Genomic DNA, 57,671 nt, shown 5'->3' on the forward strand with positions numbered 1-57,671 from the left:
ATTAGTACCTCGTGATTGATTGCGAATTTGATACTCTAATCTTATCACTTGTACTAATATGGATTTTTTATGTGTTCAATTTCAATTTACAACTAAGCAAGCTTTAGTGATTTAAAAGACCTATATATTTTGAATTGAAAGAAGGGAGGGATAGGATGCATAAAATTTTGGTCAATGTTATGCGCGAAGAAATCCGCATGGCTGTTATCGATGAAGAAGGGCAGTTAGTAGACTTTGTTTTAGAACGTACTGATGAGTCTCACATGGCAAATCATATGTACAAGGGTACTGTTAAGAACGTACTTAACGGCATGCAAGCGGCCTTTGTTGATATTGGGGGCTCGCAAAATGCGTATTTGAACCTTCAACAAGGGAAGGAACAGAAAATCTTGCCACGCCTATCTGTGGGCCAACAAGTTCTTGTTCAAGTCGTAAAAGAGGAGATGCTCGGTAAAGGGGCTCGCGTTACTGCTGATGTGAGCCTTGCCGGTCGTTTTATGGTACTTTTACCATATTCTGAAGGTATGCACATCTCTAAAAAGATTACCGATGAAGTGTTGCGAGCTAAGTTGCAAGAGTTGGCGGCACCGTATGTGCAAGAAGGTTGCGGCTTTATTATCCGTACAGCAGCGGCTAAGGCTAGCGCTGATGAAATTGGACGAGATATGGACTACTTGTGGCGCACGTGGCAACATGTGTTAAAGCGCTTTAAGGTGGCTAAGAGCGGTACTGATCTCTATAGTGATGCGGACTTCTGGTTCCGTCTTGTGCGAGATTATGCGCACCGCAATGTAGAGGAAATCATCGTCGATTCCGATATGGGCGAATCTCGATTGATGGACCTCTTAGGTCATGGCCCTACATCACAGCAAATTAAAGTGACACGCCATCGTGATAGCACACCTATCTTTAAAGCCAATCACATTGAACCTCAATTAGAAAATCTTATCTCTCGTGATATTAATCTACCTTCTGGCGGCTCTATCCGCATTGATCATACAGAGGCACTTACCGTATTCGATGTGAACTCTGCTCATTATACGGGCAAATCCAATAAGCTTGAAGATCTGGCTTTCACCGTTAATAAAGAGGCGGCTAAAGAAATCTGTCGTCAATTGCGATTGCGAGACATAGGTGGAATTATCGTTGTCGATTTTATTGACATGAAAGATAAACAAAATCAACAAGAACTGTTGAAAGTCTTAAGTGCGCAAGCCAAGTTAGACAAGATGAAAACGGTGGCATGTGGTATTAGTTCACTTGGTCTCGTGGAAATGACGCGTAAGCGTGCGCGCCAAGGCTTGCAGACCTTGATGTTCGATACTTGCCCTCAATGTGGAGGGACGGGATATATGTTGTCAGGCAGAACTGTATATATGCAGATTGTTCGACGTATCCGTGAATTGTTTAAATCGGGTCGTATTAAATCTAATCTAGAAATTGAAGTCCATCCAGAGGTAGCTCAATACTTAACAAAGGCTGTTCTTGAGGACCTAGGCGAGTCTATGGGCCGGAAGATTTCGATTGTGGTAAATCCACAAATTAGTCGCGAAGGCTATTCTTTGATGGCTGTAGCAGAATAAAGTAAGTAGTTTGTTTATAGAGGAATATTGTGTCTGTATTTGAAATTATTTTAATTAGCATGGGTCTTGCTATGGATGCCTTTGGTGTATCGATTGGTAAAGGTTTATCAATGCCGGTAGGTGAAAATCGCCGAAAGGTTACATTGGCATTCTTATTTGGGCTATTCCAGTTTCTCATGCCTGTAATTGGCTGGCTTATTGGGCGTCAGTTTATCGATGTCATATCTGAATGGGATCATTGGATTATCTTTGGCCTTCTCGGCTATTTAGGTATCGCTATGATTAGAGAGGGGCTTAGCGATGAAGATGATGAAGATGATGATAAACAGTTTTTAGGCGTTTGGGAAATGATGATGCTCTCCGTAGCCACCAGCCTTGATGCCATGGCTGTCGGTCTTACCTTTGCCTTCATGCCCATCAATGTATGGGAAGCATCTACTATGATCGGTGTTATTACCTTCGGTATTTCTTTAATTGGTGTATACTTAGGTAAATTTATGGGCCAGTTTGTTGGGAAATATGCAGATATTCTCGGTGGCGGTGTACTAATTCTCATCGGTACCAAAATACTTTTACAACATCTCGGAATTATCGGAGAATTTTAGAGGTCTGTATATATATGAAAGTATCAGAAACTGAACTATTTATGTTGAATTTTGTTTGACATGGATAGGTAAATAGGATATACTATATCAGTATTAGTTCGGTTTACTGAACTTTGCAATCCGCGTGAAGCAGGTTTAAACGCCCGACCGAAGTTCGGGTCGGGATACCGAATTCAGCGAGTTCGATAACAAGGAGGTGTTCTCATGTACGCAATTATTAAAACTGGTGGTAAACAATATCGCGTTGCTGAAGGCGATGTAATTACTATCGAAAAATTGGAAGCAGCTGCTAACGAGTCCGTTACATTCGAAGAAGTTTTGACTGTAGTGAATGACGGCGACGTTAAAGTTGGCGCTCCTCTTGTAAACGGTGCAAAAGTTACAGGTACAGTTCTTGAGCATGGTAAAGGTAAAAAAATCTTAGTATTCAAATACAAAGCTAAATCCAACTACCGTCGTCGTCAAGGCCATCGTCAACCGTTCACAAAAGTTCGTATTGAATCTATCCAAGCTTAATTATGGTTTCCATTGAAATCCAGCGGAATAGTGATGGTCAAGTCATTGGTTGTCACCTATCCGGTCATGCAGGATATGATGAGCATGGCTTCGATATCGTATGTGCTGCAGTGTCTGCCTTAACGGCAACGGCAATGTTAGGACTTACCCAGATTGCTCAACAAGAAGGGGAATATACGAATAGCGAAGGTCGATGTGATATAGTTCTCTCTGGGACGATTAACCAGAGTGGACAGGATATTCTGGGGACTATGCTTCTCGGTTTAGAGGAAATTAGCCGTCAATATCCAGAGTTTGTCCAAATACACGAAATATAGGAGGTGAACTTAATGTTTACTTTTGATTTGCAATTGTTCGCACATAAAAAAGGTGTGTCCAGTACTCGTAACGGTCGTGACAGTGAATCTAAACGTCTTGGTGTTAAATGCCATGATGGTTCCATCGTAAAGAGCGGTAACATCATCGTTCGTCAACGTGGTACTCACTTCCACCCTGGTACTAACGTAGGTATCGGTCGTGATGACACTTTATTCGCACTTGTGCCTGGTAAAGTAGCATTCGAACGTGCTGGTCGTTATAACCGTAAAGTTAGCGTATACCCTGTAGAAGCTTAATTTTACAAAGACTATTAATCCCTAGTGGTTTTCCACTAGGGATTTTTTGTTTTCTGCAGTATGTGTTTGATAGCTATATTATAATTAAGCTTAGCATTATCATTTTGGCAATGATATAATGGTTAGAATCGTTATACTTAAAATTACTAAATAACTAGCCACAGTGAGTCGATATTTTGCTTTTAATATACATATGACGAGATAGGGGGCATTATGGCACTGCTAGAATTATCCAATATATCTTATATTGTAAAAGACAAATCTATTATCCGTGATGTATCTTTATCGGTAAATCAAGGTGATTATATTACTATTGTAGGCCCTTCTGGAAGTGGTAAGAGTACACTTTTAAAATTATGTAGTGATCTGATTAGTCCTACATCGGGAACTATTACTTATAATGGTCGTCCCTTAACGGCTATAGATCCTGAATCTTATCGCAAAGAGGTGGGCTACTGTTTTCAAAGACCTTATTTGTTTGCGAAAACAGTACGTCGCAATATTCTATTTCCTTACGATATTCGCGATTTAAAACCGGATATGAGTCGTATAGAATATCTCTTTGATCTACTACATATGCCACTAAATTATATGGAGCGCTGTAATGATGAGTTGTCTGGTGGTGAAATGCAACGAATATGCCTTATTCGGAGCCTTATTTTTGAGCCTAAAGTGTTGCTTTTAGACGAGGTTACATCTGCCTTAGATGCGACGAATACATCGATTGTAGAAAATGTTATTGATGAGCTTCATAAAAAGGGAATCACCATTATCTCCATTACTCATAATGAAGAGCAAAGCTTGCGTACTGCAAATCGCCGCATCACTATCGTAGACGGTCAATTAGCTAAAGAGGAGGTATTGCGATGAGTCAGTTTCAAACTATTTCTGCTACTTCCTTATGCCTTGCATCTGTATTAGTGATTATCAGTATACTGATGTCTTATAGACAAGAGTTGAAGCTAGAAAAGGATATTTTCATCAGTGCTATACGTGCTACAGTTCAACTATTAGTCATTGGGTTTATTTTATCGTATATTTTTAGTACGGAAAGTCCAATATTTATTATTGGCTTACTTGGATTTATGGCTTTTAATGCGGCTTATAACTCAGCTAAACGAGGGCAAGGGATTCCGCATGCGTTATGGATTTCTTGGTTTGCTATTACTATTGGCGCATGGATAACCTTATCCATTTTACTTGTAACAGGTGTACTAGATTTTACTGCGTACCAATTGATTCCTGTTGGTGGTATGGTCATTAGTGGTGCTATGGTAGCGATTGGACTTTGTTATCGTCAAATGCTATCAAATTTTGAATTGCGTAAACAAGAGGTGGAAATTAAATTAGCCTTGGGTAGTACACCTAAACAAGCTTCGAAAGCGATAGTTCGTGATGTTATAAAGACGGGTCTACAACCTACTGTAGATAGTGCCAAGACATTAGGTATCGTAGCGCTACCGGGGATGATGACAGGCCTTATATTGGCGGGAATGCCTCCTTTAGAAGCTGTAAAATATCAAATGATCGTTACATTTATGTCACTATCTACCATATCTATTGCTTGTTTTATTACGTGTCAATTAGCCTATAAAACATTTTTTAATAATCGAAATCAGTTAAATAAGTAGTTTTAGATATATTTATTTGACATCATAATTTACTAATAGAATATTTACTCAGTTTTTAGAGTGGTATCCGAAAGGGTACTACTCTTTTATTATAGTATGTCAAATTCCTATGTTTTTTAGTAGGAATAGTGGTATACTATATACAGTATCAGTGAAATGCCAGAAGACTGGTTGTCATATACTTTCATAAACCTAAAGAGGGGTGGCATTGCCACTAGAAAGAATTGAGGTAAGTACTATGTATGATGTAAAATCTCCAAAGGCGGAGGAGTTTATTTCCCATCAGGAAATCCTTGATACTCTTGCTTATGCAGAGGAAAATAAGGAAAATCGGGAGTTGTTAGATGCTATTTTAGAAAAAGCAGCTACATTTAAAGGGTTAAACCACAGAGAGGCAGCAGTTCTCTTAGAATGTCCGTTACCTGAATATAAGGAAAAGCTCTTTGCTTTAGCAAAAGAAATCAAGAAAGCCATATACGGTGATCGTATCGTATTATTTGCACCATTATATTTATCTAACTATTGTATCAATGGCTGCGTGTACTGCCCGTATCACTCTAAAAACCGCGATATTAAACGTAAAAAATTAACGCAAGAACAAATTAGGGAAGAGGTTATTGCTTTAGAAGCGATGGGCCATAAGCGTATCGTAATTGAGTCTGGTGAAGATCCTCTTAATAATCCACTTGAATATATTTTGGAATCCATTAAGACTATTTACGGTATTAAAAATAAAAATGGTGAAATCCGTCGTGTAAATGTAAATATTGCAGCTTGTTCCGTTGAGGACTACAAGAAATTACATGAAGCCGGTATTGGTACATATACACTATTCCAAGAAACATACAATAAAGAAAACTATGAAGCATTACATCCAACAGGCCCTAAGAGCGACTACGCCTACCATACAGAGGCGATGGACCGCGCTATGCAAGGTGGTATTGATGATGTTGGTATCGGTGTTCTTTACGGATTAGAACATTATAAATATGATTTTGTAGGTTTGTTGATGCATGCAGAGCATTTAGAAGCAGTGTTTGGTGTAGGTCCACATACTATTTCTGTTCCTCGTATTTGTCCGGCTGATGATATTGATGTAGATGATTTCAGCAATGCAGTACCTGACGATGTATTTGAAAAAATTGTTGCTCTCATTCGTGTATCCACACCATATACAGGTATGATTATGTCCACACGCGAAACTCAAGAAATGCGTGAACGCGGATTGGCTCTTGGTATCTCCCAAATCAGCGGTGGCTCTCGTACTAGTGTAGGTGGTTACAAAGAAGAAGAGAAACCAGAAGATAATTCTGCTCAATTTGATCGTAGTGATACGCGTACATTAGATGAAATCGTAGATTGGTTATTAGACCTTGGTTATGTACCAAGCTTCTGTACTGCATGTTATCGTGCAGGTAGAACAGGGGATCGGTTCATGGCCCTTGCTAAATCCGGTCAAATTCACAACTGTTGCCAACCAAATGCGTTGATGACATTAAACGAATACATCATGGACTACGGTGATGAGAAGACTAAAGCTCATGGTGCGAAGGTTATCGAACAACAGTTAGAAAATATTAAAAATGATTTAGTTAAAGATAAAGCTAAAGCTTATATTGCACAGATGAAAGACGGCGAACGGGACTTCCGATTCTAGGTAATTCACTGATATAGAACCTCCTATTGATAATGGGAGGTTCTTTTTTGTTGAGAAAATGTCAAAAGTTAAATGAGAATAAAGTATATAAAATAGTTTATTTTATTCGTTTTTTAGGTTATAATAAATAAAAATGATAATGATAATACGTTAAATTCTAGAATAATATTGATTATAAACTACTGAGGGATATGATGATTAAGAAAAAACGTTGGCGCCTCTGTGAAGGTGATCGAGAAAAAGAAAATATCTTAATCCGTGAACTTGGTGTGAACCCTATTGTGGCTAAATTAATGGTGAATCGTCACATTGATGTTGACGAAGGTCGTCAGTTTTTACAAGGTACTTTGTCAGATTTGTTAGACCCATTCACGTTAAAGGATATGGACGTGGCTGTTTCGCTAGTTCAGGAAACAATTGAAAGTCACAAACCAATCGTCATTTATGGCGATTATGATGTGGATGGTATTACTGCAACATCTGTACTCTATCGATTTTTAAAGAAATTAGGTGCAGATGTTACCTATTACATACCAGAACGTCAAAGCGAAGGGTATGGCCTCAATTTAGAGGCTTTAGAGCACCTTATAAAACGGGGAACAGCTTTAGTGATTACCGTAGATTGCGGTATTAGTTCTTACGATATTGTCGAGGCTGTACGAGATCGTATCGATATGATTATTACAGATCATCATACGGCACCGGATATGATTCCACGGGCTAAGGCTGTTATCAATCACAAGCAGAAAGATTGTCCATATAAGGATAAAAACTTATCTGGCGTCGGTGTGGCTTTTAAATTATGTCAAGCATTGTGGCTTACCAAGCATGGTGAATGGTATTTAGATGATTTAGATATCGTTGCTTTAGGTACTGTGGCGGACGTAGTGCCTTTGGTGGGTGAGAACCGCATCATCGTAAAAGCAGGACTTGAGAAGATAAATAGTCAGCCTAATTTAGGCATTAAAAAGCTCATCGATGTAGCGGGCCTACATGAGCGAACTATAACATCTGGGCATATTGGTTTCACCTTAGCACCTCGCCTGAATGCAGCTGGTCGTGTAACGCATGCTACGCGTGCTGTTGAACTACTCGTGACCGATGATGGTGATATAGCAGAGGCGATTGCTGAGGAATTGAACGAAACCAATCGTGAGCGGCAAGAACTAGAGCGTAATATCCACGAATTGGCTCGCATTGATGTGGCTAATCAATGCCATAAAGCTGACTATGTAACTGTTGTAGCTGGTGAAGAGTGGCATCCTGGTGTCATCGGTATCGTCGCCTCTCGTCTCGTGGAGGAGTTTTATAAACCGACCTTAGTTATCAGCATTCATGATGGTGTTGGCAAAGGCTCTTGCCGTAGTATCGACGGTTTTAATATCTACGATGCACTGAAGTCTTGCGAAGATGTGTTATTACAATTCGGTGGCCATGCTGCAGCAGCAGGCTTTAGCATTGACGCACATCGCATTGATGAATTGCGAGAGCGTTTAACGGAGTATTGTAAAAAGATTGTTACTGCCGAGGAATATATTCCTGTAGTGACCATTGATGCGGAACTACCTGTTGATGATATTGATGTTGATATTATTGACCGCGTATCAGGTCTTGAACCTTATGGGATGGCTAATAGCACACCAGTTTTTGCTGTAATGGAAGCTACGGTGCAAGATATTATGCTCATGGGACAGTTAAAAAATCATTGTAAGGTGATTTTTGCAACCTCGAATGGAACCGTAGATGCTATCGCTTGGAATCGTCCAGACTTATTTAAATCTATATTTGTAGGTTCTGTTGTGAAAGTAGCCTTCTCCTTGCAAAAGAATGAATGGCAAGGTATGGTTTCTCCACAACTTATGATTCAAGCGATTGAGCCATTGACTGAAGAGCCCATAAAACTGACTACAGAAGGGCTTAGACAGATGTATGTTATTGTAAAACAGTCTATGCGCGGTCACAGTCAATCGCTTTATAATGTAGAACAAGATATATTGCGCCGTAAGCCGGCAGATCAAAATAATCGCAGTGCTCTTACATCTATCGATGTCTTTAAAGAATTGGGCATTGTTGAAGAATATACAAGTGATGATGGTCAATTAATGCTTAGATGGAATGCCATTGAAGGAAAATTAGATCTTGTCACATCCGTAACATTCCTTACTTATAGTGTATAGGAGGTGACACCATGACAACTGTAAATGAAGAAGGCAAAGCTTTAGTTGAACAAAGCACTTTTGATAAAGAGAAAGCCTTATCTGAATTTATGGAGTATATCCATACGTATTTAACAGATGACGAGTGTAACCAAGTATTAAAGGCGTTTGAACTTGCTGATAAGGCTCATGAAGGTCAGTTTAGAGCTTCTGGTGAACCTTATATCATGCATCCACTAGCTGTAGCTGATATTTTGGCACACTTACAAATCGACCATATTACGCTTATGGCAGCGCTTATGCATGATGTGGTTGAAGATACATCCTATTCCAAGGAAGATTTAGAGGAAATGTTTGGCTCTGAAGTAGCATTCCTTGTTGATGGGGTAACAAAATTAAACCAATTCCAATATGAAACAAAAGAAGATCGCCAAATGGAAAATTATCGGAAGATGATTTTAGCGATGGCAAAGGACGTGCGCGTCGTTGTTATCAAATTGGGTGACCGTTTACATAATATGCGTACCTTAAAGCATATGCGCAGTGATAAACAAAAACGCATTGCTAAGGAAACGCTCGAAATCTTTGCTCCACTTGCACATCGTCTCGGTATTTTCAATGTGAAATGGGAGTTAGAGGATTTATCCTTCCGCTATTTAGAACCGGAAAAATATTATGATCTCGTAGATCAAATGAAGCAAAAACGCCAAGTCCGTGAAGATATCGTTAATGATACGATGAGTCAACTCACTAAGGCTTTAGGTGAGGCCCATATTAAGGCAGATATCAAAGGCCGTCCTAAACACTTCTACAGTATTTACAAGAAGATGAAAAAGGACAATCGCGATTTGTCACAAATCTATGATTTGCTTGCAGTTCGCGTAATCGTTGATAGTATCCCTGATTGTTATGCGGTACTCGGTATTGCTCATAGCTTGTGGAAACCATTGCCATATCGATTTAAAGATTATATTTCCATGCCGAAATCCAATATGTATCAATCCTTGCATACTACTGTTATCGGTACCATGGGACAACCTGTAGAAATCCAAATTCGTACATGGGAAATGCATCGTGTATCCGAATACGGTGTTGCTGCTCACTGGCGGTATAAAGAAGGTAATAAAAACGGCGATAAAGAGTTCGACCAAAAGGTTGCTTGGTTGCGCCAAGTTCTAGAATGGCAAGATACAAGCAATCCAACAGAGCTCGTTAATGCTTTAAAATTAGACGTATTCTCCGGTGAAGTATTCGTATTTACACCGAAGGGGGATGTAGTTAAGCTACCAATTGGTTCTGTACCATTAGACTTTGCCTATCGTGTTCATACCGATGTAGGTCATCGCTGTGTAGGTGCTAAGGTAAATGGCAAAATTGTACCGCTCGATTACACCTTGCAAAATGGTGATATCGTCGATATTATTACATCTAAAACGAGTAAACCAAGCCTTGATTGGCTTAACATTGTAGGTTCCTCTGAAAGTAAGAGTAAAATACGCAACTGGTTCAAGCGCGAAAATAAAGCTGAAAATATTGAAAAAGGCTTAGAAGCTCTTGAAAAAGAAGCGAAACGATTAAATTATAACTGGAAAGAATTGATTACCGATAATCGACTTCAACAGGTTACGAAACAGCTCAAAGCATGTACAGAAGAAGAAATGTTTGCTGCTTGTGGCTATGGCGGCATTCCTGTAAGCACTGTTCTCTTGCGGTTAATTGAACTCTATAAAAAATCTAAAGAAGCAGAAGAATCTAAACGCAGTACAGAGCAAATTCTTGAGAAATTAAAATCTCAAGGCCAAAAGAAAACGAAAAATGGCACTGGTGTCCTTGTAAAAGGAGAAGCTGGCGTTATGGTGCGGATGGCAAAATGCTGTAATCCTGTACCTGGGGACGATATTATCGGTTATATCACTCGCGGTCGTGGTGTTTCAGTACATCGCAGTGATTGTTGTAGCTTAGGACACACACCTGAGGATTTAGAGCGTATGATAGAGGTGGCTTGGGATGGCGCTTCTAGTGAATCCTTCCACGTAGGTATCGATATTCAAGCTTACGATCGGGCTGGTATTCTTATGGAAGTTATGGCTGTCCTTTCAGAATTGAAAATTACCATTACCAATATCAATGCTAAGGTCCAAGAGGATACAAAAAATGTAAGTATTAATGTTACGGTTGATATCCGTGATATTTCACAATTAGATTTTGTAATGACTAAGTTGCGCCGTATCCGTGAAGTGTATACGGTACAACGTAGTAGAGGAGGGGCTTAATGAGCGAACAACAATTAGTGCTTATGCGCATGCCTTTAGGTCCACTAGGAACCAATTGCTATGTCATAGGCGATAAAGCGGTTGGTGAGGCTTTCATCATCGATCCTGCCACACCGGAAGTATTAGATGCGCTAAAGAAACATGACTTGAAGCCAAAAGCTATTTTGCTTACACATGGTCATGGTGACCATATTGGGGGCGTTCAAGACATTGTAAATGCTCATCATGTACCTGTATATGTGCATAAGGGTGATGTACCGTATTTATCTGATCCTGAGCTTAATCTCAGTGCCTATAGCAATCCTACGCCAATTAAAGTGAAGGCTGATATTATTGAGGTACAGCAAGGTGACCATATTACCTGTGGTGATATTGACCTAGAAGTCTTAGAAACACCAGGGCATACGCCAGGTGGTGTGTGCTATTACATGGAAGGTCTTGTATTTGTAGGGGATACTCTCTTTAGAGATTCCGTAGGTCGTACAGATTTTCCAAATGGATCATATGAGACGTTGATGGAATCCATCAAAACTCAGCTTTATAAACTGCCTAATAATACGATGGTATATCCTGGTCACGGGCCAGAAACCAATATAGAGTATGAAAAACAATACAACCCATTCGTTGGGCAGTAGGTTTGAATGAAGTATTTTTACAAATTGTAAAGGGGATAATTATCATGAACACAACATTAGAAAAATTAAAAGAACGCATTAAAGACAAAAAATACAAATTAACAACGCAACGTCAAACAATTTTACAAGCCTTCATCGATGCTGATGAAAATCATTTAAGTGCAGAAGACGTATATGTACTTGTAAAAGAAGTGGCTCCTGATATCGGCTTGGCTACGATTTACAGAACACTTGATCTCTTCACTGAACTTGATTTGTTGAAACGTCTTGATTTTGGCGATGGTCGTAATCGTTACGAATTGAACGACGAAGAGTTTGCTCATTTCCACCATCATTTGATCTGCGTAAAATGTGGCAAAGTATCCGAGTTTGAAGATGATATGCTTGAAACACTAGAATCCATCATTGCTAAAAAATTGAACTTCCGCACTATCGATCATCAATTGAAAGTATATGGTTATTGCAGTGATTGCCAAAATCATATGACTGAAGCAGAGCTTGAAAAATTAGACCGTATGGCTCATCACCATGCTTAATGGATATCTATATACGGGACCATTACCGCTTGGTTCTGTAGTGGCCCATAATTGTGGTGCTGCAGGCCTATTTTCTGACAAGGTGCATCCAGATGTTATCCTTGAATCTTACGAAGTCGATGGATTGTATACCTTAACAGTTACCATTGGTGACACGGTTCAGACTTTTGAAGGCCCTGTTTCCTCTATGGGACGACGTCAAATAGGTCAAGCTTTATTGCGCTACTTGCGTGAATATCAAGGTTTACCAGCTGAGGCGCCTTGGGGGACTATGGTAGGCGTACGCCCTACTAAGCTACTACATAAATATATAGATACATATGGCTCTGTCCACGCAGCAACTCGTCACATTAGGGACGAGTTTTCTGTGTCTATGGAAAAGCTTGCTACATTGGGCTCTATCGGTGCGTATCAACGGCCATTTTTAGCCGATACAGACCATAAAAAGGTGAGTCTCTATTGCGGTATTCCTTTTTGTGACACTCGCTGTGTTTACTGCTCCTTTCCGTATGGACTCTATCAGGACTATGATGGAAAAAGGCAATTTTTAACTGCCTTAGGCCGGGACATAGAGGATATGAAATCTATTGTTGAATCGTATGGTTTAACGGTAGATACCCTTTATATGGGTGGCGGTACTCCGACGGTGTTAGGGGATGACGACTTTCACAAAGTTCTAAAACAGCTATCTATACTTGTTCCTGAAGGTCATGAGTTTACCGTAGAAGCAGGGCGGCCAGATTCTGTGAATTCAGTAAAACTACGATCTATGTTAGATCTAGGTGTAAATCGTATTAGCATTAATCCGCAAACTATGCAAGACGATATTTTGCGGCGCATTGGTCGTGGACATAGTGCACGTGATATTGATGAACTGTTACAATATGTAAAAGCAAATACATCTCTAGCGGTAAATATGGATTTTATTGCAGGCTTACCACATCAAACGATGCAAAACATGGTAGAGAATATAGATTATGTATGTCAAAATCTGCCGGAAAATGTTACAATTCATACGTTAGCATTAAAACGTGGTAGCCCATTGTACGATTTAAATATGCAAGATGATATTCCAGCGGAACATCTGGTAGCAGAAATGGTACAATATGGTAAAGAGCGTCTTGAAGCGGCTGGCTATGTGCCATATTATCTATATCGCCAACAATATATGCGGGGGCAGTTAGAGAATATCGGCTATACCTTACCTGGCAAAGCATGCGAATACAATATTCAGATTATGGAAGAGCGACAAAGCATTCTATCCATGGGGCCAGGAAGCTCATCTAAGTGGATGCGCGCCCCTGAATATCGACAATTGAAACAGCATATGCCAAAGGATGTAGATGTTTACCACGCAACGATAGATGCACTATTAGAGAAACGACATAGAATTTGTGAAAAATTTTGGGAGGTTGTGTAATGGCTATTAGAAAACCAAGAGGTACACAAGACTTTTTGCCAGAGCAGATGATAAATTGGCACTACATTGAACAACGTATGCGCGAGATTTGCAAAGTATACGGATTCAATGAAATTCGCACACCTGCCTTTGAAGATACTAAATTATTCTTGCGCGGCATCGGTGAAACTACAGATGTAGTACAAAAAGAGATGTACACCTTTACTACAGGTGATGAAGGTGGTTCTAGCTTCACATTGCGCCCAGAAAATACAGCATCCGCTGTGCGCGCATACTTAGAAAATAAAGTATATGGTAAAGAAGGCCTTACAAAATGGTTTTACATGGGGCCTATGTTCCGACATGATAAACCACAAGCAGGGCGGTACCGTCAATTCCACCAATTCGGTGCAGAGGTACTAGGTTCTCAATCTCCAGTGGTAGATAGCGAAGTTATCTGCATGGTAGTACAATTGCTAAAAGACTTTGGCCTTAAAGACCTCAATGTAGAGGTAAACTCTGTAGGTTGTCCAACATGCCGACCTGTATACCGTGAAAAACTGATTGCTTTCTTTGAACCTAAAAAAGAACAATTATGTAGCGATTGCCAAGAGCGTTTATACAAAAATCCATTGCGTATCTTGGATTGCAAAAATGAAACATGCAAATCTTTGTCCGTAGGTGCTCCTGAAATTCACGAACATTTATGTGGCGAGTGTCATGATCACTTTGAAGAATTGAAAACATATTTAACGGCTGCTAATGTGCAATATACATTGAACCCTCGTCTCGTACGCGGTCTTGATTATTACACTAAAACAGCGTTTGAAGTGCAATATACTCCATTAGGTGCACAAAGTGCTGTAGCCGGTGGTGGCCGTTACGATGGCCTCGTAGAGGAACTCGATGGTCCTCATACGCCAGCGATTGGTTTTGCTATGGGCATGGAGCGTTTATTATTAGCTCTTGAAAAACAAAACTTATTGCCTGAACCAACTGTAGAACCATCTGCATTCGTAGTAGCCCTAGGTGATGCGGCTAAGGTAGAGGCTTTCAAAATCTGCCAAGCATTACATGATGCCTATGTAACCGTTGAAATGGACGGACAGGGCAAGAGTATGAAGGCACAATTAAAATATGCTAACAAAATTAATGCAAAATATGTTATCATATTGGGTGATGATGAATTGGCTCGTGGAGAAGCCATTATCCGATTCATGGATACTAGTGAACAAGAGACTGTATCTCTCGATGCAGTGTCTGAGCGTATAACTTCTTTGGTGAAAGGATGACAATTAGAATGGAAACAATGCAAGGCTTACACCGTACGCACGGTTGTGGCACCATCTCTGAACAAGAGGTAGGTAAAGAGGTCGTATTATGTGGTTGGGTTGAACGCCGTCGTGACCATGGTGGTTTGATTTTCTTGGACTTACGCGATCGTTCTGGCGTAGTACAAATAGTAGCATCCCCAGATCATAACGTAGAATCTTTCCACAAAGCAGAGGATGTTCGTAATGAATATGTTCTTTGCGTGCGTGGTACTATCACAAAGCGTGATGATTCTGCTATCAATCCAAATCTTCCTACAGGTGCATATGAAATGTTCTGTGAAGAGTTGCGCGTATTGAACTCTGCTAAAACGCCTCCATTCTATATCCAAGATGATATCGATGTAGATGAAAATATTCGTTTGAAATACCGTTACCTTGACTTGCGTCGTCCAGAAATGCAACGCAACTTGATTTTACGTCATAAAGTAACAAAAGCTATGCGCGACTTCTTCGATAGCCGCGATTTCTTGGAAATTGAAACACCAATGCTTACTAAATCTACACCTGAAGGTGCACGTGACTATCTAGTTCCTTCCCGTGTAAATGCTGGTACATTCTACGCGTTGCCTCAATCTCCACAAATCTTCAAACAAATCTTGATGGTTGCTGGTTATGAAAAATACTTCCAAATCGCTCGTTGCTTCCGTGATGAAGATTTGCGTGCAGACCGTCAACCTGAGTTCACTCAACTCGACTTGGAAATGTCCTTCGTAGACGAAGAAGACATCTACTCCATGCTTGAAGAAATGGTAGCTCATGTATTCAAAACTGCAATGGGCAAAGAAATTACGTTGCCTATGCCTCGTATTACATGGGACGAAGCAATGGATAAATATGGTTCTGATAAACCAGACCTTCGCTTCGATATGGCGTTTACTGATGTAACTGATCTTGTAAAAGATACAGAGTTCAAAGTATTCCGCTCTGTAATCGACAATGGTGGCGTAGTTAAAGGTATCGTAGTACCTGGCGACGCTGGTATTCCTCGCCGTGAACTTGATGACCTCGTTGAATATGTAAACCGTTATGGTGCAAAAGGCCTTGCATGGGCTTGCTTCAACGAAGATGGTTCCATCAAGTCTCAAATCATGAAGTTCTTAGGTGAAGATACAATCCGCAATATTGGTGAAAAAATGGGCGCTAAAGGTGGCGACCTCGTATTGATGATTGCTGATAAACCTGCTACTGTGGCACGTGCATTAGGCGAATTGCGCCTTGAAATGGCACGCCGCATGAACATGATTGATCCTGATAAATTGGCATTCACATGGGTAACTGATTTCCCTATGTTCGAATATAACGAAGATGAAAAACGGTATGTTGCAATGCACCATCCGTTCACAATGCCACGCCATGCGGATCTTGATAAATTAGAATCCGATCCTGGCAGCGTAAAAGCGATTGCTTATGACATGGTATTGAATGGCGTAGAAATCGGTGGCGGTTCCTTGCGTATTTACCAAGCTGACGTACAAGAAAAAGTATTCAAAGCAATTGGTTTATCTATCGAAGAAGCAAGATCCAAATTCGGCTTCATGCTTGATGCATTCCAATATGGTGCACCTCCTCATGCAGGCTGTGCATTCGGCTTAGATCGTCTTGTTATGTTAATGGCAAAACGTCAATCTATCCGCGACGTAATCGCATTCCCTAAAACACAATCTGCTTCTGACATCATGAGCCAAGCTCCATCTGAAGTAGAACCTAAGCAATTAAAAGAATTGCATATTAAACCAGATATTGAGGAAGAAGAAGAGCAATCTTTAGTGTAAAAACATAGGCAAGAATTGATTAAAATTGAAATGTCAAGTCTTGTTAATTACTAATCTTTCTGATACTATTTATGTATAAGATATCCCTGCCATGTGCGTGTGATATCGCAGTTTTGAGCCAACACATTTACTTCGGGAGTCCGGACTCTCGTCTGAACGTTACGCCCTTACGGGACAACCGCAGGATGAGGAGGACACCCACCTGCCCTAAGCAGGATCAAAACGCGGTACATTACGGCATGGTGGGGCTTTTTTGCGTGTAAAAATAGCGTTAAAATATAAGAAATAGTTAATATATCATAGATTAATCAATAGTTAAGAGCTTATGGATTGAGGTGAGAGAATGGATAGTTTATTTGATTTGACGCCTACAAATACATATGAGCCGCTTCCTGTGCGGATGCGTCCTACTAAATTAGATCATTTATATGGTCAGGAGAAGGCTGTAGGAAAGGGGACTTTCTTGCGTGCTATGGTAGAGAAGGATACCATACCATCCATGCTTTTTTATGGGCCTTGTGGAACGGGTAAAACTACATTAGCTGGCATTATTGCCAAGATGAGTAATAGTCATTTTGTAAATTTAAATGCTACTAATGCAGGCATTGGTGAATTGCGCACCATCATTGAAGATGCCCGTAAGCGTGTTCGTTCTCTGCAACAGCGAACCATTCTATTTCTTGATGAAATTCATCGTTTTAATAAAAGCCAACAAGATGTGCTGTTACCTTGCGTAGAGGATGGCACAATTATTCTTATTGGTGCCACCACAGAAAATCCGTTTTTTGAGGTTAATAGACCTCTATTATCTCGATTGAGACTTATCACATTAGAGGCCCTTACACCAAAGGCTATCGGTCAAATTCTGCGTCGTGCTATTACCGATGAAGAGGTAGGTCTTGGTAAACGTCGTTTACAAGTAACCGACGAAGTACTAGAGGATGTAGGCATCTTCGTCAACGGTGATGGCAGGATGGCTCTCAATATTTTAGAGCAAGCAGCAGCTATGGTTCCCGACGAAGGTACTATATCTATTGAGGTCCTTGAAAAGGTCGTAGGCCGTCGTATTTATACATATGACAAAAAAGGTGATAGCCACTATGATACGATTTCTGCTTTTATTAAAAGTATGCGCGGCTCTGATGTACAAGCTACAGTGCATTATTTAGCTCGTATGATTGAAGCAGGGGAGGACCCGAACTTTATCGCTCGTCGTATCGTGATTTGTGCTGCTGAAGATGTAGGTCTTGCTGATCCTCAAGCATTGATTTTGGCAAATGCTGCGGCTCAAGCGGCTCATATGGTAGGTTTCCCAGAGGCGCGTATTATATTGTCCGAGGCTGCATGTTATGTGGCGTTAGCGCCAAAAAGTAATTCTGCCTATATGGCAATTGATGCAGCTATTGCCGACGTGCGCCACAAGGATTGTGGGCAGGTACCAGATCATTTGAAGGATAGTCATTATAGTGGGGCTAGCAAATTAGGTCACGGGAAAGCTTATAAGTATGCTCATAACTATCCGAATGGCTATGTAAAACAACAATATTTACCGACACCTCTTGTAGATGCCACCTATTACAATGGCATAAAAAGAGGTAGAGAAGAACAATTGCTTAATGACTGGGAAGAACGTCGTAAAAGTTAACTAAATACTTCGATATATGCTATAATATAATGATAAGTTAATTTACTGTAATGTTATATAAGTAAGGGGTTTGTATAGATTTATGGCAGAAGAAAACACTTCCACCAAAAAACGCAACACACGCCGTAAGCGAACAAGTACAAAACAGCAATCAAAGTCCCAAGGCTTTTCTTTGCGCAGCGAAGTTAAAGGCCTTATTGTCATTGCCTTTGCAGTGATTTCTTTGCTCGGGTTCTTTGGCTTTGAGCTTGGTCTTGTGGGTCAAATTTTAACAGGTATATTCCGCTATGGCTTCGGTCTAGGTGGTATTATTCCTTGTTTATGCGTTTTCTGGGTAGGTTGGCGATTATTATATAAGGGCACATTTATTTCCTTTACAAAACGAGGCGTAGTAATGACCTTGTTTTTCCTATTCTTGTTAGCTCTTGTTCCATTGTGGCGTGTTCCTGAGGGGCAGGAACTCATTACTACACAATTGGCTAATCAAGGTGGTGTAGTAGGTGGAGCTATTGCAACATTTATGCGCACTTTATTAGGTAATTTAGGTGCAATTATTCTCGATGTGTTCTTGTTATTAGCCTTTGGTCTTCTTATTACTAGATTATCCTTGCGCAGTGGCTTACAAAAGGCAGCAGATAAAACTCAAGTAGGTTTAGACGTAGCAAAAGAAGTAGCGGCTGAGAAGGTGGCAGTTGCGAAAGAGGTCTTTGAGGACTGGAATGAGCAACGCAAAGAAGCAGCGGAACAACGTAAAGCCTATAACAGGGAAAAAGATACACGCTTTGAAGATGCTGCTGATCAAGCATTAGATAGCTTAGAAAAACGTGGTATTACTACCGATAGAGATAGCTTTGAAACTGATACTTCTATAGATGTGGAACCTATTCCAGACACAGTTACAACTGTAGAGCCGCCAAAAGCGCCTACATCTTGGAAGGAATTAGCTGAATTAGAAGCGCGTAATCGTGCAGCTGAGCAATTGGCTAATATTTCTGATGCATCTGGCGATGCTAAGACTTATGATGCTGATGATTTTGATCAATTTTCTGATACGCATCGATCTACTGGTGATGATTATGTATATGTTCCAGATGAGGATTATACATATACACCTGACGAAGGCTATACTGATGAGTCTGAAGCAGCAAGACATACTGAGGTAAAAGAACCTGAATTTTCCTATCAAGATACAACGATTGGCCCATTGGAAACTAATCATGGGGCTATTGCGTCTGCCGTGCCTGGAACGGGTGCTGCTGCTAGTTCTGTAAGTGCTGGAGCCGGTATGGCAGGCATGGGCTTACAAGTGCCATCCATTATTAGCACTACAGAGGATACAGCCCAAGTTGCAGTATCTAAAGACGGTCAAATTCACCGTACTTACGATAGACCTTACCATTTCCCAAGCCTTGATATTTTGGCGAAAGGGAAGGGGAGTCAAAATAATGGGGAAGAAGTGGCTCACAATGCGATGATGCTTGAGAATGTATTGAGTAACTTCGGCATTACGGCTAAGGTTGTAAATGCTACACAAGGTCCGACCGTTACGCGTTATGAAATCGAGCCTGCTCCTGGGGTGAAGGTTAGCCGTATCGTTAATTTAACAGATGATATTGCTCTTAATTTAGCTGCGCAACATATTCGTATGGAGGCTCCAATCCCAGGTAAATCTGCTATCGGTATCGAGGTACCTAATAAGACAACTGAAGCCGTTCATTTGCGTGATGTTTTAGATTGTAGCGACTTTAAGGATGCTCGAGGTGGTATTCCTGTAGGTCTTGGTAAGGATATTGCAGGGAAACCTGTGATCACAGACCTTGCGAAGATGCCTCACTTGCTTGTAGCAGGTACGACTGGTTCTGGTAAATCTGTATGTGTAAATACATTGATTTCCAGTATTCTCTTTAGTCGTAAACCAGAAGAGGTTAAGCTTTTATTAATTGACCCTAAGATGGTTGAATTGTCTATTTACAATGGTATCCCTCATTTGATGGCGCCAGTTGTAACAGATATGAAAAAAGCAGCAGCTGTATTGCGATGGGCCGTTCGAGAAATGGAGGCGCGTTATAAAGCCTTTGCAGCATCTGGTAAACGTGATATTAAGAGCTATAATGAAGCACACCCTAAGGCGGCTATGCCGTTGATTGTACTGATTATCGACGAGTTGGCTGACCTTATGATGACTGCTCCAGATGACATTGAAGAATCCATTAGTCGTTTGGCACAAATGGCGCGCGCTGCAGGTATCCACATGGTACTTGCTACACAACGTCCATCTGTTAATGTTATTACTGGCTCTATTAAAGCCAATGTACCAAGCCGTATTTCCTTTGCTGTAGGCTCTCAAATTGACTCCCGTACTATCCTCGATATGGCGGGGGCCGAGAAATTGCTAGGTAAAGGCGATATGTTATTTGCTCCAATTGGTGCGAATAAACCAATTCGTGTACAAGGTGCATTTATCTCTGATGATGAGGTAGAAAAACTCGTAGAATTTGTGAAAGCTCAACGCGAGCCAGAGTATGATAATACGGTAACGCAAGAGGCAGAAAAGGAAGCTGAGAAAGAAACTTCTGATGATAATGATGTATACCGCGATGAATTATTAGAGCGTGCGGTAAATCTTGTCATGGAATCTGGTCAAGCCTCTGTATCCATGTTACAGCGTCGCTTCCGCATCGGTTATACCCGTGCAGCACGACTTGTAGATACAATGGAAGACCTTAAAATCGTTGGTCCTAGCATGGGCAGTAAGGCTCGAGAAATTTTAATGAGCCCTGAACAAGCGAAAGCTAGATATTTCTCTGACTCCAATGATGAGCAATAATTGAATGAGTATAATATTACGTAGATTTAGAAAGGAACGAAAATGGCTGAATTAGGCGAAGAATTACGACGTGAACGGGTAAGACGTAATTTAACCTTTAAAGATGTGGAGCAGGTGCTACATATCAAAACAACCTATTTAGAGGCTATCGAAGATGGCAACTATGACATCATTCCTGGACAGGTCTACGTAAAAGGCTTTATTCGTAATTATGGCAATTACTTGGATCTCGATGGAGATCGTTTGGTGAAAGCCTATCAAAGCCAAGTAGGAGATATTGATACCTTTTCTTTGCGCTCTGTGACAAGACAGAAAGCTCAAGCCGCTCCTACTTTGGTACAAAGCGAATTCGTTGAATACCAAACCTCTAAGAAGCGTATGTCTCTGGAAACGCGACAACGAAAACGCCAACGTTCTATCGTTCAGGAACGTATTATTTTAGGCATTATCTTATTCTGTATGGCATTATTTTTACTATGGTTATTCCTTTTCTAATAGTTGATTAGGAATGATGGAAAGGCATTTACACAATCAATGGATAGATTTTTAGTAACAGAACCTTCGGATATGAAGGAACGAGGTTGGGCCGAGTTAGATTTCGTTCTCATCAGTGGGGACGCCTATGTGGACCATCCGTCCTTTGCTCCTGCGGTTATCGGCAGATACCTAGAATCCAAAGGCTATCGTGTAGGCATTATAGATCAACCAGATTGGAATGATGTAGAGGCTTTCAAAAAACTAGGTAAACCGCGTCTAGCATCCCTTGTTACGGCAGGGAATTTAGACTCAATGCTCAATAAATTTACGGCGGCAAAGAAAATTCGCCGTCAAGATGATTACTCTCCAGGCGGTGAAGCGGGTCATCGTCCAGATCGTGCTACCTTGGTATATGCAAACCGTATGAAGGAGGCTTATAGTGATGTGCCGCTCATTATCGGGGGCATAGAGGCATCCTTACGTCGCTTTGGTCATTATGACTACTGGTCAGATACAGTGCGTCGCTCTATCTTAGTCGATTCTAAGGCAGATGTACTCGTTTACGGTATGGGTGAACTTCAAATCGTCGAACTAGCTGATGCGTTAGACCAAGGCAGATTTAAAGAATCCTTGCCGTCTATTCGGGGGATTTGTTACATGGCAAAGGACATTCCTACCATTGATTATGTGGAGTGCCCATCTTATGAAGCTATTAAGGCTGACAAAATGGACTTTGCCGATGCGTTTCGCATCCAATATGATGAACAAGATCCGTTCTATGGCCGCATAGTGGTACAGAAGCATGGTGATCGATATTTGATTCAGAATACACCTGCATTGCCATTGACACAAGAGGAAATGGATGGGGTGTATAATCTGCCCTATACTCGTAAATGGCATCCTAAATACGATGATAAAGGTGGCGTACCAGCCTTAAGCGAGGTACAGTTTAGCCTTGTGAGCCAACGTGGTTGTTTTGGCAGTTGTTCTTTCTGCGCTATTACAAACCACCAAGGTCGTATCATCCAAAATCGCAGTCATGAGTCGTTGATTGACGAAGCTCAGATGATGATTAATATGGATAACTTTAAGGGGTATATTCACGATGTAGGGGGACCTACCGCGAATTTCCGTCATTTAGCCTGTGATAAACAAGCTGTATATGGTGCTTGTAAAGGGCGTACTTGTGCCGCACCAGAGCCTTGTGAGAACTTGAATACAAATCATGATGATTACATTGCTTTACTTCGTAAGTTGCGCAAGTTAAAAGGCGTGAAAAAAGTATTTGTTCGCTCTGGCTTGCGCTATGACTATGTGCTGGCGGATAACAATAAAGACTTCGTGCGCGAGCTCTGTGAGTTTCACGTCAGTGGTCAGTTAAAAGTAGCTCCAGAACATGTGTCTAAACGTGTAACCAACATGATGGGCAAGGCTGGAAAGGAAGAGTTCCTCACCTTTAAATCTTGGTTTGAAGAGGCTAATAAAAAACTTGGTAAAAAGCAATACTTAGTACCATACTTTATGAGCTCTCATCCAGGCTGTGCTTTGGAGGATGCTATCGAATTAGCGGAGTTTTTGCGTGATCACCACATGTACCCTGAACAAGTACAAGACTTTATTCCTACACCGGGTAGTCTGTCTACTTGTATGTACTATACAGGTATTAATCCCTTAGATGGAAAGCCTGTATATGTAGCTAAAAAGGGCAGAGATAAAGCTAAGCAACGCGCTTTGATGCAGTTTAAAAATATTGAAAACTATGACCTTGTTAAAGAGGCCCTCATAGAGGCTAATCGACGTGACTTAATTGGTTTTGGCCCAGAATGTTTAATTCCGCCACGTCCAATTGGTCGCAATACTAGTGAACAGCGTAGTAAGGGGAATACACGCTCTAAATCTGAAAGCTTAAGACGTACGTCGAATAGCAAATCTAATGGACGAGGATCTTCTAATAGTCAATCTAGTTTTAGTAAGGGGAGACCATCTCGTAGTGGTATGACTAAAGGTCGTCCATCTAATAAAAGCCGTGGTGGTCGTTAATTATAGAGATTAGTTTTACTAGTTTCGTTGGGGATACGTTATGTCTTATAGGAGGCATATATGAAACGGTGGATTGCTCCGGGCGTTTTAGCCCTTTTTGTAGTAGGGATGTTAACCTACGGCATGAACTTTTACCATCAAGAACAAATCGAACAGGCAAAAGAGCCAGTTCGCGGTGAAATCACAGTCTACACAGACTTGCCAAATAATTTAACTACAATGCTAGCTGCTCGGTATGAAGTGGAACAAAATGTAAAGGTTACGATCATGCCTCTTACAGAGGATCAAATGGCACAACGGTCAGCGTCAACTGTGGCTGACACATCTGGCGATTTAGTACTCACCTCTGAGGATAATCTCGTTGTAGGTGCTAATACTGGTAAATATGTACCAATCGTTAATGAACGAATTGATGAAGTACGAGATACATTTAAAGATCCTAATGGCTACTGGGTTGGCCTTTGGTATGATCCTATCGTATTTGTTCAGAATGATACCTTCCATAATGGTATTGGCAAGTATATTACTACTTGGGATACATTGGGAAAACAAGGCGACTGGTCTATTATTATGACGGACTTTGTAGCGTCTCAGAATGCAGCAAATTTGCTGTACAATATGGTGGAGTACAAAGGAGAACCAGAGGCTCTTGAATATTTGTATAGCTTGAAACCACATGTAGTACAACATGCTAAATTCCTATCTACTCCAGTACGCTTAACTGCATTGGGGGAGATAAATATTGGGATTGGTAACTTATCTGATGCAGCTCAGTATAATCGTCATGGGTATCCAATTAAGTTTATATACCCTAAAGATGGCACGTCTTACTATGTGACTGGTGCTGCGGTGTTAAAAAACTCAAAGCATAAAGCAGATAGTGTTGAATTTATTAATTGGTTGTTATCTACAAAAACGGCGAAATATATGGAAGAAAATAATTTTACATATATGTTCACCAATCCTGAAATGGATGAGCCGAAGGATTCTATGGGACAAGATTTAGTGCTATGGCCTGTGAATGGTGGCTATACTATGGAAGGTAAAAAGTTATTGTTAAATCACTGGGTTAGTCAAGTACGATTCCGTAAAGACTAAGTCCGTTGAATAGATCCTAGCAATAGGAAAAGAGATAGAGATAGAATCGAGTGAAGAAAGGATATAGAATGGGTAAGAAATTAGGGTATGTTAGCCTAGGTTGCGCTAAAAATTTAGTAGATACTGAAGTAATGTTAGGTTTGTTGAGAGACAATGGCTATACCATTACTGAAGACCTAAGCGAAGCAGACCTTATCGTTGTTAATACCTGCACTTTTATTGAGAAAGCCAAGGCTGAGTCTATTAATACCATCCTTGAGGTTGCTCAATATAAGGAAGATGGTTGTTGTAAGGGCCTTATTGTAGCAGGTTGTCTTAGCCAACAATATCAGGATGAATTATTCCAAGAAATTCCTGAAATTGATGCATTAATCGGTACTGGTGCATGGGACCAAATTATGGTAGCCGTTGATGCTATTGAGCATGGCAATCGTAGTTGTATTATGGAGAACATTACGAACATCTATGATGAACGTATGCCTCGCATTCAGACGACTCCTCGTTACAGTGCATATGTAAAAATTGCAGAAGGCTGTAATAATGGTTGTACTTTCTGTATTATTCCAAAGGTGCGTGGTGCATTCCGCAGTCGTACTATCGAGTCTATTAAGGCTGAAGTAGAACGCTTAGCAGCATCTGGTGTTAAAGAGGTCGTTCTTATCGCTCAAGATACGACTAGCTATGGTATTGACCTCAACGATGGTAAACCATTGTTGACTACGTTGTTAAAAGAATTAACTACTGTAGAAGGCATCGAATGGATTCGTATGCTTTACTTATATCCAACATTCTTCTCTGATGAATTGTTAGATATTATCGTTAATGAGCCAAAACTTTGCAAATATGTAGATATTCCGTTGCAACATGTTAATAACGATATTTTGAAGCAAATGAATCGTCGCGATGATCGTAGTGATATTGAGCGTTTGCTTAAGAAAATTAGAAATGCTCCTACACATATTACATTGCGTACATCTATCATCGTTGGTTTCCCTGGTGAAACAGACGAGCAATTTGAGGAACTTTGCGACTTTGTAAAAGAAATCAAATTCGATAATATGGGTGTGTTTACCTACTCTCAAGAAGAAGGCACACCTGCAGGTGCTCGTGAAGACCAAGTCCCAGAAGAGATTAAAGAAGAACGTTATCACGTTCTTATGTCCATCCAAGCTGCTATCTCTGAAGAGAATAATCGCGACTTAGAAGGTACCATTGATTATGCAATGGTCGAAGAAATTGAAGAAGGCGATAATAATACATTGCTTGCAAAAGGTCGTTTGAAATCTCAAGCTCCTGATGTAGACGGCAATATGTACATCGAAGACTGCGGCGAAGATATTAAACCTGGTGACATTCTCAAGGTACAAGTAGAACAAGGTTTTGCGTACGACGTTGTAGCTACTGTTGTAGAATAATACACTTCGATAGATTCGAGTGTGGAGGTGATCTGATGATTGTAGAACTTATTTCTACAGGCTCAGAATTATTGCTAGGCGATACAGTTAATACAAATGTATCTTGGCTAGCACAAGAGTTAAATAAATTAGGCTATACTATTGCTCATCAATCCGTAGTTGGCGATAATCCTAAGCGAATGGCAGAGGTTTTTCAGCTAGCTAGCACACGGGCTGATATTGTGATTAGTACTGGTGGGCTAGGTCCAACACAAGGTGATATTACGCGTAATGTATTAGCCGATTCTATTGGACGACCTATTGTATTTAATCAAGAGGCAATGGATGAGGTTAAACGTTTCTTTGAAAGTGTAAAACGAACTGTACCCGATGCAAGTCGTCGGGAAGCAGAGTTGCCTGAAGGTGCAAAGATTCTTAAAAATCCTGTAGGCGTAGCTCCTGGTGTTGTCGTAGAAGATGGGGACACTACATATATACTTTTACCTGGACCTCCTGGAGAAATGAAGGGGATGTTCCAAGAGGGCGTAGTACCTTATTTAGATAGTCGTTTCGGTTCGCAAGGTGTTGTTACATCCTATCGATATGGCGTATATGATATCCGTGAAATCGATCTAGAGAACACGTTGATGGACCTCATTAAGAATCAATCAAATCCGACCATAGCTTTGCTCATTAAAAAGGGCTATATCGAGGTTCGTATCACCGCTAAGGCTGACACCTTAGAAGCGGCACAAGCGCTTCTCAATCCTTGGGATACTATTATTCGAGAACGATTAGGCTCTCGGGTAGGCCGTGATTTGACGGTTTCTATGGAGGAAACCCTCGGTCGAGCTCTACTGGAGGAGCATAGTACGATTAGTACTGCTGAATCTTGTACTTCCGGTTTAGTTGGTAAATTACTTACTAATGTGAGTGGCAGTAGTGAGTACTACATGGGTGGTGTTATTTCGTATAGCAACGACATAAAACATCGTGTGCTAAGTGTACCTCAAGACATGCTCGATACGTATGGTGCCGTAAGTGAACAAGTCGCTAAGGCTATGGTGGAAGGGGCAAGAGCTATTGGACAAACGACCTATGCCGTTTCTACTACGGGCATAGCTGGTCCTGGCGGAGGTAGCCCTGAAAAACCAGTTGGTCTTGTGTGGTTTGGTGTTACTGGGCCACATGGCACTGTAGCTCATAAGGCAAATCTAATTGGCAATCGAGATGATATTAGACAAAGTGCAGCAGAGCTAGCACTATATTATGTGTATACTTATATAACAGAAAAGGGGAAATAAAATAATGGCTGTAGATGGCAGACAAGCAGCGTTGGATAACGCGTTAAAACAAATTGAAAAAGACTTTGGTAAAGGTGCTATTATGCGTCTTGGTGAAGCGGCTGATCGCATGAACGTAGAGGTTATCTCTTCCGGTTCTCTTGCTATCGATATCGCTGTTGGCGTAGGTGGGTTCCCTCGGGGTCGTGTTATTGAAATTTACGGTCCAGAATCCTCTGGTAAAACAACAGTAGCACTTCATGCTGTAGCAGAAGCACAGAAACAAGGTGGCATTGCAGCATTTATTGATGCGGAGCATGCTATGGATCCAGTATATGCTCGTAACTTGGGCGTAGATATCAATAATTTATTGATTTCTCAACCAGACAATGGTGAGCAAGCTCTTGAAATTACAGAAGCTCTTGTTCGCAGTGGCGCTGTAGATATTGTCGTAGTTGACTCCGTTGCAGCTTTAGTTCCTAAAGCTGAAATCGAAGGCGAAATGGGCGATGCTCACGTAGGTTTACAAGCTCGTTTGATGAGTAAAGCATTGCGTAAATTGACTGGTATCATCAGCAAATCTAAAACGGTTGTTATCTTTATCAACCAATTGCGTGAAAAAGTAGGCGTAATGTTTGGTAACCCTGAAACGACAACCGGTGGTCGTGCGTTGAAATTCTATTCTTCCGTACGCCTCGATGTTCGTAAAGGTGAATTAATTAAGGCTAATAACGAAAATGTTGGTGCCCGCACTAAAGTTAAAGTTGTTAAAAACAAAGTAGCACCTCCGTTTAAAACAGCTGAATTCGATTTGATGTACGGCGAAGGTATCTCTAAAGCTGGTACACTTATCGATATCGGTACAAATATGGAAATCATCAATAAATCTGGTGCATGGTATTCCTATAATGGGGAGCGTATGGGCCAAGGTAAAGAATCTGCTAAACAGTACTTACTTGATAACCCACAAGTAGCTGATGAAATCGATCGTATTATTCGCGATACATTGGCTGTAGGTACAGAAGAAATCGACGTAATCGGTGAAGAAGTAACTGAAGAAGTATAATCATGAGTGACGAAACGATGCAAGCTGCTATGGATCAAGCATATCGCTTCCTAGCGCAACGATTTCTTAGTTCCTATGAACTAACACAAAAAATGAGACGTAAACAATTCGAGGACCCAATCATTGATCGGGTCCTTGAACGCCTTAGAGAGTATGATTATATCAATGATGAGCGCTTATCTGAGCAAGTATTAGCGTACTTGATGAAAGAACAAAAATATGGGGCCTACATGATTAAACAAAAGATGAAACTTCGAGGGCTTGAGGTTCCCCAAGACATTTCTTCCTATGATGAAGTAAAAGCGGCCTATCGAGTGGTGGAGAAAAAATTTGGCTCCATTCTCAATGAGGACCGCACTCCTCGTGTAAAAGTATTCAACTTTCTCAAATACAGAGGGTTCTCAACAAGCACGATTCAAGTCGTATGTAATGATTTTTATGAATAAAGTATGCTTTTTGAGAGTCCTTGCTAGGCTTGTAAAATCTTGACAGAAAGGGCTTTCAAGTCTAAAATTAAAAATAGCTTTATTTATTTATATGATGATAAGGCTAATTGATAATTTAATGCATGAAGGGCATAAAAAGGAGCATGAAAGCTCAATTTTGAGAATTTAAGAGGAGGTGAGACAGATTTTAGAGTATAGTCTAATTGCAGTGGTAATGGTACTGATTGGACTAGGGGTAGGCTATTTTTTAAGAAAAAATATTGCTGAAGGAAAACTGAATCAAGCTGAGCAAGAGGCTGCACGCATCATCGCTAACGGTGAGCGCACAGCTGAGTCTAAAAAGAAAGAAGCTTTATTAGAAGCGAAAGAAGAAATTCATAAGCTCCGTTCCGATGTGGAACGAGAAAATAAAGATCGTCGTTCTGAACTTCAACGTATGGAACGCCGTATTCTTCAAAAAGAAGAATCTTTGGATAAAAAATTAGACAATATTGAGCACAAAGAGGAAGCTTTACATCGCAAAGAAGCTGAATTAGCCCAAAGCCGTGAAAAGGTAGAAGCTTTGTATGAAAAACAAATGGCAGAATTGGAACGCATTTCTGGCATGACTTTCGAAGAAGCGAAAAATATCTTGTTAACGAATGTAGAACAAGAAATCCGTCATGAAACGGCGATTATGGTTAAGGAAATGGAACAGCAAGCTAAGGATGATGCGGAGAAAAAAGCGAAAGAAATTATCTCCTCTGCAATCCAACGTTGCGCAGCTGACCATGTAGCGGAAACTACCGTATCCGTAGTGGCATTGCCTAATGATGAAATGAAAGGTCGCATTATCGGTCGTGAAGGCCGCAATATTCGCGCACTTGAAACATTAACAGGTATTGACTTGATTATCGATGATACACCAGAAGCAGTTATTCTTTCCGGTTTCGATCCAATTCGTCGTGAAGTGGCTCGTATCGCATTGGAAAAATTGATTGTAGACGGTCGTATCCATCCAGCTCGTATTGAAGAAATGGTTGGTAAGGCTCGTAAAGAGGTTGACCAAACTATTAAAGAGGCTGGTGAACAAGCGACATTTGAAGCTGATGTTCACGGCTTACATCCTGAAATCGTTAAGATTTTAGGTCGTTTGAAATATCGTACTAGTTACGGCCAAAACGTATTGAAACATTCCATCGAAGTATCTCATTTAGCAGGTTTAATGGCAGCTGAACTTGGCTGTGATGTAACATTGGCTAAACGAGGTGGCTTAATTCATGATATCGGTAAAGCATTGGACCGCGAACTTGAGGGCTCTCATGTTCAAATCGGTGTTGATGTAGCTCGTAAATATCGTGAAAGCGCAGCAGTAATCAACTGTATTGGTGCTCATCATGGTGATGAAGAATTCCAAAGTGTTGAGGCTGTATTAGTAGCGGCTGCTGATGCTATCTCCGCAGCTCGTCCAGGAGCGCGTCGAGAAACATTAGAAAACTACTTGAAACGTTTATCTAAATTGGAAGAAATCGCTGAATCCTTCGAAGGCGTTGAAAAATGCTTTGCTATTCAAGCCGGTCGTGAGATTCGCGTTGTAGTAAAACCGGACAAGATTGATGAAGCTGAGTCTACATTACTCGTTCGGAATATCGTAAAACGCATCGAGTCTGAACTCGAATATCCAGGCCAAATCAAGGTCGTAATTATTCGTGAAACTCGCGTTGTGGATTACGCAAAATAATATGCAATAAGCGATAAGTATAGGCTGCAATGTTATCATTGCAGCCTATTGTTATCAAAATGTTGGTAATGGTATCGTTTAATACGGCGTATAGGAATCCTTATGTATTTAGTTTGATAGATAAGGGTTCCTATGATTCGTATTTGGCTGTTACACTATTTTAATAATTTAACTAATTAAAATCTTTTACAAATAGAGGAGTTTTTATTTGTATATCGAATTAATATATATATGGGGAAGGAGGCGTTGGCTATGAGCCGATATTTTGAAAATGAATTGATTGAACAAATCAAAGATGCTAATGATATCGTATCAGTTATATCCGAGCATGTAGCCTTAAAGAAACGCGGCAAGAACTATTGGGGTTGTTGTCCTTTCCATAATGAAAAAACGCCATCCTTTAGCGTTGCCCCTGAAAAGGGTTTTTATTATTGTTTTGGTTGCCATGCATCGGGGAATGTTATTAAATTCCTTATGGAGTTAGAACATTTAACCTTTGTAGAGGTACTAGAGCGGCTAGCTAATCGAGCGAATATTCCATTGCCAGAGGCGAAGCTTTCACCTGAGCAGCGAGCTCGAGATGAAAGGCGTAAAAAACTATATGAAGCTTGTGATTTAGCAGCCACATTTTTCCATAACTGTCTCACACAAACCTCTATGGGAAAGGTGGGGCTCGATTATTTAAAGAAGCGGGGACTTACGAAGGAAACCATAGAACAGTTCAAGCTTGGATTTGCCCCTGATGGTTGGGATAAGTTATATCGTGCCTTCCATGAGCGCGGTATTGATGATTCAATTTTATTAGAGTTGAATCTAGTACGTAAAAACCAAAAGGGACAATTCTATGATTTCTTTAGAAATCGTATTATGTTTCCTATAATGGATGGTAAAGGGCGAGTAGTTGCCTTCGGTGGTCGTGTCATGGATGACAGCACACCAAAATATTTAAACTCCCCAGAGTCATCTATCTTCGAAAAGGGTAAAATACTATTTGCTTTTGATAAGGCGTACAAATCGATTCGTCAGGAGAGACAAGCCATTCTCGTAGAAGGGTATATGGATGTTATATCAGCCCATAACCATGGCGTTACGAATGTGGTGGCCTCTTTAGGGACTGCTTATACAAGAGATCATGGTCATATCTTGATGAGACAGGCTGATGAAATTGTATTAGCCTATGATATGGATGGTGCTGGACGCCAAGCGGCTGCTAGGGCCATTGAATTATTACAAAATACGGACTTTAAGGTGCGTGTTCTCGCCATGCCAGATGGGAAGGATCCTGATGATTATGTACGTAATCATGGTGGGCAGGCATTTAAAGACTTAGTTGCAAAGGCTATGAAGCCTCTCGATTATTTATTGAGTGAGTCTTTAATTAAGCACGATACTAACGATACTGAAGGAAAACAAGCCGTTATGGCTGATGTGTTCCCCTATATTGCAAATATAGATAGTCAAACACAGCGAGATGACGCATTAAAAACATTGGCACTGCCATTATGGCTTGATAATAGTAGCATATTTAGATACTTCCGAGATTATGTGAAAAAAGGACAAATTGAATTAGTAGATACTGCATCAGCACCTTTGCCAACACAGGATTTACCTAAGGGGGATGAGGAAAAATTATTGTCCTTAGCTTTCACTGATGGGGAAATATTATCTCATATGATGAGCTATTTGCCACTAGAAGACTTTCATAAAAATGAATATCGATGTATAATAGAAAAGATATTCTCCCTGTACAAGACAGAAGGTCGCCTAGATGAAACAGCGATTCAGTCTGTTTTAACTCCATCAGAGTATGATATTTACTCTAGATTGGTTGTGATGAGTGACGATAAATATAAGGTACAAGTGCCTGGATTAATCCGCAAGATAAGACTCCATTCATTGCGTGAACAGTATAAAGCGCATTCAATTATGGCGGATCAACTAAAACGGGCAGGAGATTCGACGTTTATTAGCGAATTACATAAATGTCAGGAAATACAGAATTTAATTAGAGAATGGTCTAAGTAAACAATACTATAAAGGAGAGCGCTGTGGCTAAGAAAGTACAAAAAAGTCAAATAGAGGAGATTGTGGAACAACTTCTTGAAAAAGGCCGTAAGACCGGTGTGTTGACACAATCCGAGATTTCAGATGCTCTTCATGAGCAGGCGGAAATTACTGCAGAACAATTAGATGACATTTATACTACGTTAGGTAAATTAAATATTGAGGTTGTTGCTGACATCGATGCAGAAGATGTAGACGAAAATCCAATCGTGCCAGAAGAAGACGCTGAAGAGGTTGTTAGTGAGAAGAATATCTCCATTGACTTAAGCGTAGACTCTGGTGTTAATATCGATGACCCAGTGCGTATGTACCTCAAAGAGATTGGTCGTGTTCCTTTGCTTTCTGCGGACGAAGAAATCGTTTTAGCAAAGCAAATTGAAGCTGGCGCAGCAGAAGATGCTACATATAAAGATATCCAACTTGCCAAAAAGGCTAAGAAAAAATTGGTAGATGCTAACTTGCGCTTAGTTGTCAGTATCGCAAAACGCTATGTAGGTCGTGGTATGTTATTCTTGGATTTGATTCAAGAAGGTAACCTTGGTCTTATTAAAGCGGTTGATAAATTCGACTATACAAAAGGTTACAAATTCTCCACATATGCTACATGGTGGATTCGTCAAGCGATTACGCGTGCTATTGCGGACCAAGCTCGTACGATTCGTATTCCTGTACATATGGTAGAAACGATTAATAAATTGATTCGTATTTCTCGTCAGTTGTTGCAAGATAAAGGTCGTGAACCATTGCCTGAGGAAATTGCGGAAGGCATGGGGATTACTGTAGAGCGTGTGCGTGAAATCCAAAAAATCGCACAAGAGCCAGTATCCTTGGAAACTCCAATTGGTGAAGAAGAAGATTCCCATTTAGGGGACTTCATCGAAGACCAAGACGCAATTGCTCCAGATGATGCAGCTAGTTACATCTTGTTGCAAGAGCAAATTGAAGATGTATTTACATGCTTAACTGATCGTGAGCAACAAGTATTGATCTTGCGCTTTGGTTTGAAGGATGGTAAACCTCGTACATTAGAAGAAGTGGGTCAACACTTCAATGTTACTCGTGAACGTATCCGCCAAATCGAAGGTAAGGCGCTTACTAAATTGCGTAACCGCGGTAAACGCGATAAAATTAAAGACTTCTTATAAGATAAAGAATCTCGTAAGGGTTGTAATGCAGTGTTCTCTAGCACTGTGTTACAGCCCTTTTGTGTTAAAATAAAGATATGATTCATCGTTTTATGCCCATGAAACAGTCATAGAAATACGGTGTACCTTGACTTAGTACTAGCCTATTCGGTATAATTAATAAGCTAGAAACTAACTGTGGGCCTATAGCTCAGGGGTAGAGCAACCGGCTCATAACCGGTCGGTCCCTGGTTCGAACCCAGGTGGGCCCACCAATTATGTTGATATCTACCGTCCTTGAGAATTCAAGGGCGGTTATTTTTATATACTAATAGTAGAGGATATTATGGAACCTAGACCTATGATGGACCGCTTGGAAGCGGTGTTTTCAATCGTGCCAAAGGCTCATGCTATTGCAGATATCGGTACTGATCATGGCTACTTAGCGGTAGAACTCATTAATCGTGGTCGTGCTGAATTTGTCATCGCTGGGGATGTGCATAAAGGACCGTTAGAGTCAGCAAAAGAATATGTTAAGTCCCGTGGGCTTGAGTCTAAGGTAGATTGCCGTTTAGGAGATGGTCTAAAGGTAACTGAGAAAGGCGAGCTAAATGGTGCCATCTGCTGTGGTATGGGCGGCTTTTTGATGCGCGATATTGTAGACGCAGGACCTGAACCATTAGAGTTCTACGTGTTACAACCACAAAATGGGCAAAAAGAATTGCGTCAGTATATGGTACAAAAGGGCTATGTTATCGTTCTTGAAATTATCGTTGAAGATGCAGGTAAATTATATACTGCATTTTTAGCGATTCGCGAAGATTGTATAGAAACGTATACTGGTACACCAATTCAAGAAAATGTGTATGCCGAATTGCCTGAAGAATCCTTATTGTGGTCTGTGGGGGCTCTTCTTGAACAGGAACGTCCACCTCTTTGGAAGAAATACATAGACTATTTGATTTACCAACGCCAATGTGCACTAGATGGTATGACTGATAAATTGAGGCATACTGGTAAATATAAGGAACTAGATGCTGAAGTGGCATTTCTTTGTAGTCTTTTAGAAAATAGATAGAAGGAAGTGAGTTATATGACAACGGTTCAACATGTTATTTCGTTGATGGAACAACTAGCGCCGCGTTCCTATGCTGAATCATGGGATAATGTAGGTCTTATGGTAGGTGATCGCAATACAGTGGTCACAGGTGTATTAACGACCTTAGATGTTACAAAGGAAGCTATAGCCTATGCTATTGAGCATAACTACAATATGATTATTAGCCACCACCCATTAATCTTTAAAGGTTTAAAACAGCTATCTTGCGATACGGTGCAAGGCCGTATGATTAATCAGTTGATTCAGCATAAGATTGCCGTTTATAGTGCTCATACAAATCTCGATATTGCACCAGGTGGTCTTAATGATATGTTGGCAAATCAATTAGGCCTTATTGACATAAAAGGTTTTGTTAAAACTGGTGAAGAAGTGCTATATAAGGTGACTACCTTTGTACCTGAAAGCTCTGCTGATGCGGTTCGTCATGCTATGGGGGCCGCAGGGGCAGGAAAAATTGGCAACTATGAGCACTGTAGCTTTAGTCTTCACGGTGAAGGACGCTTCATCGGTAATGAAGCGTCTCATCCTGTCATCGGTGAAGCAGGTGTTTTAACGGTGGCACCTGAGGTACAAGTGAATGCTATCGTAGATGGTACTCATTTAAGCCAAGTGATTGAGTCTATGAAAGCAGCACATCCTTATGAAGAAGTGGCTTATGAAGTTGTGTCCTTGGTAGGGCCTTCAGCTTCTACTCAGTATTTAGGCAGAGTTGGCCGCTTGCCAAATGCATTAAATATAGATACCTTCCGTGAATGGGTACAAGAAGCTTTACCATTGGCAAATATTCGCTTTGCAGGTATTGCACCTAAGGAGATTCAATCTATTGCGTTATGCTCCGGAGCTGGTGCTGAATTTATTAAAGATGCGGCTCGTTTGCATGTAGATGCATATATTACAGGTGATGTGAAGTATCATGAGGCCCAAATGGCTAAGGAGTTAGGACTCCTTGTAGTTGATGCAGGGCATTTTGGTACAGAATCTATTGTAGCTGATGGTTTGCGAGATTATTTAATCGGAACAGGCCTTTCTATTCCTGTTCAAGCTTTCACAGAGCAAAATGATTTCTTCTTTTTATAATGTTGCATTTTCTTGCAACAAATAGCTTAGCTATGATAAACTGAATTGAAGCAAGTATGAAAGACGGTTGCGAGTCCATAGGACTCGAGGAAAGTCCGAGCTCCATAGGGCAGGATGCCAGATAACGTCTGGCGAGGGTGACCTTAGGGAAAGTGCCATAGAAAAGGAAACCGCCACGTCAGTGGTAAGGGTGGAAAGGTGAGGTAAGAGCTCACCAGCAGTCTGGTAACAGGCTGGCTCGGTAAACCCCATCCGGAGCAAGACCGAATAGGGAAGGGTTAAGGGTGGTCCCGCCTACCTTCCGGGTTGTGTCGCTCGAGCGTGCAGGCGACTGTACGCCTAGAAAGATAATCGTCACCGCGCAAGCGGAACAGAACTCGGCTTATTGATTGCTTGCTTCCATATGTAGGATATAATTTATAGTAGTATATAAGATTGTAGATCTTTGTTAGGAGAACTTCATGGCAATTACAGCGATTACTAGTGTACAAGAATTTGATGAAAAAGTACTTGGATCTAAAGGTTTGGCTATTGTTGATTTTTGGGCTGCTTGGTGTGAGCCTTGCACTGTTATGCGTCCAGAGGTAGAAGCAGTGGCAGAACGCTTTAAAGGGCAAGTAGAATTCTTCAGCGTTGATGCGGAAGATAAAAATCTTCGTGGTATTTTATTGAAAGAAGACATCGATGGCATTCCATCTATGGTATTCTTCCGTGATGGCAAAATGCTTGATTCCCTTGTAGGTTACAAAAAAGCTGACGTGCTTGAGGCCCTAATTAAGGAAATCATGTAACAGACTAATAACTGTTAAAAAATTACAAAAACATAGCATACAGAGCTGTATATAAGAGAAATTACCTCTTATATACAGCTTTTTTGCTTAAATTCTATAGTTATTAGTTTTATAAAGTGTTATAATAAAGTAGTAAGAATGTGATTGTTATCATGAATTTTGAACTTTATCATCTGATAAAGTAAGCTTATAAAAATGATTGCTATCATATCGTTGTAGTTTATTAAGTAATATACATATATTGCGCAAAGTTGTTGTAAGGAGGCTATATTCCGTGAAGAATCGTGTAAACAGTCTATGGACACTCTTCCAAGAGCGCCGTTTGAGTCGACGCACATTTATGAAATCCTGTGTAGCACTCACCGCCATTTTAGGTCTACCACCAACGATGTTAGACACCGTTGTTAAGGCTGCTGAAACAACTGAATTGCCTACGGTAATTTGGTTACATGGTCATGAATGTACTGGTTGTAGTGAATCTTTCATCCGTTCATCCTCTCCATTTACCTCTGATGTTATTTTGAACATGATTTCTCTTGAATATGATGATACTTTGTCTGCTGCCTCTGGTGCACCGTTAGAGGAACATCTAGAAAAAATCATCAAAGAAAAAGCTGGTAAATACATCTTGGCGGTTGAAGGTGGCGTGCCACTTGACGAAGATGGTGTTTACTGCACTGTAGGTGGTCGTACATTTAAACAATCCTTGTTAGAAGCGGCTAAAGGTGCTGCAGCGATCATCGAATATGGTTCTTGTGCTTCTTGGGGTGGTATCCAAGCGGCTAAACCAAATCCAACAAATACAGTATCTGTATCTTCTGTTGTATCTGGCAAACCAATTATTAAAGTTCCTGGCTGTCCTCCAATTCCAGAGGTTATGACTGGTGTAGTAATGCATTATGCATTGTTTGGTCAAATTCCACCTCTTGATGCACAAGGTCGTCCTAAACAATTTTATGGCAATCGTATTCACGATACATGCTACCGTCGTGCCTTCTTTGACTCTGGTCTATTCGTTGAGAAATTCGACGATGATGCATCTAAATCTGGTTGGTGCTTGTACAAAGTAGGTTGTCGTGGACCTCAAACATATAATTCTTGTGGTAACTTGCGTTGGTGGAATGGTTTGTCCTATCCAATTCAATCCGGTCACGGCTGTATTGGTTGCTCTGAAAAGGGCTTCTGGGATAATGACGTATTCTATAAACGCTTACCTGACATTCCATTAGCGAATACCATTACAACTGCTGATACAATTGGTACCGTAGCTGCTGTTGGCGCTACTACAGCGGTTATTGCTCATGGTGCTGCAACCCTTATTCGCAATAAATATCTTGATATTCAAGAGGAAAAACGCTTGAAAGAACAAGGTTTATGGGATGAAACGAAGCATAATAATGGAGGAGGTCACTAATGAAACGCGTAGTAGTAGATCCGATTTCCCGTATTGAAGGTCATTTACGGGTAGAAATAAAAGTTGATGAAGCAAGTGGTAAGGTAGAGGACGCATTGTCTTCTGGTACTGCTTGGCGTGGTATCGAGCTCGTTGCAAAAAACCGTGACCCTCGTGATTTATGGGCCTTTGTACAACGTATTTGTGGCGTATGTACAACAACACATGCTTTAGCATCTTTACGTGCTGTAGAGGATGCATTAGGTATTACGATTCCTAAGAATGCGAACTATATCCGCAATATTATGCATAGCTGTTTAGACGTGCATGACCATATCGTGCATTTCTATCACTTACATGCTCTTGACTGGGTTAGCCCTGTAGCGGCTCTTAGTGCAGATCCAGCTAAAACAGCGCAATTACAAAATGACGTATTAGCTACTTATAATATTAGTGGTTTAGCTCCGGCCGAAACAGCATCTAAAGATTCTGCATATCCTAAGGAGTTCCCTAAAGCAACTACTGCGTATTTTGCAGCAGTACAACAAAAGGTTAAGAAAATTGTTGAATCTGGCCAATTAGGTATTTTCTCTGCTCAATGGTGGGATCATCCAGATTATAATTTATTACCACCTGAGGTTCATTTGATGGCTGTATCCCATTATTTGAATATTCTTGACCGTCAACGTGATATCGTAATTCCTCACGTTGTATTTGGTGGTAAAAACCCTCATCCACATTACATCATTGGTGGTATGCCATGTGCTATCTCCATGAATGATATGAATGCGCCTATCAATACGCAACGTCTTGCTGCAGTAGAACAATCTATTGCATTGACTAAAGACTTGGTAGATAACTTCTATGTACCCGATCTTTTAGCTATCGGCAAAATGTACGTAGAAAAAGGCATGATTGATGGCGGTGGTCTTGCGAAAAAACGCGTTATGTCTTATGGTGACTATCCTGACGATACTTATACAGGTATTTCTGACGGTGACTACCATAAAAAATGTATCGTTCGCTCTAATGGTGTAGTAGAAAACTTTGCATTAGGCGTAGATAAAGCTACATTTATCCCTCTGGAAGGTAAGGACTTCATGGATCCTCAATACCTTAGTGAAGAGGTTGACCACTCTTGGTTCACATATCCAGATGGTACGAAAACACTTCATCCTATTGATGGTGTTACAGATCCTAAATTCACAGGTCCTAAATCTGGCACTAAAGAGAAATGGGAGTATCTTGACGAAGATAAAAAATACTCTTGGATTAAATCCCCAACTTTCAAAGGTAAAACTGCAGAGGTTGGTCCATTAGCAAAATATATCGTTGTATATACAAAAGTAAAACAAGGTATCATTAAAGAACCTACTTGGGCAGAAGCTATGATTGTTCGTCAAATCGATACAGTATCCCAAGTATTGGGCGTACCTGCACATGTATGGATGACAACTATGGTAGGTCGTACAGCATGTCGTGGTCTTGATGCACAAGTAGCGGCAAATATTAGCCAATACTTCTTTAATAAACTTGTATCCAATATCAAAAATGGTGATACTGCAGTAGCAGATATGACTAAGTTTGAACCAAATACATGGGAAAAAGATGCAAAAGGCGTTGGCCTTGTAGATGCGCCTCGTGGTGGTTTGGGTCACTGGATCCACATTAAAGATGGTCGCTCTGCAAACTATCAATGTATCGTACCGTCCACATGGAATGCTTGTCCTAAGACTGCAGCTAATGAACATGGTGCATACGAAGATTCCATGATTGATACAAAAGTAAAAATTGCAGATAAACCACTTGAGATTTTGAAGGTTATTCACTCCTTCGACCCATGTCTTGCCTGTGCAACCCATTTATACAATAAAAAAGGCGAAAAAATCGTTTCCGTCAATACTGATGCATTGTGTAAATAAAGGGTGGTGGACTTATGTTAATACATACTGACAAAAAGGCGTATGTCGTATTTAGTTTATGGCTGCGCATCTTCCACTGGACTATGGTACTTAGCGTAACAGCTTTATTCTGGACTGGTCTATATATTGGTGACCCAGGTTTTGCTGCCATAACAGGCAATCCGGAGCCAACCTTTGCAATTGATGGTTGGTTTTCTATGGAAACTATGCGCCGAATTCATTTCGGTGCAGGGGCAATTTTAACATTCTCCTTTATTTTCCGTATTGCGGCAGGTTTCTTTAATCGTGGTGATAGATTATTACCTAAATTCAACCAAAAACGATATTGGTATGGTCTTAAAGAAGCGATATTACACTATTTAATGATCCCTCAAAAACATGAACATCATTGGATTCGTAACTCTTTAGCGAGAACGGCCTATATGATGGTGTATATTATGTTCTTCTTTGAAATCGTTACAGGTGCTACCATGTACTCCATGATCGATCCAAATGGCTTCTTAGGCACTCTGTTGTCTCCTTTAGTTGGCCTATTTGGTGGGGAATATAATATTCATATGATTCATCACTACATTGCTTGGTGCTTCTTATTCTTTACAATTGTGCACGTGTACATGGCGTTCCGAGAAGACGTTATGGAGGAATCTGGTGAAGTATCCTCTATGGTTTCTGGTATGAAATACTATGCTCATGATCCAATCGATATTGAGGATCTCAATGGTAAACGCCGTCGTGGCGAACGTATTGAGAAACCATCCTTTACTACATATCGTCCAAGCAACCCTGACGATCCTAGAGAAAGAGAATTAAAGAATGATGACTGATACAAGTACTGAGTTCATCAGTGGCTTGGAACAATACGCGGACTCTGAGGGTCCGCGTATTGATTTAAGTAGCCTTTATGATGATGGAAATAATGAAATTGTTCTGCTTGGAGTAGGGAATATATTACTTACCGATGAAGGGCTTGGAGTACATGTTGTAAAAGACTTAAAAGAGTCTTTTGCTTTTACACCTGCCATTACCATTATTGATGGTGGCACTATGGGGATGGAATTACTGACCTATATGAGAGGTATGAAGAAAATCCTTCTCGTAGATGCAATTAATGGAGGAGAACCGCCTGGAACAGTTTATGAGTTCCCTCATAAAGAGTTAGAGCAATATTTTACTGAGCATATTTCTGTGCATGAAGTAGGTATGCAAGATATTTTACGTATCCGCGCCATTCAAGAGGAGCCTCTAGAGGATGCCGTAGTCATTGGTGTAGAGCCAGAATCCCTTGAGATTGGTTTTGAACCAAGTGAGGTTGTTCAACAGGCCTTACCAGAGGTAAAAGACCGTGTCCTTAATGTACTTCGACAATGGGGCGTACAAGTAGAACCGAAATTATAGGAGTATATATGATTGAAAATTACAACAATGTAAGGGCTGTATTAAATGAATTGCGTTTAGCTCTTAAAAACTTGCGTGAGACTGGTGAAACCTATTCTATTTATATTGAAAAAACAGGCCTTACAGAGGAAGAACAAGTGGAAGTATTAGAAACCCTTGGACGTGGTCATATTACAATTAGTTTTAATGAAACTGATCAACCTGTAGAGTGGTATGAATCTCAATTCTCAGGGATTTGGATTGGTACCTTTAAAAATGGTCGTGACGACTCAATTTTGCACACTGTAGAGGTAGCAAAATATCCTGTTGTTGCTGGTGCGTACGAAGAAGATATGGAAATGGCAGAAGAGGATTTACAATCCTGGATTGATGCTGCAGGACTATAACAGAAAAGGACCTTTGAAGTGGATTCCCAAATTAAACATGATTTGGGGATCCATTTTATGTTGGGCATCCTTTTCATTTGTGGCCTTTTTATATAAGTGAAACATGTATTTTTATATAAGTGAAACATGTATTTTTATATAAGTGAAACATGTATTTTTATATAAGTGAAACATGTATCATTGTAAAAGTTATGAAATTGTATTATTATATAAAGCCTCTTTTCTTTTAAGAGAGTTTTGTGGAATAAAAATTTTAATTCATAATAGTGGGGCTAAATTAATAAAATAACTAATTTTTATATGAATATAAAATGAATTAAGGGTGTTTTGGTGTGTTTGTTATCAAAAATCTATCTGATATTTTGATTAACACTTTATAAAATTAGTAATAATCATTATTCCTTAGTTCTGTAGAGAAATAAAATTATTTTATAATTACCCGCATTGAGTAAAATTTCAAATAAATAAATGTTTTATTGATTTGTTGTACTTATATATAAGCTAAATGAAGCGTGTTTTTAGTGATTTTTTAAAAAGTAGCTTATTTACTGGGTTTACAAGAGGAATTTTACCTATTGTTAACCTTGGTGATTTGCCTTAATTTACTAATTAACATAAAATATGTGAGTAAAATACTTTGGAGGATTTATGTTACTTTCTATTGTAGTACCTGTATATAACGAAGAGGAAAACATAGCAATTTTCTATGAAGCCGTCACTGATGTTATGTCAGGTCTCACGTACGATTATGAACTAATCTACGTAGATGATGGATCTAGTGATTCGTCATCTATGATATTACGTGAAATTGCATACAATGATAAACATGTAAAAGTGTTATTGCTTGCTCGTAATTTTGGGCATCAGACAGCACTTACGTGTGGTCTTGATTATGCTCATGGCGATGCAGTTATTACAATGGACGGTGATATGCAGCATCCACCGGCATTGATTCCTGAACTCGTTCGGTTATGGGAATCGGGGTACGATGTGGTGCGCACCATTCGAGATTCAACTGAGGACGCTAGTTGGGCCAAATCTTTCACGTCTAAGTATTATTACAAGCTAATGAACAAGATGGCTGATGTTCCTATTGTGGAAGGTGGATCTGATTTCCGCCTCATGAATAGTAAAGCATTAGGCACGTTGAAACGGTTTAGAGAACATGGTCGTTTCTTGCGCGGTATTGTTGGAGCCTTAGGGTATAGACAAGCTGAGTTGCACTTTGTAGCTCCACCTCGATTTGCAGGGGTTTCAAAGTTTAGTGTGCGCAAAATGATTCGATTTGCTCTCGATGGGGTAACAGCCTTTTCAAGGGTTCCTTTACGGGCCGCTTTGTATGTAGGTGTACTCTGTGGTGGTATGAGCTTCTTGCTTATCTTACATCTGTTGTATGTATACATTACAGGACAAGCCTTGAATGGGTGGACTACGTTAGGCGTATCCATTTTGTTTATTGGGGGGATTCAACTCGTCGGACTGGGAATTATTGGCGAGTATGTAGGTCGTATTTTTGAAGAGGTGAAGCAACGGCCTTTGTATTGGGTTAAGTCAGCTATAAATTTTGAAGAGCATGAAGAGGCTCCGTTACTCGGACCTAGTAGTGCAGATGTATTTATGGCATCAGAGACTTATACTCACAAACGCAAAGAAGACTAGCTGTATTTGTAGATGCAAATAAATAGACGGTTAGTATATTTTGAATAAATAACTTACTTTAAAAGTTTGGAAAGGAAGCATATGAAGTCAAAATATAGTAAGGTTAAAATAACGGCATTAACATTAACTTTTGTGTGTGCCACAACAGCCATGGTTGGCGCAACAACATTACAATATGGTGATAAGGGCAAAAGTGTTACAGCGGTTCAACAACAACTAATTAAGCACGGTTATAATGCTACAGACAAAAATGGTGTATATGGTAAGGAAACGAAATGGGCAGTTCGTCTGTTCCAACAAGATCGTGGCCTTCCAGTGGACGGTATCGTAGGTCCTGCTACGTATAACGCATTGATGGGTGCTCCTCGTTCTACGAAGGCAGTATTGACTCAAAATGCAGCGACTAAAGCAGTAGCAACGAAATCCGCTTTCACAAACAATAATGCGACATCTCGTCGTATTGCTGGTCAATCCATTAATGGCAAAAACGTTAAATTAAATAATATTGCGAAAAATGAAACACCTAGCAGCATTCATGCTATCTTGGCAGAAGCTGACAAATACCGTGGTGTACCATATGTATTTGGCGGTACGACTCCAAGTGGTTTCGACTGCTCTGGTTACGTTAAATATGTATTCGAAAAACAAGGTATTTCCTTACCTCGTTTGGCGGACGAACAATATAACGTAGGTGTTGAGGTTTCTCGTGCGAACTTGAAAGCAGGGGATTTGGTATTCTTCGAAACATATGAGCCAGGTCCATCTCATTCCGGTATCTATATTGGCGATGGCAAGTTCATCAGCGCCACTTCCAGTCGTGGTGTTGCAGTAGCAGACCTTGATACAGGATATTGGGGCGAACGCTACATCGGCGCGAAACGCGTTGTGCGCTAATTTAATAACTAGCTATAAAAGAGGCTATACGAATCAATTATGTTCTGTTGATTTGTATAACCTCTTTTTCTCATTTCTAGAAATATTGAATTCTATCCTTGTATTTGCTATTGTGAAAGTCCGTAAATTCCGCATAATCTCAATGTTTTTAATAGATTTTATGTCGTTTTTACGATATAATGAAGAGTAAATAATTTTAGGAGGAATATACACATGAAGGGTAATGAGCTGCGTCAAGCATATTTGCAGTTTTTTGAAAGTAAAGGACATTTAAAATTAGATACTTTTTCTCTTATACCAGAAAATGATCCATCTTTATTATTGATCGGGGCAGGTATGGCGCCATTAAAGCCTTTCTTTACAGGGAAACTGGTACCTCCTTGTCGTCGTATTACAACAAGCCAAACATGTATGCGTACAGGTGACCTTGAGAACGTAGGTCGCACAGCGCGTCACCATACATTCTTTGAAATGCTTGGTAACTTCTCTTTTGGTGATTACTTCAAAAAAGAAGCTATCCATTGGGCATGGGAGTTCTTAACTGAGGTTATTAAACTCGATAAAAATAGATTATACGTTACTGTATATCCAGATGACCAAGAGGCATATGATACTTGGCATAAAGAGTGTGGTGTAGAAGAAAGCCACATTTCTCGCTTAGAAGATAACTTCTGGGAAATCGGTGAAGGCCCATGTGGTCCAGATAGCGAAATCTTCTTTGACCAAGGTCCTGAACATGGTTGTGATGATCCTAACTGTGCACCAGGCTGTGATTGCGATCGCTACCTTGAAATCTGGAACCTTGTATTTACTCAATTCAATAAAATGCCAGATGGTTCCTATGAGCCATTACAACATAAAAATATTGATACAGGCGCCGGTCTTGAGCGATTGGCTTCTGTATTGCAAGGTTGCAGAACTAACTTCGAAACAGATTTGATTTATCCAATTATCGAAGCTACTGCAAAACGTGCTGGTGTTACTTATAACGATAATCCTAATACCGATGTATCTTTGAAAGTTATTGCTGACCACGCTCGTGCTGTAACGGCATTGATTTCCGATGGTGTATTGCCATCTAACGAAGGTCGCGGTTATGTATTGCGCCGTATTTTGCGCCGTGCTGTACGTCATGGTCGCTTATTAGGTATTGAAGGTATCTTCTTAACACCGCTAGTTGATGTAGTAGTAGATATTCTTGGCCCTGGTATTAAATCCATTGCTGAGAAGAAAGACTTCGTTAAACGGGTAGTTCAAAACGAAGAAGAACGCTTTAACCAAACATTGGAACAAGGTCTTGAGTTATTGAACTCCTTGATCGACACATTGGCTGCTGAAAAAGCAACTGTAGTTCCTGGTTCTGAAGTATTCAAATTATATGATACTTATGGATTCCCTTGGGAATTAACAGAGGAAATCGCATCTGAACGTGGTTTTACAATCGACCATGAGGGCTTCGAAGTTGCTATGAAAGAGCAACGTGAACGCGCTCGTGAAGCTCGTGTTAAAGAAGATGCGAAGGTAGCAACACCAGACATTACTTTCTTGAAAGACGAAGAACTTCTTGAAGATGAGTCTGTTAAAGCATCTTCTGTATTGATGGTAGGTAAAGGTGCTAAGCGTTTACAAACAGCTGCTGACGGTGATGAAATTACGATTATCGTACGCACAACTCCATTCCATGCAGAAGGAGGCGGTCAATTAGGTGATACAGGCTTCATCGTGGGCCCAATGGGTAAAGTAGAGGTTCATAACACAAAACGCTTACCTGAAGGCACAGTATACCATATCGGTACTGTTGTAGAAGGCTCCATCTCTGAAGGGGATGATGTAGCTCTTGAAGTAGATACAAACCGTCGATCTGCAATGGCTCGTAACCATACAGCAACTCATTTGTTACATGCGGCTTTGAAACAAATTTTAGGCGACCATGTTAACCAAGCTGGCTCCTTAGTAACGCCAGATTACTTGCGTTTCGACTTCACTCATTTCTCTCCTGTAACACAAGAGGAACTTGATCAAATCGAAGCCCTTGTAAATGAAGAGGTACTTAAAGCTACTGATCTTGCTATTGCTGAAATGTCCATGGACGAAGCAAAAGAAAAAGGTGCGATGGCACTCTTTGGTGATAAATATGGCGACGTAGTTCGCGTTGTAGAGGTTCCAGGCTTCTCCGTTGAATTATGCGGCGGTTCTCACGTAGGTAATACTGCCTTCGTAGGCTCCTTCCGTTTAACTTCTGAAGCTGGTATCGGTTCCGGCGTACGTCGTATTGAAGCTATTACTGGTCGTGCAGCTCTCGATGCAGCTAAACAAGATCGTTTGACCATCGAACGCATGGCGGGCGAGCTTAAAACTAAAGCACCTCAAGTAGAAGAACGTCTACATCAAGTGTTGGCAGAAGCTAAAGAAACTGCTAAAGAATTAGAACAAATTCGTAAAGAAGTTTCTGCTGCAGGTGCTGCGGATATCATTGCTGGTAAAGTCATGATTGGCGATGTTGCATTTGTAGCGGCTGCTGTAAAAGCATCCTCTATCGATGAATTACGTGACTTAGCGGATATGGGCCTTGATCAATTAAATGGCTCTGGCGTAGTCCTCGTAGGTGCTGCTATGGGTGACGATAAAGTTAACTTTGTATGTAAAGTATCTAAAGACGTTGTTGCTAAAGGTGCAAAAGCTGGTAACATCGTAAAAGCTGCGGCTCAAGTAGCTGGTGGTAATGGCGGCGGTCGTCCAGATATGGCTCAAGCAGGCGGTAAGGAACCAGCTAAATTGATGCAAGCATTAAAAGCTGGTGGTGATGAATTAACATCTATATTACAATAGGCATATAATTTTATAATTATATTTCTACCTGTTATAGAAAAAATTCATAATGCATAAAAAGTTAATGACTATGTACCTTTGATTCAAGTATAATAGTAGGCGAGGTTTCACTTTTACAAGTGAAGCCCGCCAATGTAATAAAAAGGAGGGATACGATGAAAGTTTCTGATGAAACCATGCTATTCCGTAAAGTAGACGATGAACCGATGACAGCAGAAGAAGTGCTTACTCGTGTTTATCAATCTATTCAAGAAAAAGGTTACAATCCAATCAATCAAATTTTAGGTTATCTAATCTCTGGTGACCCAGCGTACATCACTAGTTATAATAATGCACGTTCTGATATTCGTCGCTTAGAGCGAGATGACTTGATTGAGGAATTGTTGAAAGAATACGCAAAGGCTAAACAATTATAATGAGAATTATGTCATTAGACGTGGGCAGCCGTACTATCGGTATTGCCTGTAGCGATGCACTGCTCATGACTGCACAAGGTATTGAAACCATTCGTAGAACATCTCTTGAAAAAGATTTTAATCGCTTACAAGAACTCATTGCTGAATATGAAGTACATGAACTTGTAGTAGGTATGCCGAAGAATATGAATGGTACAAAAGGTGAACGAGCTGAAAAGACTGAAGAATTCGTTGAAAAGATGAAAGAAGTCATCGATTTACCTGTTTCATATTGGGATGAGCGGTTATCTACGGTTATGGCTGAACGCCAACTCATTGCAGCTGACGTAAGTCGTAAAAAGCGTAAATCCGTTATTGATAAAATGGCAGCGGTTGTAATTTTGCAAGGATACTTAGATCGCTTGCAGTTCAATAAATAAATCTTTTTTTCCACAAGGAGGGTTCCAATGGTTGACCAAAACTTTGAAGGTGAAGTGTATTATTTAGAATTCGAAGATGAAAACGGCAATAAACAATACTTCACAGAAGATGTTGTTCTAAACCATGAAGGTCGTGAGTATGCAGTTCTTGTACATGTACAAGACGAAGATGCAGACCACGAAGGTCAAGATGACACATACATGATCTTGGCTAGCATCGAAAAAAATGAAGAAGGCGTAGAAGAATACGTACCTTTAGATGAAGAAGATGAAGTTTTTGAAACTCTAGTAAAATTGTATGAAGAAATGGGTGAAGACGAATAATCGTCTTTAAACATAAATCTAGCGTATTGCGTAGAGCAATGCGCTATTTTTATGTTTGGAGATAGTTAGTATTGAATTATAAACTAAGGTGTTCATTCATATTATTAGCATGACAAAAAACTATAATTGATATATCACATAAGCAGAGGGAAACAAGGTGATTAATACCCTTTTGTGTAGGGGAAATATAGAGTTTATGGTATAATAAAGTGATATATACTGTTATGTTACAGAAAGGAACTCAAGGTCGTGAGAAAAGCCTTAAGATATATTCTAATTCTTGCTATTGTTGGTGTATTGATTGTTGGCGGTGGTCTTGGTGCACTATACCTGATACCTAATACCTTCGCTCAAGATGATGGTACCCAAGTTTTAGTTATTGAAAAGGGTCAAACGGGCTCTGAAATTGCAGATATGCTCTTTGAAAGAGGTCTTATCCGTTCTACCCAAGGTTTTAAACTTTGGTTGTACTTGAGCGGTACTAATGACAAACTCCAAACTGGGCACTACCAAATCCCTAATAAGGTAACTGTGCGCGAACTCATTTCTTTATTACAAGAAGGTCATGTAGAATCTATTCGTGTTACAATTCCTGAAGGATACACAGTTGGTGATATTGCAATCGTTCTTGAAAAAAATCAAATCATGAAGGCAAAGGATTTCTTAGCAGAAGCAAAGACCTTTGTACCATATCCATATATGAAAGGTACAAGACCTGCTACATATCCGGTGGAAGGGTTCTTGTTCCCAAGTACTTATGAAATTCCTGTAGGAGCTACGCCTCGTGAAGTTATTCAGATGATGGCTGATGAAATGAATCGTTACCTTACACCGGCTGTAAAGAAACAAATTCAAGCGCAGCACATGAGCATTCATGACTTTGTTACATTAGCATCTATTGTTGAACGTGAGTCTCTATTTGATGCCGATCGTCCTACTATTGCGGGTGTGTTTAAAAAGCGTTTGGCTCATGGTATTCCATTACAATCTGATGCGACCATTTCCTATGTACTTGGTTACGCAAAAGAAAACGTAACAATTGGTGATACTCAACTACAAAGTCCATATAATACATATGTATCTAAAGGCTTACCACCAGGACCGATTGCTAACCCTGGTAAAAAATCTTTAGACGCAGTATTACATTCTGAAAATACAGATTACTTGTACTTTGTAGCAGATAAAGAAGGTCATAATCACTTCTCTAAAACATACGAAGAGCATTTAGCGGAAGTTAATAAGATTTATGGTGCTGATACTGCAACAAGTGCGACTCCTTCTGCAACTACAGAAATCGCCGCACAAGCAGGTCCTAACTATGACGTAGCAGTAGCAACTACAGAGCCTGACTATAACTATAGTTCTGCAGAAGCGGTGGAAGCAGATTCTCAATATGTTGACGTCGAACCTACGTATAAATACACGCCAACAACTGTTCCAGCAGCTGAGGTTCCAGCTCCTGTACCTGCTCCAACACAAAATCAAACACCAACTCAAGTTACACCAGCTACTCCATCTTATAGTAATAGCAGTAATAATACTTATGTACCGACTACTAATCGTGCACCAGAAACGACTCCGTATGTAGCTCCAAGTACACAAGAGGTACCGCATATTGAAGTGAAACCAGCTGAATCGGTTGATCGATCTACGGTCAACGTGCCTACTGGTAATAGCAATAAATAATGTAGGAGATTGAATCTACTTTCATGACATTAAATAATATTTTAAATGAACAGCGTATTTATGCGATGATTAATGATGTACCGATTTTACGTGAATCCGAGGTTCATCTATTTGAAGAATTAATAGGTTTGTACCGGCCCACCTCTGTGTTAGAGGTGGGCACCGCCATTGGTTACTCAGCTTTATTGATGGCTCCGCTACTCGATAAAGAGGAGGGACACATTACATCTATTGAATTAGATGATGTGCGTCACGAAATGGCGAAATATTATATTAACCAATCCGATTATGCCGATAAAATTACATTGTTGAAAGGCGATGCATCTCAAGTCTTAACGGAACTCACTGGGGAATATGATCTAGTGTTCTTAGATGGTCCTAAGGGGCAATATCTAAAGCAATTAGAGCTCATTTTGCCTCATGTGAAAGAAGGAGGCGTTATCCTAGCAGACAATGTACTCTTTAGAGGCTATGTAAGGGGCGATAAGGAGCCGCCAAAACGGTTCAAAACTATCGTAAAACGGTTAAAAGAATACTTAACATATGTTGAAAATAAAGAATTGTTTAACACCACCATTTACCCTATGGGTGATGGCATGAGTGTGAGTGTGTGGAAAGGGCACAACAAATAATGGCAGAACATTTTATGGAATTGCTTTGTCCTGCAGGGAATATGGACAAGCTTAAAATGGCGATTCGCTATGGTGCGGATGCCGTATATTGCGCAGGCAAACGTTTTGGCTTGCGCGCAGGTAACTCTAATTTTTCCGACGAGGAATTAAAGGAGGCTGTAGAATTCGTACATGCTCATGGTAAAAAACTCCATGTTACATGTAATATCATTCCTCACAACGAGGACTTTGAAGGTTTAGAGGACTATTTGAAATTCCTTGAAAGTATCGGCGTTGATGCAATCATCGTTGCCGATATGGGCATTTTTAGCCTTGCTAAACGCGTGGCTCCAGGTCTTGAACTTCACGTGAGTACCCAAGCTTCCACTACAAACTGGCACACAGTTCAAATGTGGAAAGAGCTAGGTGCTACACGCGTCGTAGCAGCTCGCGAAGTATCTTTAGCAGACCTTAAAGAAATGAAGGATAATGTAGATATCGAAATCGAATCCTTCGTACATGGCTCCATGTGTATTTCTTACTCTGGCCGTTGCCTTTTGTCTAACTACATGACAGGCAACCGTGATGCGAACCGCGGTCAATGCTCTCAATCTTGTCGTTGGAAATATTCCCTTGTGGAATCCAACCGACCTGGTGAATATTATCCAATTGAAGAAGATGAGCATGGTACATATATCTTTAACTCTAAAGATTTGTGCTTGATTCACCGCATTCCAGATTTATACGAAGCTGGCGTAGATAGCCTAAAAATTGAAGGTCGTATGAAATCTGTTCACTACTGTGCAACAGTAGCGAAAGTATACCGTACAGCGATTGATGCATACCTTAAAGAAGGTAAAGATTGGTACGTTCGTCCAGAATGGATTGCAGAATTAGAAAAAATTTCCCACCGTCCATATACAGATGGCTTTGCAGAAGGTCGTCCTGACGAAACGGCTCAAAACTATGGCAAATCTACTAATACACAAAGCCATGACTTCATCGGCTTAGTTATGGGCTACAATGAAGAAGAAAAATACGTTGATCTTGAACAACGGAACAACTTCAAAGTAGGCGATAAAGTAGAATTCTGCCAACCTAAAGGAGACCTTGTAGAAACTGTAATTGAAAAAATGACAGACGAAGATGGTAATCCTATCGACGTGGCACCTCATGCGCAAATGAAGGTTCGTATCTATATGGATACACCACTTGAGCCGTACTCCATGATGCGCCGTGAGTGCAAACCTAAAGAGGATTAATAGCTTACATATACTAATATAAAAAATCTTACATTTGAGTAGTAGTTACATTAACAATGGTGTTTAGATTATAACAGTAAGAGATATATGGAGCAGCTTTGAAGGAGGGCCTTTATGAGTGATACAGCTTTAGAACCGAGTAAATCTATCGGTGCATTTCCAGATGTACCTGACTTACCGACCTCCGGAGAGGAAGCGTATGTGTACTTTCATATAGATCCTACACATACGAACTTCATCAATCGTATCATTGAAGGCTATGAATACTTAGGTGTTATGACCTCTGTAGATACAAGTGGGCGGTGCATGTTGCGCTGTACGCCCTCTACGCGGTCATTGGCTATTGACGTATTACGTAGTTTATCTGATTATGTCACTATCGAAAATTAAGTATATTGTTGGTTTTATCTATATCTAGTGTGCACCTATGTAAGTCTGTTACAGCATCTTATAGGGCATACAACTAGAACCAAGTATATGAATAGTAGAGAAATGAGAGTATATCTATGAAACAATCTATTTTGAAACGTGCATTATTAACAGCTTGCCTTGGTGTATCTATGGCAGGTGTGGCTATGGCAGGCCCTGTAGGTCCTGTCATCATTCCTCAAGCAGGGGATGTGGTTATTATCAATCATGGCCCTGATATGACTTTCACAGGGAATATCAATTTTGATGTGGAAAGCCAAACCAATAATAATCTACAAATTGGTTCCACAGTAATTCCTAATGTTGTATACGGTGCAGCATTCAATAAATTAGGTGCACCAGATACAATTATCCCAGCGCAAACTTACGTATATGTAGGCACAAAAGATGGGGCGAATGCTTTCACAGAAGCTAGCGATGCTGACAAAAAAGGGGCTAACTGGAACGTAGAAACGTTGAAAAAAACTAAAGCTGGCGATGTGCAATTGGCGAGCCGTGGCATTCCTGAAAAGCCATTGGCAAATCAAGTAGCAACCATTAAAGATTCCATTATGCTTAGCGCCGTAGACCTTAGTACAACAGAGGTAGGTCGCAATAGCAAGGGCGTTCTATACATGACTGTACCTAAGGAATTGAAATTGACGGCTGATACTGCTATTCCAGAAGACGTACGGGAAACAATGCCAGCTATGTTCCGTGGCAAAATGGGTGATTCCCTCATGGTAAACCTTATGCCTCTCAATGAAGAGGAGAAACAACAATTAGCGGCAAATCCACATAATGCAAATACAATCGTATTTAATCGTGGTATGAGCATGGCGAAAATGATTGGTTCCTCTGCACGTACCAGCAAAGTGTACACATACATGAAGGACCATTACTTAAACCTCGTTATCGTAGCGAAAGATTACGACGATAATGGTGCTCGTGGCAGTGGTGTTATGATGGTTTCTAAACAAGATAACTCCAATGATGTGCTCTTAACACTTTACAAAGGCCCAGATCTTTCCAATAGTAAGTTGGAAAAAGTAATTGGTGCTATGTTATCTACAAACTTCAAACGCTAATAATCTAGCCTATGTACAGTGTGCTATAGTACAGCCACATTGGTTAGCGTATATATGATAATCTTAATAAATGGCTCGAGTTTGATATGTACCCCTTTTAATGGACAACCCGTAAAGGGGGTACATATCAGTTATATCGGGCCGTTTTTATATGGTGTGTTTAAAGGCGTTTCATTAATTTATAGATTTTCTAAAATTTACAGTTAAACTGTATTGAATTTTTTAATTCTCTATGATACTATAATCTAGTAAAAGTGATGCAAAGGACATGATTCTCATATCCCTGTGTGCCAGAGAGAGGCTGATGCTGGAAATGCCTTACACATATATTAGAGTTACCCCCTTTAAACTGATTTGTCGAACCTAAGTAGGCAAATACGGCTGCCACCGTTATCGGGCTTAATGAAGTGAATTACTATACATATATATTTGTATAGGTAGTTAACTAGGGTGGAACCGCGAATGATCTTCGTCCCTTGTTTGTAGGGATAGAGGGTCTTTTTTTATTACTAAAATCCAACTATCCTAGTGTATAAATTGGAGGAAAGAAAAATGGCAGATGTAAAAATCATTTTACCTGATGGTAGTGCAAAGGAATACGCTGCTGGCACTACTCTTGGGGAAGCAGTAAAACAACTATCTAACAGCTTGGCTAAAAAAGTACTAGCTGCTAACGTAAATGGTGAATTAACAGACCTTCGCGAAGAACTCGTAGATGGTTCTGAAGTAGCTTTCTTAACATTCGAAGAAGATGGCGGTAAACATACTTTACGCCACACAGCTTCTCATATTTTGGCTCAAGCGGTTAAACGCTTATGGCCTGAAGCTAAATTGGCTATCGGTCCTGCTATCGATAAAGGCTTCTACTATGATATCGATATGGAACATACTTTGACTCCTGAAGATTTAGGCAAAATCGAAAAGGAAATGAGCCGTATTGTTAAAGAAAACTTGCCAATTACTAAATCTGTAATGTCTCGTCAAGAAGCTATCGAGTTCTTCAAATCTAAAAACGAAGACTACAAGGTAGAATTGATTGAAGATCTTCCTGAAGATGCTGTTATCTCTTGCTACTCTCAAGGCGATTTCATCGATCTTTGTGCAGGCCCTCACGTGGCATCCACTGGTAAGGTAAAAGCTTTCAAATTACAAAGTATTGCAGGTGCATACTGGCGCGGCGATGAAAAGAATAAAATGTTGCAACGTATTTACGGTACAGCATTTGAAAAGAAAGAAGAACTTGATGCATACCTTCACTTGCTTGAAGAAGCAGCTAAACGTGACCACCGTAAACTTGGTAAAGAACTAGGCTTGTTCGTTATCAAAGAAGAAGGCCCTGGATTCCCATTCTTCTTACCAAAAGGTATGGCACTTCGCAACGAATTGGAAAACTTCTGGCGTGAAGTTCACCATGAATTTGATTACGAAGAAATTCGTACACCAATCATCTTAAATAAACAATTGTGGGAAACATCTGGTCACTGGTTCCATTACCGTGAAAACATGTACACTACAATTATCGATGATGAAGAATATGCAATTAAACCAATGAACTGCCCAGGTGGTATCTTGGTTTACCAAAACGAAATGCATTCCTATCGTGACTTCCCATTGCGTTATGCTGAACTTGGTTTAGTTCACCGTCATGAATTATCTGGTGCATTACATGGCTTGTTCCGCGTACGTGCCTTTACTCAAGACGATGCTCATGTATTCATGTTGCCAGATCAAATGCAATCTGAATTGATGAAAGTTATTGAATTATTCGACCGGATTTACAGCCAATTTGGTTTGAAATACCATGTTGAATTGTCTACTAAACCAGACAATGCAATGGGTGATGATGCAATTTGGGAAGCCGCTACAGAAGCATTGCGTAATGCTATCGAAGCCAAAGGTATTCCTTACGTAATTAACCCTGGCGATGGCGCATTCTACGGTCCTAAACTTGACTACCATATCGAAGACTCCTTAGGCCGTACATGGCAATGTGGTACTATCCAATTGGATATGAACTTGCCTGAACGCTTCCAAATTGATTACGTTGGCGAAGATGGTCAAAAACACCGTCCTATCATGATTCACCGTGCATGCTTCGGCTCCATGGAACGTTTCATCGGTATTTTAACTGAACACTATGCAGGCGCATTCCCAACTTGGATGGCTCCTGTACAAGTTAAAATCTTGCCTATCTCTGAAAAACATGTTGAATATGCTAAAGAATTGGCAAAACAAATGCACCGCGACTATGTACGTGTAGAAGTGGATGATCGTAGCGAAAAAATTGGCTATAAAATCCGCCAAGCACAAATGGCAAAAGTTCCATACATGCTTGTTGTGGGTGATAAAGAAGTTGAAGAAGGTACAGTTAACGTTCGTAAACACGGTGGTGACGAATTAGGTTCCGTACCATTTGAAGAATTCTTCAATTCTATTAAAATCGAAATCAAAGAACGTAACTAACCTTAAAGGGATTAGTTATTTCTGATGACTCTATAAAAGGTAGGGTTTGGTTCTCACTAAGTGAACCAAACCTTACCTTTTTGTTTTCCTCTAAATAAAGTTTTTAGACAATTAAATAATTCAGAAGATTAAGAAATATATATTGCATAATTTTCACTAAGCTGTATAATTTAATGTTAGTGAACTTAGTACGAATATTAAGTTGACTTATATTCTCTTTAATTGTTACCTGTGAGTAGCGAAAGGAAAAAACTATGAAAGATGTAAATTCATACGGCTGGAAAGCTGTCATTGGTTCTTCTGTCGGCTATGCCATGGATGGTTTTGATCTCTTGATTCTAGGCTTTATGCTAACCTTGATATCAGGGGATTTAGGTTTGTCTACGGGACAAGCTGGTTCGTTAGTTACGTGGACCTTAATTGGCGCTGTATTAGGTGGCTTCGTTTTTGGTACCTTATCGGATAAATATGGCCGTGTTCGCGTCTTAACGTGGACTATCGTACTCTTTGCCGTATTTACTGGACTCTGTGCCTTTGCTCAAGGCTATTGGGATCTACTTATTTACCGTACAATCGCTGGTATTGGTTTAGGTGGTGAATTTGGTATCGGTATGGCATTAGCTGCTGAAGCGTGGCCTGCGAAACACCGTGCAAAAGCGACAAGCTATGTTGCTCTTGGCTGGCAATTAGGCGTATTGGCTGCTGCATTATTAACACCGTTATTAATTCCTTACATCGGATGGCGCGGCATGTTTATGGTTGGTATTATTCCTGCCTTTGTGGCCTGGTTCTTCCGTGCGAAACTACACGAACCAGAAATCTTTGTACAAAGCAAAGAGGTAAATGAACATTCCCATAGTGAATCCTTTAAATTACTTGTGAAAGACGCAGCCACTACGAAAACATCAATTGGTGTGGCTATCTTAACATCCGTTCAGAACTTTGGGTACTACGGTATTATGATCTGGTTACCTAACTTCTTGAGTAAGCAATTAGGTTTCTCCCTTACTAAATCTGGTTTATGGACTGCCGTTACAGTATGCGGCATGATGGTTGGTATTTGGTTATTCGGACGATTAGCGGATAAACTTGGTCGTAAACCTACATTTATCCTGTTCCAAGTATGTGCTGTAGCTTCTATTTTGATTTACTCCCAATTATCTGATCCAACAGCGATGCTATTTGCTGGCGCTATTCTAGGTGCCTCTGTAAACGGTATGATGGGTGGCTACGGTGCCTTGATGGCAGAAGCGTACCCAACAAGTGCTCGTGCAACAGCTCAAAACGTATTATTTAATATCGGTCGTGCTGTAGGTGGCTTTAGCCCAATGGTGGTGGGTATGATTATCTCTATGTACTCCTACCAAGTGGCAATCGCCTTCCTTGCGATTATCTATGTAATCGACATCCTAGCAACAGTATTCTTGATCCCTGAACTAAAAGGTAAGGAACTAGAATAGGAAAAGTAATCTAATACAATTAAAAATCCTACAATTTCCGGAAATCAGAAATTGTAGGATTTTTTTAGTTTATTAATGTTAAGCAATTCCAATCCAGTGCCAGTATGTAAGTGCGAATATGAGCATCATTACATAGCCGATGATAGTCAATGGAATGCCTGTAGTCATAAATG

49 protein-coding genes, 1 tRNA gene, 2 other RNA genes and 1 other annotated feature (1 of these 53 running past the window's edge) are annotated in these 57,671 nt (G+C 40.3%); of the genes, 51 read left to right on the forward strand and 1 reads right to left on the reverse strand.

Going from position 1 to position 57,671, the window contains the following annotated elements:
• Window positions 1–155 precede the first annotated feature (155 nt).
• The 51 genes from KH364_RS07590 (at window position 156) to KH364_RS07840 (ending at window position 57,498) form a co-directional block, all read left to right on the forward strand.
• Complete coding sequence (locus KH364_RS07590) at window positions 156–1,583, forward strand: Rne/Rng family ribonuclease (RefSeq protein WP_273299183.1); 1,428 nt, start codon at window positions 156–158, stop codon at window positions 1,581–1,583.
• A gap of 29 nt (window positions 1,584–1,612) precedes the next feature.
• The gene (locus KH364_RS07595; RefSeq protein ID WP_273299185.1) at window positions 1,613–2,188 is read left to right on the forward strand and encodes a manganese efflux pump MntP family protein; all 576 of its coding nucleotides are present in this window, start codon (window positions 1,613–1,615) and stop codon (window positions 2,186–2,188) included.
• A gap of 204 nt (window positions 2,189–2,392) precedes the next feature.
• Complete coding sequence (rplU, locus tag KH364_RS07600; RefSeq protein WP_004698652.1) at window positions 2,393–2,704, forward strand: 50S ribosomal protein L21; 312 nt, start codon at window positions 2,393–2,395, stop codon at window positions 2,702–2,704.
• 2 nt (window positions 2,705–2,706) lie between these two features.
• Window positions 2,707–3,021: a ribosomal-processing cysteine protease Prp gene (locus KH364_RS07605; RefSeq protein ID WP_273299189.1), complete on the forward strand. Its 315-nt coding sequence runs from the start codon at window positions 2,707–2,709 to the stop codon at window positions 3,019–3,021.
• Window positions 3,022–3,033: 12 nt separating this feature from the next.
• A complete protein-coding gene (rpmA, locus tag KH364_RS07610; RefSeq protein ID WP_054746816.1) occupies window positions 3,034–3,318 on the forward strand; it encodes a 50S ribosomal protein L27 in 285 nt (94 codons plus the stop codon).
• Window positions 3,319–3,531: 213 nt separating this feature from the next.
• A complete protein-coding gene (locus tag KH364_RS07615; protein WP_273299191.1) occupies window positions 3,532–4,188 on the forward strand; it encodes an ATP-binding cassette domain-containing protein in 657 nt (218 codons plus the stop codon).
• Complete coding sequence (gene fetB, locus KH364_RS07620; protein WP_273299192.1) at window positions 4,185–4,949, forward strand: iron export ABC transporter permease subunit FetB; 765 nt, start codon at window positions 4,185–4,187, stop codon at window positions 4,947–4,949. Before KH364_RS07615 ends, fetB begins: the two co-directional genes overlap by 4 nt.
• 238 nt (window positions 4,950–5,187) lie before the next feature.
• Window positions 5,188–6,606, forward strand: a complete 1,419-nt coding sequence (hydG, locus tag KH364_RS07625; protein ID WP_273299193.1) for a [FeFe] hydrogenase H-cluster radical SAM maturase HydG — start codon at window positions 5,188–5,190, stop codon at window positions 6,604–6,606.
• Between the two features lie 194 nt (window positions 6,607–6,800).
• On the forward strand, window positions 6,801–8,783 hold the full coding sequence (gene recJ, locus KH364_RS07630) for a single-stranded-DNA-specific exonuclease RecJ (protein WP_273299231.1): 1,983 nt from the start codon (window positions 6,801–6,803) through the stop codon (window positions 8,781–8,783).
• Between the two features lie 11 nt (window positions 8,784–8,794).
• A complete protein-coding gene (locus KH364_RS07635; protein ID WP_273299195.1) occupies window positions 8,795–11,035 on the forward strand; it encodes a bifunctional (p)ppGpp synthetase/guanosine-3',5'-bis(diphosphate) 3'-pyrophosphohydrolase in 2,241 nt (746 codons plus the stop codon).
• On the forward strand, window positions 11,035–11,670 hold the full coding sequence (locus KH364_RS07640) for an MBL fold metallo-hydrolase (protein ID WP_273299196.1): 636 nt from the start codon (window positions 11,035–11,037) through the stop codon (window positions 11,668–11,670). Before KH364_RS07635 ends, KH364_RS07640 begins: the two co-directional genes overlap by 1 nt.
• 44 nt (window positions 11,671–11,714) lie before the next feature.
• Window positions 11,715–12,206, forward strand: a complete 492-nt coding sequence (locus KH364_RS07645; RefSeq protein ID WP_265138752.1) for a Fur family transcriptional regulator — start codon at window positions 11,715–11,717, stop codon at window positions 12,204–12,206.
• Window positions 12,199–13,626 (forward strand): coproporphyrinogen dehydrogenase HemZ, encoded by a 1,428-nt coding sequence (gene hemZ / locus KH364_RS07650; protein ID WP_273299198.1) that lies wholly within the window; start codon window positions 12,199–12,201, stop codon window positions 13,624–13,626. The genes KH364_RS07645 and hemZ overlap by 8 nt, the downstream gene beginning before the upstream one ends.
• Window positions 13,626–14,897 carry a histidine--tRNA ligase gene (hisS, locus tag KH364_RS07655; RefSeq protein WP_273299199.1) on the forward strand — a complete coding sequence of 424 codons (1,272 nt, stop codon included), beginning with the start codon at window positions 13,626–13,628 and terminating at the stop codon, window positions 14,895–14,897. The genes hemZ and hisS overlap by 1 nt, the downstream gene beginning before the upstream one ends.
• Window positions 14,898–14,905: 8 nt before the next feature.
• Window positions 14,906–16,711: an aspartate--tRNA ligase gene (gene aspS, locus KH364_RS07660; RefSeq protein ID WP_273299200.1), complete on the forward strand. Its 1,806-nt coding sequence runs from the start codon at window positions 14,906–14,908 to the stop codon at window positions 16,709–16,711.
• An 80-nt stretch (window positions 16,712–16,791) separates the two neighbouring features.
• A non-coding RNA gene (ssrS, locus tag KH364_RS07665) (6S RNA) lies at window positions 16,792–16,964 on the forward strand.
• Between the two features lie 90 nt (window positions 16,965–17,054).
• The gene (locus KH364_RS07670) at window positions 17,055–18,356 is read left to right on the forward strand and encodes a replication-associated recombination protein A (protein ID WP_105081944.1); all 1,302 of its coding nucleotides are present in this window, start codon (window positions 17,055–17,057) and stop codon (window positions 18,354–18,356) included.
• An 82-nt stretch (window positions 18,357–18,438) separates the two neighbouring features.
• Entirely contained in the window at window positions 18,439–21,183 is a 2,745-nt protein-coding gene (locus KH364_RS07675; RefSeq protein ID WP_273299202.1) for a DNA translocase FtsK, read from the forward strand.
• Window positions 21,184–21,225: 42 nt separating this feature from the next.
• Complete coding sequence (locus KH364_RS07680) at window positions 21,226–21,678, forward strand: helix-turn-helix domain-containing protein (RefSeq protein WP_265138760.1); 453 nt, start codon at window positions 21,226–21,228, stop codon at window positions 21,676–21,678.
• A 39-nt stretch (window positions 21,679–21,717) separates the two neighbouring features.
• Window positions 21,718–23,700, forward strand: a complete 1,983-nt coding sequence (locus KH364_RS07685; protein WP_273299204.1) for a YgiQ family radical SAM protein — start codon at window positions 21,718–21,720, stop codon at window positions 23,698–23,700.
• A gap of 60 nt (window positions 23,701–23,760) precedes the next feature.
• Complete coding sequence (locus KH364_RS07690) at window positions 23,761–24,798, forward strand: extracellular solute-binding protein (RefSeq protein ID WP_273299205.1); 1,038 nt, start codon at window positions 23,761–23,763, stop codon at window positions 24,796–24,798.
• Window positions 24,799–24,866: 68 nt separating this feature from the next.
• On the forward strand, window positions 24,867–26,213 hold the full coding sequence (rimO, locus tag KH364_RS07695; protein ID WP_273299206.1) for a 30S ribosomal protein S12 methylthiotransferase RimO: 1,347 nt from the start codon (window positions 24,867–24,869) through the stop codon (window positions 26,211–26,213).
• Window positions 26,214–26,248: 35 nt separating this feature from the next.
• The gene (locus KH364_RS07700; RefSeq protein ID WP_273299208.1) at window positions 26,249–27,496 is read left to right on the forward strand and encodes a competence/damage-inducible protein A; all 1,248 of its coding nucleotides are present in this window, start codon (window positions 26,249–26,251) and stop codon (window positions 27,494–27,496) included.
• Between the two features lie 4 nt (window positions 27,497–27,500).
• Window positions 27,501–28,541: a recombinase RecA gene (recA, locus tag KH364_RS07705; RefSeq protein WP_009351219.1), complete on the forward strand. Its 1,041-nt coding sequence runs from the start codon at window positions 27,501–27,503 to the stop codon at window positions 28,539–28,541.
• A gap of 2 nt (window positions 28,542–28,543) precedes the next feature.
• Window positions 28,544–28,987 (forward strand): regulatory protein RecX, encoded by a 444-nt coding sequence (locus KH364_RS07710; RefSeq protein ID WP_273299209.1) that lies wholly within the window; start codon window positions 28,544–28,546, stop codon window positions 28,985–28,987.
• A gap of 175 nt (window positions 28,988–29,162) precedes the next feature.
• A complete protein-coding gene (rny, locus tag KH364_RS07715; protein ID WP_009351096.1) occupies window positions 29,163–30,707 on the forward strand; it encodes a ribonuclease Y in 1,545 nt (514 codons plus the stop codon).
• Window positions 30,708–30,959: 252 nt separating this feature from the next.
• On the forward strand, window positions 30,960–32,732 hold the full coding sequence (gene dnaG, locus KH364_RS07720) for a DNA primase (protein WP_273299211.1): 1,773 nt from the start codon (window positions 30,960–30,962) through the stop codon (window positions 32,730–32,732).
• A 23-nt stretch (window positions 32,733–32,755) separates the two neighbouring features.
• Entirely contained in the window at window positions 32,756–33,916 is a 1,161-nt protein-coding gene (rpoD, locus tag KH364_RS07725) for an RNA polymerase sigma factor RpoD (protein WP_273299212.1), read from the forward strand.
• A gap of 179 nt (window positions 33,917–34,095) precedes the next feature.
• Window positions 34,096–34,170, forward strand: a tRNA-Ile gene (locus KH364_RS07730).
• 71 nt (window positions 34,171–34,241) lie between these two features.
• The gene (locus KH364_RS07735; protein ID WP_273299213.1) at window positions 34,242–34,973 is read left to right on the forward strand and encodes a class I SAM-dependent methyltransferase; all 732 of its coding nucleotides are present in this window, start codon (window positions 34,242–34,244) and stop codon (window positions 34,971–34,973) included.
• Between the two features lie 15 nt (window positions 34,974–34,988).
• Window positions 34,989–36,092 (forward strand): Nif3-like dinuclear metal center hexameric protein, encoded by a 1,104-nt coding sequence (locus KH364_RS07740; protein WP_273299215.1) that lies wholly within the window; start codon window positions 34,989–34,991, stop codon window positions 36,090–36,092.
• A 50-nt stretch (window positions 36,093–36,142) separates the two neighbouring features.
• An RNA gene (rnpB, locus tag KH364_RS07745) (RNase P RNA component class A) lies at window positions 36,143–36,493 on the forward strand.
• A 60-nt stretch (window positions 36,494–36,553) separates the two neighbouring features.
• A complete protein-coding gene (locus KH364_RS07750; protein ID WP_009351245.1) occupies window positions 36,554–36,883 on the forward strand; it encodes a thioredoxin family protein in 330 nt (109 codons plus the stop codon).
• 274 nt (window positions 36,884–37,157) lie between these two features.
• The gene (locus KH364_RS07755; RefSeq protein ID WP_273299216.1) at window positions 37,158–38,297 is read left to right on the forward strand and encodes a hydrogenase small subunit; all 1,140 of its coding nucleotides are present in this window, start codon (window positions 37,158–37,160) and stop codon (window positions 38,295–38,297) included.
• Entirely contained in the window at window positions 38,297–40,198 is a 1,902-nt protein-coding gene (locus tag KH364_RS07760; RefSeq protein WP_273299217.1) for a nickel-dependent hydrogenase large subunit, read from the forward strand. Before KH364_RS07755 ends, KH364_RS07760 begins: the two co-directional genes overlap by 1 nt.
• 14 nt (window positions 40,199–40,212) lie before the next feature.
• On the forward strand, window positions 40,213–41,022 hold the full coding sequence (cybH, locus tag KH364_RS07765; protein WP_273299218.1) for a Ni/Fe-hydrogenase, b-type cytochrome subunit: 810 nt from the start codon (window positions 40,213–40,215) through the stop codon (window positions 41,020–41,022).
• Window positions 41,015–41,593 (forward strand): HyaD/HybD family hydrogenase maturation endopeptidase, encoded by a 579-nt coding sequence (locus KH364_RS07770; RefSeq protein ID WP_273299232.1) that lies wholly within the window; start codon window positions 41,015–41,017, stop codon window positions 41,591–41,593. The genes cybH and KH364_RS07770 overlap by 8 nt, the downstream gene beginning before the upstream one ends.
• 8 nt (window positions 41,594–41,601) lie before the next feature.
• Window positions 41,602–41,979, forward strand: a complete 378-nt coding sequence (locus KH364_RS07775) for a hydrogenase expression/formation C-terminal domain-containing protein (RefSeq protein ID WP_009351019.1) — start codon at window positions 41,602–41,604, stop codon at window positions 41,977–41,979.
• 648 nt (window positions 41,980–42,627) lie between these two features.
• The gene (locus KH364_RS07780) at window positions 42,628–43,638 is read left to right on the forward strand and encodes a glycosyltransferase family 2 protein (protein WP_265138777.1); all 1,011 of its coding nucleotides are present in this window, start codon (window positions 42,628–42,630) and stop codon (window positions 43,636–43,638) included.
• 81 nt (window positions 43,639–43,719) lie between these two features.
• Window positions 43,720–44,532 carry an NlpC/P60 family protein gene (locus tag KH364_RS07785; RefSeq protein WP_009351205.1) on the forward strand — a complete coding sequence of 271 codons (813 nt, stop codon included), beginning with the start codon at window positions 43,720–43,722 and terminating at the stop codon, window positions 44,530–44,532.
• A 213-nt stretch (window positions 44,533–44,745) separates the two neighbouring features.
• Window positions 44,746–47,361, forward strand: coding sequence for an alanine--tRNA ligase (gene alaS, locus KH364_RS07790; protein WP_265138778.1), 2,616 nt, complete (start codon window positions 44,746–44,748; stop codon window positions 47,359–47,361).
• 155 nt (window positions 47,362–47,516) lie between these two features.
• Window positions 47,517–47,777: an IreB family regulatory phosphoprotein gene (locus tag KH364_RS07795; RefSeq protein WP_009351224.1), complete on the forward strand. Its 261-nt coding sequence runs from the start codon at window positions 47,517–47,519 to the stop codon at window positions 47,775–47,777.
• Window positions 47,777–48,196, forward strand: coding sequence for a Holliday junction resolvase RuvX (ruvX, locus tag KH364_RS07800; RefSeq protein ID WP_005386119.1), 420 nt, complete (start codon window positions 47,777–47,779; stop codon window positions 48,194–48,196). Before KH364_RS07795 ends, ruvX begins: the two co-directional genes overlap by 1 nt.
• Window positions 48,197–48,223: 27 nt before the next feature.
• On the forward strand, window positions 48,224–48,520 hold the full coding sequence (locus KH364_RS07805) for a DUF1292 domain-containing protein (protein WP_009351240.1): 297 nt from the start codon (window positions 48,224–48,226) through the stop codon (window positions 48,518–48,520).
• A gap of 249 nt (window positions 48,521–48,769) precedes the next feature.
• The gene (gene mltG, locus KH364_RS07810; RefSeq protein ID WP_273299222.1) at window positions 48,770–50,206 is read left to right on the forward strand and encodes an endolytic transglycosylase MltG; all 1,437 of its coding nucleotides are present in this window, start codon (window positions 48,770–48,772) and stop codon (window positions 50,204–50,206) included.
• A 23-nt stretch (window positions 50,207–50,229) separates the two neighbouring features.
• On the forward strand, window positions 50,230–50,838 hold the full coding sequence (locus KH364_RS07815) for an O-methyltransferase (protein WP_105098738.1): 609 nt from the start codon (window positions 50,230–50,232) through the stop codon (window positions 50,836–50,838).
• A complete protein-coding gene (locus tag KH364_RS07820; RefSeq protein ID WP_105081926.1) occupies window positions 50,838–52,079 on the forward strand; it encodes a U32 family peptidase in 1,242 nt (413 codons plus the stop codon). The genes KH364_RS07815 and KH364_RS07820 overlap by 1 nt, the downstream gene beginning before the upstream one ends.
• A 114-nt stretch (window positions 52,080–52,193) precedes the next feature.
• Complete coding sequence (locus tag KH364_RS07825; RefSeq protein WP_273299224.1) at window positions 52,194–52,469, forward strand: DUF4911 domain-containing protein; 276 nt, start codon at window positions 52,194–52,196, stop codon at window positions 52,467–52,469.
• A gap of 116 nt (window positions 52,470–52,585) precedes the next feature.
• Window positions 52,586–53,575: a hypothetical protein gene (locus KH364_RS07830; RefSeq protein ID WP_273299225.1), complete on the forward strand. Its 990-nt coding sequence runs from the start codon at window positions 52,586–52,588 to the stop codon at window positions 53,573–53,575.
• A gap of 248 nt (window positions 53,576–53,823) precedes the next feature.
• Window positions 53,824–54,055: a binding site (T-box leader), on the forward strand.
• A 72-nt stretch (window positions 54,056–54,127) separates the two neighbouring features.
• Entirely contained in the window at window positions 54,128–56,038 is a 1,911-nt protein-coding gene (gene thrS, locus KH364_RS07835; RefSeq protein ID WP_273299227.1) for a threonine--tRNA ligase, read from the forward strand.
• Window positions 56,039–56,292: 254 nt separating this feature from the next.
• Window positions 56,293–57,498 carry an MFS transporter gene (locus tag KH364_RS07840; protein ID WP_105098734.1) on the forward strand — a complete coding sequence of 402 codons (1,206 nt, stop codon included), beginning with the start codon at window positions 56,293–56,295 and terminating at the stop codon, window positions 57,496–57,498.
• 78 nt (window positions 57,499–57,576) lie between these two features.
• On the opposite strand, the gene KH364_RS07845 is transcribed toward KH364_RS07840, so the two are convergent.
• On the reverse strand, window positions 57,577–57,671 hold the 3' portion of the coding sequence (locus KH364_RS07845) for a DASS family sodium-coupled anion symporter (RefSeq protein ID WP_273299228.1). Its footprint extends 1,399 nt past the window's final position; only the last 95 of its 1,494 coding nucleotides appear in the window; the start codon falls outside the window, past its right edge; its stop codon occupies window positions 57,577–57,579.

The sequence above is a fragment of the Veillonella sp. oral taxon 158 genome (assembly GCF_018376515.1).
Classification (GTDB): Bacteria; Bacillota; Negativicutes; order Veillonellales; family Veillonellaceae; genus Veillonella; species Veillonella rogosae.

Bases quoted from the DNA above. Each gene is read 5' to 3' on its own strand.
- KH364_RS07820 (WP_105081926.1), top strand. From the start codon at position 50,838: ATGGCAGAACATTTTATGGAATTGCTTTGTCCTGCAGGGAATATGGAC.
- KH364_RS07775 (WP_009351019.1), top strand. From the start codon at position 41,602: ATGATTGAAAATTACAACAATGTAAGGGCTGTATTAAATGAATTGCGT.
- KH364_RS07815 (WP_105098738.1), top strand. From the start codon at position 50,230: ATGACATTAAATAATATTTTAAATGAACAGCGTATTTATGCGATGATT.
- KH364_RS07590 (WP_273299183.1), top strand. From the start codon at position 156: ATGCATAAAATTTTGGTCAATGTTATGCGCGAAGAAATCCGCATGGCT.
- KH364_RS07710 (WP_273299209.1), top strand. From the start codon at position 28,544: ATGAGTGACGAAACGATGCAAGCTGCTATGGATCAAGCATATCGCTTC.
- KH364_RS07645 (WP_265138752.1), top strand. From the start codon at position 11,715: ATGAACACAACATTAGAAAAATTAAAAGAACGCATTAAAGACAAAAAA.
- KH364_RS07735 (WP_273299213.1), top strand. From the start codon at position 34,242: ATGGAACCTAGACCTATGATGGACCGCTTGGAAGCGGTGTTTTCAATC.
- KH364_RS07805 (WP_009351240.1), top strand. From the start codon at position 48,224: ATGGTTGACCAAAACTTTGAAGGTGAAGTGTATTATTTAGAATTCGAA.
- KH364_RS07640 (WP_273299196.1), top strand. From the start codon at position 11,035: ATGAGCGAACAACAATTAGTGCTTATGCGCATGCCTTTAGGTCCACTA.
- KH364_RS07680 (WP_265138760.1), top strand. From the start codon at position 21,226: ATGGCTGAATTAGGCGAAGAATTACGACGTGAACGGGTAAGACGTAAT.
- KH364_RS07770 (WP_273299232.1), top strand. From the start codon at position 41,015: ATGACTGATACAAGTACTGAGTTCATCAGTGGCTTGGAACAATACGCG.
- KH364_RS07700 (WP_273299208.1), top strand. From the start codon at position 26,249: ATGATTGTAGAACTTATTTCTACAGGCTCAGAATTATTGCTAGGCGAT.
- rimO (WP_273299206.1), top strand. From the start codon at position 24,867: ATGGGTAAGAAATTAGGGTATGTTAGCCTAGGTTGCGCTAAAAATTTA.
- KH364_RS07740 (WP_273299215.1), top strand. From the start codon at position 34,989: ATGACAACGGTTCAACATGTTATTTCGTTGATGGAACAACTAGCGCCG.
- KH364_RS07690 (WP_273299205.1), top strand. From the start codon at position 23,761: ATGAAACGGTGGATTGCTCCGGGCGTTTTAGCCCTTTTTGTAGTAGGG.
- hydG (WP_273299193.1), top strand. From the start codon at position 5,188: ATGTATGATGTAAAATCTCCAAAGGCGGAGGAGTTTATTTCCCATCAG.
- thrS (WP_273299227.1), top strand. From the start codon at position 54,128: ATGGCAGATGTAAAAATCATTTTACCTGATGGTAGTGCAAAGGAATAC.
- recJ (WP_273299231.1), top strand. From the start codon at position 6,801: ATGATTAAGAAAAAACGTTGGCGCCTCTGTGAAGGTGATCGAGAAAAA.
- KH364_RS07825 (WP_273299224.1), top strand. From the start codon at position 52,194: ATGAGTGATACAGCTTTAGAACCGAGTAAATCTATCGGTGCATTTCCA.
- rplU (WP_004698652.1), top strand. From the start codon at position 2,393: ATGTACGCAATTATTAAAACTGGTGGTAAACAATATCGCGTTGCTGAA.
- KH364_RS07795 (WP_009351224.1), top strand. From the start codon at position 47,517: ATGAAAGTTTCTGATGAAACCATGCTATTCCGTAAAGTAGACGATGAA.
- aspS (WP_273299200.1), top strand. From the start codon at position 14,906: ATGGAAACAATGCAAGGCTTACACCGTACGCACGGTTGTGGCACCATC.
- KH364_RS07675 (WP_273299202.1), top strand. From the start codon at position 18,439: ATGGCAGAAGAAAACACTTCCACCAAAAAACGCAACACACGCCGTAAG.
- hisS (WP_273299199.1), top strand. From the start codon at position 13,626: ATGGCTATTAGAAAACCAAGAGGTACACAAGACTTTTTGCCAGAGCAG.
- hemZ (WP_273299198.1), top strand. From the start codon at position 12,199: ATGCTTAATGGATATCTATATACGGGACCATTACCGCTTGGTTCTGTA.
- KH364_RS07685 (WP_273299204.1), top strand. From the start codon at position 21,718: ATGGATAGATTTTTAGTAACAGAACCTTCGGATATGAAGGAACGAGGT.
- fetB (WP_273299192.1), top strand. From the start codon at position 4,185: ATGAGTCAGTTTCAAACTATTTCTGCTACTTCCTTATGCCTTGCATCT.
- KH364_RS07830 (WP_273299225.1), top strand. From the start codon at position 52,586: ATGAAACAATCTATTTTGAAACGTGCATTATTAACAGCTTGCCTTGGT.
- KH364_RS07605 (WP_273299189.1), top strand. From the start codon at position 2,707: ATGGTTTCCATTGAAATCCAGCGGAATAGTGATGGTCAAGTCATTGGT.
- KH364_RS07785 (WP_009351205.1), top strand. From the start codon at position 43,720: ATGAAGTCAAAATATAGTAAGGTTAAAATAACGGCATTAACATTAACT.
- KH364_RS07780 (WP_265138777.1), top strand. From the start codon at position 42,628: ATGTTACTTTCTATTGTAGTACCTGTATATAACGAAGAGGAAAACATA.
- KH364_RS07760 (WP_273299217.1), top strand. From the start codon at position 38,297: ATGAAACGCGTAGTAGTAGATCCGATTTCCCGTATTGAAGGTCATTTA.
- rpmA (WP_054746816.1), top strand. From the start codon at position 3,034: ATGTTTACTTTTGATTTGCAATTGTTCGCACATAAAAAAGGTGTGTCC.
- KH364_RS07840 (WP_105098734.1), top strand. From the start codon at position 56,293: ATGAAAGATGTAAATTCATACGGCTGGAAAGCTGTCATTGGTTCTTCT.
- cybH (WP_273299218.1), top strand. From the start codon at position 40,213: ATGTTAATACATACTGACAAAAAGGCGTATGTCGTATTTAGTTTATGG.
- KH364_RS07750 (WP_009351245.1), top strand. From the start codon at position 36,554: ATGGCAATTACAGCGATTACTAGTGTACAAGAATTTGATGAAAAAGTA.
- KH364_RS07670 (WP_105081944.1), top strand. From the start codon at position 17,055: ATGGATAGTTTATTTGATTTGACGCCTACAAATACATATGAGCCGCTT.
- KH364_RS07615 (WP_273299191.1), top strand. From the start codon at position 3,532: ATGGCACTGCTAGAATTATCCAATATATCTTATATTGTAAAAGACAAA.
- alaS (WP_265138778.1), top strand. From the start codon at position 44,746: ATGAAGGGTAATGAGCTGCGTCAAGCATATTTGCAGTTTTTTGAAAGT.
- recA (WP_009351219.1), top strand. From the start codon at position 27,501: ATGGCTGTAGATGGCAGACAAGCAGCGTTGGATAACGCGTTAAAACAA.
- ruvX (WP_005386119.1), top strand. From the start codon at position 47,777: ATGAGAATTATGTCATTAGACGTGGGCAGCCGTACTATCGGTATTGCC.
- dnaG (WP_273299211.1), top strand. From the start codon at position 30,960: ATGAGCCGATATTTTGAAAATGAATTGATTGAACAAATCAAAGATGCT.
- KH364_RS07635 (WP_273299195.1), top strand. From the start codon at position 8,795: ATGACAACTGTAAATGAAGAAGGCAAAGCTTTAGTTGAACAAAGCACT.